The organism is Ruegeria sp. C10, from assembly GCF_056537805.1.
In genome coordinates this window covers 1,139,708-1,192,057 of the sequence record NZ_JBQFSC010000001.1, presented here as the reverse complement: position 1 = coordinate 1,192,057, position 52,350 = coordinate 1,139,708, and the positions used below count along the sequence as shown (strand labels likewise).

70 protein-coding genes (1 of these 70 running past the window's edge) are annotated in these 52,350 nt (G+C 59.6%); 33 read left to right on the top strand and 37 right to left on the bottom strand.

What is annotated here, in order from left to right; genetic code table 11:
- Positions 1-38: 38 nt before the first annotated feature.
- The 9 genes from acpS to folK all read right to left on the bottom strand — a co-directional run bounded on the left by acpS (position 39) and on the right by folK (position 7,057).
- On the bottom strand, positions 39-458 hold the full coding sequence (acpS, locus tag ACR0DE_RS05655) for a holo-ACP synthase (RefSeq protein ID WP_170392613.1): 420 nt from the start codon (positions 456-458) through the stop codon (positions 39-41).
- 1 nt (position 459) lies between these two features.
- Positions 460-1,437 carry an NADPH:quinone reductase gene (locus ACR0DE_RS05650; RefSeq protein ID WP_170625106.1) on the bottom strand — a complete coding sequence of 326 codons (978 nt, stop codon included), beginning with the start codon at positions 1,435-1,437 and terminating at the stop codon, positions 460-462.
- Positions 1,438-1,452: 15 nt separating this feature from the next.
- Positions 1,453-1,779 (bottom strand): Dabb family protein, encoded by a 327-nt coding sequence (locus ACR0DE_RS05645; protein WP_170636242.1) that lies wholly within the window; start codon positions 1,777-1,779, stop codon positions 1,453-1,455.
- 16 nt (positions 1,780-1,795) lie between these two features.
- The gene (locus tag ACR0DE_RS05640; protein ID WP_480752269.1) at positions 1,796-2,419 is read right to left on the bottom strand and encodes a LysE family translocator; all 624 of its coding nucleotides are present in this window, start codon (positions 2,417-2,419) and stop codon (positions 1,796-1,798) included.
- Positions 2,416-3,162, bottom strand: a complete 747-nt coding sequence (locus ACR0DE_RS05635) for a pyridoxine 5'-phosphate synthase (protein ID WP_480752268.1) — start codon at positions 3,160-3,162, stop codon at positions 2,416-2,418. The genes ACR0DE_RS05640 and ACR0DE_RS05635 overlap by 4 nt, the downstream gene beginning before the upstream one ends.
- Positions 3,155-3,853, bottom strand: a complete 699-nt coding sequence (locus tag ACR0DE_RS05630) for a DUF2062 domain-containing protein (RefSeq protein WP_170392618.1) — start codon at positions 3,851-3,853, stop codon at positions 3,155-3,157. The genes ACR0DE_RS05635 and ACR0DE_RS05630 overlap by 8 nt, the downstream gene beginning before the upstream one ends.
- A 16-nt stretch (positions 3,854-3,869) precedes the next feature.
- Positions 3,870-6,002, bottom strand: coding sequence for a RelA/SpoT family protein (locus tag ACR0DE_RS05625; protein WP_170392619.1), 2,133 nt, complete (start codon positions 6,000-6,002; stop codon positions 3,870-3,872).
- A gap of 25 nt (positions 6,003-6,027) precedes the next feature.
- Positions 6,028-6,381, bottom strand: coding sequence for a DNA-directed RNA polymerase subunit omega (gene rpoZ, locus ACR0DE_RS05620; RefSeq protein ID WP_010437681.1), 354 nt, complete (start codon positions 6,379-6,381; stop codon positions 6,028-6,030).
- A gap of 94 nt (positions 6,382-6,475) precedes the next feature.
- Complete coding sequence (folK, locus tag ACR0DE_RS05615) at positions 6,476-7,057, bottom strand: 2-amino-4-hydroxy-6-hydroxymethyldihydropteridine diphosphokinase (protein ID WP_480537030.1); 582 nt, start codon at positions 7,055-7,057, stop codon at positions 6,476-6,478.
- Between the two features lie 126 nt (positions 7,058-7,183).
- On the opposite strand from folK, the gene ACR0DE_RS05610 reads away from it, so the two are divergent.
- The 7 genes from ACR0DE_RS05610 (at position 7,184) to ACR0DE_RS05580 (ending at position 11,649) form a co-directional block, all read left to right on the top strand.
- The gene (locus tag ACR0DE_RS05610; RefSeq protein ID WP_039541714.1) at positions 7,184-7,759 is read left to right on the top strand and encodes a LabA-like NYN domain-containing protein; all 576 of its coding nucleotides are present in this window, start codon (positions 7,184-7,186) and stop codon (positions 7,757-7,759) included.
- Positions 7,760-7,961: 202 nt separating this feature from the next.
- The gene (ispH, locus tag ACR0DE_RS05605; protein WP_170392621.1) at positions 7,962-8,912 is read left to right on the top strand and encodes a 4-hydroxy-3-methylbut-2-enyl diphosphate reductase; all 951 of its coding nucleotides are present in this window, start codon (positions 7,962-7,964) and stop codon (positions 8,910-8,912) included.
- Positions 8,909-9,361 (top strand): DUF3429 domain-containing protein, encoded by a 453-nt coding sequence (locus ACR0DE_RS05600; protein WP_170392622.1) that lies wholly within the window; start codon positions 8,909-8,911, stop codon positions 9,359-9,361. The genes ispH and ACR0DE_RS05600 overlap by 4 nt, the downstream gene beginning before the upstream one ends.
- A complete protein-coding gene (locus tag ACR0DE_RS05595) occupies positions 9,358-9,945 on the top strand; it encodes a class I SAM-dependent methyltransferase (protein WP_480454354.1) in 588 nt (195 codons plus the stop codon). The genes ACR0DE_RS05600 and ACR0DE_RS05595 overlap by 4 nt, the downstream gene beginning before the upstream one ends.
- Positions 9,938-10,405: a ribonuclease HI gene (gene rnhA, locus ACR0DE_RS05590; protein WP_170402325.1), complete on the top strand. Its 468-nt coding sequence runs from the start codon at positions 9,938-9,940 to the stop codon at positions 10,403-10,405. The genes ACR0DE_RS05595 and rnhA overlap by 8 nt, the downstream gene beginning before the upstream one ends.
- Positions 10,402-11,025, top strand: coding sequence for a trimeric intracellular cation channel family protein (locus ACR0DE_RS05585; RefSeq protein WP_170648486.1), 624 nt, complete (start codon positions 10,402-10,404; stop codon positions 11,023-11,025). The genes rnhA and ACR0DE_RS05585 overlap by 4 nt, the downstream gene beginning before the upstream one ends.
- Before the next feature lie 24 nt (positions 11,026-11,049).
- Entirely contained in the window at positions 11,050-11,649 is a 600-nt protein-coding gene (locus tag ACR0DE_RS05580; RefSeq protein ID WP_170392626.1) for a COG3904 family protein, read from the top strand.
- Here the strand turns inward: ACR0DE_RS05580 and speB are convergent.
- The 6 genes from speB to def (ACR0DE_RS05550) all read right to left on the bottom strand — a co-directional run bounded on the left by speB (position 11,646) and on the right by def (ACR0DE_RS05550) (position 14,958).
- Complete coding sequence (gene speB / locus ACR0DE_RS05575; RefSeq protein ID WP_170392627.1) at positions 11,646-12,467, bottom strand: agmatinase; 822 nt, start codon at positions 12,465-12,467, stop codon at positions 11,646-11,648. The genes ACR0DE_RS05580 and speB overlap by 4 nt on opposite strands.
- Positions 12,468-12,529: 62 nt before the next feature.
- Positions 12,530-12,766, bottom strand: a complete 237-nt coding sequence (locus ACR0DE_RS05570; protein ID WP_170392628.1) for a GlsB/YeaQ/YmgE family stress response membrane protein — start codon at positions 12,764-12,766, stop codon at positions 12,530-12,532.
- Position 12,767: 1 nt separating this feature from the next.
- Complete coding sequence (locus ACR0DE_RS05565) at positions 12,768-13,004, bottom strand: hypothetical protein (protein ID WP_170392629.1); 237 nt, start codon at positions 13,002-13,004, stop codon at positions 12,768-12,770.
- A gap of 6 nt (positions 13,005-13,010) precedes the next feature.
- Positions 13,011-13,925 (bottom strand): methionyl-tRNA formyltransferase, encoded by a 915-nt coding sequence (gene fmt / locus ACR0DE_RS05560; RefSeq protein WP_480562513.1) that lies wholly within the window; start codon positions 13,923-13,925, stop codon positions 13,011-13,013.
- 23 nt (positions 13,926-13,948) lie between these two features.
- On the bottom strand, positions 13,949-14,443 hold the full coding sequence (def, locus tag ACR0DE_RS05555) for a peptide deformylase (protein WP_170402334.1): 495 nt from the start codon (positions 14,441-14,443) through the stop codon (positions 13,949-13,951).
- Positions 14,440-14,958 carry a peptide deformylase gene (gene def, locus ACR0DE_RS05550; RefSeq protein WP_170392632.1) on the bottom strand — a complete coding sequence of 173 codons (519 nt, stop codon included), beginning with the start codon at positions 14,956-14,958 and terminating at the stop codon, positions 14,440-14,442. The genes def (ACR0DE_RS05555) and def (ACR0DE_RS05550) overlap by 4 nt, the downstream gene beginning before the upstream one ends.
- A gap of 94 nt (positions 14,959-15,052) precedes the next feature.
- Between def (ACR0DE_RS05550) and ACR0DE_RS05545 the strand changes: the two genes are divergently transcribed.
- Both ACR0DE_RS05545 and ACR0DE_RS05540 read left to right on the top strand, forming a co-directional pair.
- Positions 15,053-16,225, top strand: coding sequence for a MalY/PatB family protein (locus ACR0DE_RS05545; RefSeq protein WP_480752267.1), 1,173 nt, complete (start codon positions 15,053-15,055; stop codon positions 16,223-16,225).
- 30 nt (positions 16,226-16,255) lie between these two features.
- Complete coding sequence (locus ACR0DE_RS05540) at positions 16,256-16,954, top strand: fumarylacetoacetate hydrolase family protein (RefSeq protein WP_170425180.1); 699 nt, start codon at positions 16,256-16,258, stop codon at positions 16,952-16,954.
- Between the two features lie 91 nt (positions 16,955-17,045).
- Here ACR0DE_RS05540 and ACR0DE_RS05535 read toward each other — a convergent pair whose 3' ends face one another.
- Complete coding sequence (locus ACR0DE_RS05535) at positions 17,046-17,399, bottom strand: hypothetical protein (protein ID WP_170392635.1); 354 nt, start codon at positions 17,397-17,399, stop codon at positions 17,046-17,048.
- A 212-nt stretch (positions 17,400-17,611) separates the two neighbouring features.
- Between ACR0DE_RS05535 and ACR0DE_RS05530 the strand changes: the two genes are divergently transcribed.
- A complete protein-coding gene (locus ACR0DE_RS05530; protein ID WP_480752266.1) occupies positions 17,612-18,601 on the top strand; it encodes a glutathione S-transferase family protein in 990 nt (329 codons plus the stop codon).
- Here the strand turns inward: ACR0DE_RS05530 and ACR0DE_RS05525 are convergent.
- Entirely contained in the window at positions 18,583-18,945 is a 363-nt protein-coding gene (locus ACR0DE_RS05525) for a response regulator transcription factor (protein WP_008756687.1), read from the bottom strand. The two genes, ACR0DE_RS05530 and ACR0DE_RS05525, sit on opposite strands and share 19 nt — an antisense overlap.
- Positions 18,946-19,126: 181 nt before the next feature.
- On the opposite strand from ACR0DE_RS05525, the gene ACR0DE_RS05520 reads away from it, so the two are divergent.
- The 3 genes from ACR0DE_RS05520 to ACR0DE_RS05510 are packed head-to-tail and all read left to right on the top strand — an operon-like array spanning position 19,127 to position 22,185.
- A complete protein-coding gene (locus tag ACR0DE_RS05520) occupies positions 19,127-20,092 on the top strand; it encodes a threonine-phosphate decarboxylase (RefSeq protein WP_480752265.1) in 966 nt (321 codons plus the stop codon).
- On the top strand, positions 20,089-21,009 hold the full coding sequence (gene cbiB / locus ACR0DE_RS05515) for an adenosylcobinamide-phosphate synthase CbiB (protein WP_480752264.1): 921 nt from the start codon (positions 20,089-20,091) through the stop codon (positions 21,007-21,009). Before ACR0DE_RS05520 ends, cbiB begins: the two co-directional genes overlap by 4 nt.
- Positions 21,010-21,021: 12 nt before the next feature.
- Entirely contained in the window at positions 21,022-22,185 is a 1,164-nt protein-coding gene (locus ACR0DE_RS05510) for a lytic murein transglycosylase (RefSeq protein ID WP_480752263.1), read from the top strand.
- Between the two features lie 10 nt (positions 22,186-22,195).
- Here the strand turns inward: ACR0DE_RS05510 and ACR0DE_RS05505 are convergent, their stop codons facing one another.
- From ACR0DE_RS05505 to ACR0DE_RS05485, 5 genes are all read right to left on the bottom strand, one after another.
- Positions 22,196-22,993, bottom strand: coding sequence for a class II glutamine amidotransferase (locus tag ACR0DE_RS05505; protein WP_170648503.1), 798 nt, complete (start codon positions 22,991-22,993; stop codon positions 22,196-22,198).
- Between the two features lie 125 nt (positions 22,994-23,118).
- The gene (locus ACR0DE_RS05500) at positions 23,119-23,472 is read right to left on the bottom strand and encodes a hypothetical protein (RefSeq protein WP_170392640.1); all 354 of its coding nucleotides are present in this window, start codon (positions 23,470-23,472) and stop codon (positions 23,119-23,121) included.
- 54 nt (positions 23,473-23,526) lie between these two features.
- A complete protein-coding gene (locus ACR0DE_RS05495; RefSeq protein WP_170609763.1) occupies positions 23,527-26,982 on the bottom strand; it encodes an AAA family ATPase in 3,456 nt (1,151 codons plus the stop codon).
- Between the two features lie 141 nt (positions 26,983-27,123).
- Positions 27,124-27,519 carry a hypothetical protein gene (locus ACR0DE_RS05490; protein WP_170392642.1) on the bottom strand — a complete coding sequence of 132 codons (396 nt, stop codon included), beginning with the start codon at positions 27,517-27,519 and terminating at the stop codon, positions 27,124-27,126.
- A gap of 45 nt (positions 27,520-27,564) precedes the next feature.
- The gene (locus ACR0DE_RS05485; protein WP_480587620.1) at positions 27,565-28,758 is read right to left on the bottom strand and encodes an aminotransferase-like domain-containing protein; all 1,194 of its coding nucleotides are present in this window, start codon (positions 28,756-28,758) and stop codon (positions 27,565-27,567) included.
- Between the two features lie 151 nt (positions 28,759-28,909).
- Between ACR0DE_RS05485 and ACR0DE_RS05480 the strand changes: the two genes are divergently transcribed.
- The gene (locus tag ACR0DE_RS05480) at positions 28,910-29,680 is read left to right on the top strand and encodes a FadR/GntR family transcriptional regulator (RefSeq protein WP_480752262.1); all 771 of its coding nucleotides are present in this window, start codon (positions 28,910-28,912) and stop codon (positions 29,678-29,680) included.
- A gap of 81 nt (positions 29,681-29,761) precedes the next feature.
- Here the strand turns inward: ACR0DE_RS05480 and ACR0DE_RS05475 are convergent, their stop codons facing one another.
- From ACR0DE_RS05475 to ACR0DE_RS05455, 5 genes are all read right to left on the bottom strand, one after another.
- Positions 29,762-30,322: a F0F1 ATP synthase subunit B gene (locus tag ACR0DE_RS05475; RefSeq protein WP_170392645.1), complete on the bottom strand. Its 561-nt coding sequence runs from the start codon at positions 30,320-30,322 to the stop codon at positions 29,762-29,764.
- A 5-nt stretch (positions 30,323-30,327) separates the two neighbouring features.
- Positions 30,328-30,879: a F0F1 ATP synthase subunit B' gene (locus ACR0DE_RS05470; protein WP_480752261.1), complete on the bottom strand. Its 552-nt coding sequence runs from the start codon at positions 30,877-30,879 to the stop codon at positions 30,328-30,330.
- 86 nt (positions 30,880-30,965) lie between these two features.
- On the bottom strand, positions 30,966-31,190 hold the full coding sequence (locus ACR0DE_RS05465; RefSeq protein ID WP_005981269.1) for a F0F1 ATP synthase subunit C: 225 nt from the start codon (positions 31,188-31,190) through the stop codon (positions 30,966-30,968).
- Positions 31,191-31,238: 48 nt separating this feature from the next.
- The gene (locus ACR0DE_RS05460) at positions 31,239-31,997 is read right to left on the bottom strand and encodes a F0F1 ATP synthase subunit A (protein WP_170392647.1); all 759 of its coding nucleotides are present in this window, start codon (positions 31,995-31,997) and stop codon (positions 31,239-31,241) included.
- Between the two features lie 2 nt (positions 31,998-31,999).
- Positions 32,000-32,332 carry an AtpZ/AtpI family protein gene (locus tag ACR0DE_RS05455; protein WP_480752260.1) on the bottom strand — a complete coding sequence of 111 codons (333 nt, stop codon included), beginning with the start codon at positions 32,330-32,332 and terminating at the stop codon, positions 32,000-32,002.
- A 231-nt stretch (positions 32,333-32,563) separates the two neighbouring features.
- On the opposite strand from ACR0DE_RS05455, the gene ACR0DE_RS05450 reads away from it, so the two are divergent.
- Complete coding sequence (locus tag ACR0DE_RS05450) at positions 32,564-32,896, top strand: ArsR/SmtB family transcription factor (protein ID WP_170392649.1); 333 nt, start codon at positions 32,564-32,566, stop codon at positions 32,894-32,896.
- Here the strand turns inward: ACR0DE_RS05450 and ACR0DE_RS05445 are convergent.
- The 4 genes from ACR0DE_RS05445 to ACR0DE_RS05430 form a co-directional block, all read right to left on the bottom strand.
- The gene (locus ACR0DE_RS05445) at positions 32,893-33,306 is read right to left on the bottom strand and encodes a universal stress protein (RefSeq protein WP_170597447.1); all 414 of its coding nucleotides are present in this window, start codon (positions 33,304-33,306) and stop codon (positions 32,893-32,895) included. The genes ACR0DE_RS05450 and ACR0DE_RS05445 overlap by 4 nt on opposite strands.
- Before the next feature lie 81 nt (positions 33,307-33,387).
- Positions 33,388-33,666: a hypothetical protein gene (locus tag ACR0DE_RS05440; RefSeq protein ID WP_170425150.1), complete on the bottom strand. Its 279-nt coding sequence runs from the start codon at positions 33,664-33,666 to the stop codon at positions 33,388-33,390.
- Between the two features lie 57 nt (positions 33,667-33,723).
- Complete coding sequence (locus tag ACR0DE_RS05435; RefSeq protein WP_480752259.1) at positions 33,724-34,635, bottom strand: DMT family transporter; 912 nt, start codon at positions 34,633-34,635, stop codon at positions 33,724-33,726.
- Complete coding sequence (locus tag ACR0DE_RS05430) at positions 34,632-35,510, bottom strand: LysR family transcriptional regulator (RefSeq protein ID WP_480562521.1); 879 nt, start codon at positions 35,508-35,510, stop codon at positions 34,632-34,634. Before ACR0DE_RS05430 ends, ACR0DE_RS05435 begins: the two co-directional genes overlap by 4 nt.
- A 120-nt stretch (positions 35,511-35,630) precedes the next feature.
- Between ACR0DE_RS05430 and ACR0DE_RS05425 the strand changes: the two genes are divergently transcribed.
- Positions 35,631-36,212 (top strand): FMN-dependent NADH-azoreductase, encoded by a 582-nt coding sequence (locus tag ACR0DE_RS05425; RefSeq protein WP_480752258.1) that lies wholly within the window; start codon positions 35,631-35,633, stop codon positions 36,210-36,212.
- Between the two features lie 64 nt (positions 36,213-36,276).
- Positions 36,277-37,017, top strand: a complete 741-nt coding sequence (locus ACR0DE_RS05420; RefSeq protein WP_480752257.1) for an aspartate/glutamate racemase family protein — start codon at positions 36,277-36,279, stop codon at positions 37,015-37,017.
- Here ACR0DE_RS05420 and ACR0DE_RS05415 read toward each other — a convergent pair whose 3' ends face one another.
- Complete coding sequence (locus ACR0DE_RS05415) at positions 37,018-37,548, bottom strand: prolyl-tRNA synthetase associated domain-containing protein (RefSeq protein WP_480752256.1); 531 nt, start codon at positions 37,546-37,548, stop codon at positions 37,018-37,020. It abuts the gene before it with no gap.
- An 89-nt stretch (positions 37,549-37,637) separates the two neighbouring features.
- Here ACR0DE_RS05415 and ACR0DE_RS05410 point away from each other — a divergent pair, with 89 nt between their 5' ends.
- From ACR0DE_RS05410 to trmD, 12 genes are all read left to right on the top strand, one after another.
- Positions 37,638-38,156 (top strand): hypothetical protein, encoded by a 519-nt coding sequence (locus ACR0DE_RS05410; protein ID WP_170392657.1) that lies wholly within the window; start codon positions 37,638-37,640, stop codon positions 38,154-38,156.
- A gap of 160 nt (positions 38,157-38,316) precedes the next feature.
- Positions 38,317-39,825 (top strand): signal recognition particle protein, encoded by a 1,509-nt coding sequence (ffh, locus tag ACR0DE_RS05405; RefSeq protein WP_170636254.1) that lies wholly within the window; start codon positions 38,317-38,319, stop codon positions 39,823-39,825.
- Between the two features lie 41 nt (positions 39,826-39,866).
- Positions 39,867-40,379: a GNAT family N-acetyltransferase gene (locus ACR0DE_RS05400; RefSeq protein WP_480752255.1), complete on the top strand. Its 513-nt coding sequence runs from the start codon at positions 39,867-39,869 to the stop codon at positions 40,377-40,379.
- On the top strand, positions 40,376-40,927 hold the full coding sequence (locus ACR0DE_RS05395; RefSeq protein WP_170402397.1) for a GNAT family N-acetyltransferase: 552 nt from the start codon (positions 40,376-40,378) through the stop codon (positions 40,925-40,927). The genes ACR0DE_RS05400 and ACR0DE_RS05395 overlap by 4 nt, the downstream gene beginning before the upstream one ends.
- Positions 40,924-41,463, top strand: a complete 540-nt coding sequence (locus ACR0DE_RS05390; RefSeq protein WP_170513361.1) for a GNAT family N-acetyltransferase — start codon at positions 40,924-40,926, stop codon at positions 41,461-41,463. The genes ACR0DE_RS05395 and ACR0DE_RS05390 overlap by 4 nt, the downstream gene beginning before the upstream one ends.
- On the top strand, positions 41,460-41,756 hold the full coding sequence (locus ACR0DE_RS05385; protein ID WP_170392662.1) for a chorismate mutase: 297 nt from the start codon (positions 41,460-41,462) through the stop codon (positions 41,754-41,756). Before ACR0DE_RS05390 ends, ACR0DE_RS05385 begins: the two co-directional genes overlap by 4 nt.
- 42 nt (positions 41,757-41,798) lie before the next feature.
- A complete protein-coding gene (rpsP, locus tag ACR0DE_RS05380; protein ID WP_010437590.1) occupies positions 41,799-42,188 on the top strand; it encodes a 30S ribosomal protein S16 in 390 nt (129 codons plus the stop codon).
- Positions 42,189-42,200: 12 nt separating this feature from the next.
- Entirely contained in the window at positions 42,201-42,836 is a 636-nt protein-coding gene (gene bluB / locus ACR0DE_RS05375; RefSeq protein WP_170392663.1) for a 5,6-dimethylbenzimidazole synthase, read from the top strand.
- 2 nt (positions 42,837-42,838) lie between these two features.
- The gene (locus ACR0DE_RS05370; protein WP_170392664.1) at positions 42,839-42,985 is read left to right on the top strand and encodes a hypothetical protein; all 147 of its coding nucleotides are present in this window, start codon (positions 42,839-42,841) and stop codon (positions 42,983-42,985) included.
- On the top strand, positions 42,978-43,481 hold the full coding sequence (rimM, locus tag ACR0DE_RS05365) for a ribosome maturation factor RimM (protein ID WP_170392665.1): 504 nt from the start codon (positions 42,978-42,980) through the stop codon (positions 43,479-43,481). The genes ACR0DE_RS05370 and rimM overlap by 8 nt, the downstream gene beginning before the upstream one ends.
- On the top strand, positions 43,481-44,296 hold the full coding sequence (locus ACR0DE_RS05360) for a hypothetical protein (RefSeq protein ID WP_480707371.1): 816 nt from the start codon (positions 43,481-43,483) through the stop codon (positions 44,294-44,296). Before rimM ends, ACR0DE_RS05360 begins: the two co-directional genes overlap by 1 nt.
- Entirely contained in the window at positions 44,293-45,096 is an 804-nt protein-coding gene (trmD, locus tag ACR0DE_RS05355; RefSeq protein ID WP_170392667.1) for a tRNA (guanosine(37)-N1)-methyltransferase TrmD, read from the top strand. Before ACR0DE_RS05360 ends, trmD begins: the two co-directional genes overlap by 4 nt.
- Positions 45,097-45,098: 2 nt before the next feature.
- On the opposite strand, the gene ACR0DE_RS05350 is transcribed toward trmD, so the two are convergent.
- Positions 45,099-45,899, bottom strand: coding sequence for a glycoside hydrolase family 25 protein (locus ACR0DE_RS05350; protein ID WP_170402409.1), 801 nt, complete (start codon positions 45,897-45,899; stop codon positions 45,099-45,101).
- 370 nt (positions 45,900-46,269) lie between these two features.
- Between ACR0DE_RS05350 and rplS the strand changes: the two genes are divergently transcribed.
- Entirely contained in the window at positions 46,270-46,653 is a 384-nt protein-coding gene (gene rplS, locus ACR0DE_RS05345; RefSeq protein WP_170328369.1) for a 50S ribosomal protein L19, read from the top strand.
- Positions 46,654-46,664: 11 nt separating this feature from the next.
- Positions 46,665-46,886, top strand: coding sequence for a 50S ribosomal protein L31 (gene rpmE / locus ACR0DE_RS05340; RefSeq protein ID WP_170392669.1), 222 nt, complete (start codon positions 46,665-46,667; stop codon positions 46,884-46,886).
- Positions 46,887-46,971: 85 nt separating this feature from the next.
- Here the strand turns inward: rpmE and ACR0DE_RS05335 are convergent, their stop codons facing one another.
- From ACR0DE_RS05335 to ACR0DE_RS05325, 3 genes are all read right to left on the bottom strand, one after another.
- The gene (locus tag ACR0DE_RS05335; RefSeq protein WP_170392670.1) at positions 46,972-47,649 is read right to left on the bottom strand and encodes an SOS response-associated peptidase; all 678 of its coding nucleotides are present in this window, start codon (positions 47,647-47,649) and stop codon (positions 46,972-46,974) included.
- Between the two features lie 51 nt (positions 47,650-47,700).
- Positions 47,701-49,290: an MFS transporter gene (locus tag ACR0DE_RS05330; protein ID WP_170392671.1), complete on the bottom strand. Its 1,590-nt coding sequence runs from the start codon at positions 49,288-49,290 to the stop codon at positions 47,701-47,703.
- Between the two features lie 118 nt (positions 49,291-49,408).
- On the bottom strand, positions 49,409-50,296 hold the full coding sequence (locus ACR0DE_RS05325) for an AEC family transporter (RefSeq protein ID WP_170392672.1): 888 nt from the start codon (positions 50,294-50,296) through the stop codon (positions 49,409-49,411).
- Between the two features lie 218 nt (positions 50,297-50,514).
- On the opposite strand from ACR0DE_RS05325, the gene ACR0DE_RS05320 reads away from it, so the two are divergent.
- Complete coding sequence (locus ACR0DE_RS05320) at positions 50,515-51,324, top strand: division plane positioning ATPase MipZ (protein WP_170402416.1); 810 nt, start codon at positions 50,515-50,517, stop codon at positions 51,322-51,324.
- Positions 51,325-51,370: 46 nt separating this feature from the next.
- Here ACR0DE_RS05320 and ACR0DE_RS05315 read toward each other — a convergent pair whose 3' ends face one another.
- On the bottom strand, positions 51,371-52,057 hold the full coding sequence (locus ACR0DE_RS05315) for a GNAT family N-acetyltransferase (protein WP_480752254.1): 687 nt from the start codon (positions 52,055-52,057) through the stop codon (positions 51,371-51,373).
- Positions 52,058-52,179: 122 nt separating this feature from the next.
- Here ACR0DE_RS05315 and ACR0DE_RS05310 point away from each other — a divergent pair, with 122 nt between their 5' ends.
- Positions 52,180-52,350, top strand: the 5' end (the start) of a protein-coding gene (locus ACR0DE_RS05310) for a hydrogen peroxide-inducible genes activator (RefSeq protein ID WP_480752253.1). The gene runs 768 nt beyond the window's last position; 171 of the gene's 939 nt are visible here — the first part of the coding sequence; the start codon lies at positions 52,180-52,182; its stop codon lies beyond the right edge, outside the window.

The following is a 52,350-nucleotide window of genomic DNA, read 5'->3' as shown; positions in this document are numbered from 1 at the left end:
GTGGTTGGGGTGCTACATGCGGGTCAGTTGGGGGCAAGTCAAGGCTGCGCGGGCGCTTCTTGAAGCGGGCGGGCCTCGATCACCACAAAGGCCTGCGCCCAGGGATGATCATCGGTCAGGGTGACGTGGATGATCGCCTCGTGGCCTTCGGGAGTCATTTCTTTCAGACGCTCTGCGGCCCAGCCGGTGACATGCATAACGGGCTGGCCGGTGCGCAGGTTGGTCACCGCCATGTCCTTCCACGCGATCCCCATCCGCAGGCCGGTGCCTAACGCCTTCGAGCACGCCTCTTTCGCGGCCCAGCGTTTGGCGTAGGTGCCCGCAGTATCGGCGCGACGCTCAGCCTTGCGCTGTTCGGTTTCAGTGAAGACACGGTTACGGAAGCGGTCGCCGAATCGGTCGAGCGTGCCCTGAATGCGATCAATATTTGCGAGGTCGGTGCCGATGCCGAGGATCATGTCAGACCTCCAACACAACGGTCCCGAGCTTTTGCCCCGCCTCGACCATTGCGTGTGCATTTGCTGCATCCATCAGCCCTCCGCCGGGGACGACTGCGTGGGACAGTGCGCCTTGTTCCAGCCACTGGCCCAACTGCGCCTCGCCACGACGGCGGGCCGCGGCGTCGAGTTGGTAGACGATCAGCATATGCAGACGGATGTTCTTGAACATGAAGCCATAGAAATCCAGTTCGGGCTTCATTTGCGAAGCCGAGGCATAGCTGGCGATGGTGCCACCGGGGCGGATCATAGAAAGGGAAGCGGGTTGGTTGGCTGCGAAATCAACCTCGACAATGCGGTCTATGCCTACGCCGTTGGTCATGTCCATCGCCGCCTCGGCCACGTCTTGCGTGCGGTAGTTGATCCATTCGGACGCGCCGGAATGGGCGGCTTTTTCATCTGAACTGACCGTTGTGATAACGCGTGCGCCGCCCAGTGCGGCCATCTGGCAGGCGTAGCGTCCGACCGTGCCTGCGCCGCCGGTCACAAGCACGGTCTGGTCAGTGATCGGTCCGTCACAATAGAGCGCGTACCATGCAGTCAAGGCTGGGATACCAAAACACGCGCCCTCGGCGAAGCCGGTCGTATCTGGAAGGAATACGGCCTGTTCGGAGGGTAGCGCAATGTATTCGGCCCCAGTGCCAAAAGCGCGTTGCCATTGGCCGTTCCAGATCCAGACACGTTCGCCAACGCGCGCGGGATCGACCCCTTCGCCTACGGCCTCAATCACTCCGGCCCCGTCCGAGTGGGGAACAACCATCGGGTATTGCATCACAGCACCAGGGCGCGCGCCGCCGCGCAGCTTGACGTCTGAGGGGTTGATGCCGCTAGCATGGACCCGGACAAGAACGTCGCCTGGGCCGGGGTTGGGCGTGGGCAGATCGACCAACTCAAGGACATCCGCCGCCGCACCAAATCCGCGATAGGTGATTGCTTTCATGACATTCCCTCGTCTCTATTGGTCAGCCGCGTCGGGCGTTTCCAGATCGAACACCAAGACGCCCTCGGCCCCATCCACGCACAGCGCGACAAGCCGTGCGCCAAGTTGCTGGTGGGTTTCGTCACTGGCATAGCGCTGTAGGTCGGCCTGAGCCGCGAAATCCAGTGTGAAGCCGTAGGGATAGCTTGGGGATTTTGCCTCAAAATCGCGGTTGGGGCCGTGGATGAAGCCACCGCAGCCCGACAAACGGTCTGCGACCGCGCCCAGCCCATCCATCACAGCTGCAAGCTCTGCGGTGTCGTGATCGGGCTTGAGTCGCAGCATCACGCAATGGCGGATCATCCTTGCACCTCAGAGGTCATGACAGGCGCACCGTGAGAATCTTGTAGCTGGCCACGCCAAAGAAACCCGCGAAGGCAAAATCAAACCAGCGGCGGGCGCGGCGATAGGCGTTGACCATGCGCGCAGACGAAAACAGGAAGGCGTAGCCGATGAAGATCAGCAGTGAACCCGCATAGAGCATGGCGAAATAACCCAGCAGCATAGCAAGGCTGGCGTCATTTGGCGCAACGATGGCGTAGATCGAGCCCCAGCTGAGGATCGCCTTGGGGTTGGTCAGGTGGATGGCTGCCCCTTTTGCAAAGATCGTGCCCAGCGAGCCGGTGACCGGATTGCCCAGCGCCACCTCATCCGAGGACAGAGCACGGCGCAGCGCCTTGAGCGCCAGCCAGCCCAGATAAGCGACGCCGATATAGCGGATCACCTCGAAGACCCAGACATTGGCCAGCATGATCGCCGACAACCCCAAAGCGGCGGCGATACCCCATGCGGCAGAGCCTGCGCAGATGCCAAGCGCAAAGGCCAGGCCTGCCGTGCGGCCTTCGTTCATGGCGGTTCCGGCAATGCCCATGGTGGCAGGGCCCGGAGAGCCCCCGGCCATGAGCCATGCAAACCAGATCGCCACAAAGCCGGGTGTGATCATGCCCGCGCCTCGTCCATCAGGCGGCGCATTTCGTGAACCGCAGGGGTGAGGCCCCGGAATATCGCCTCGCCGATCAGGAAGTGGCCGATGTTCAGCTCTCGCACTTCAGGGAAGGCTGCCACCGGTTGCACGGTGTCGTAAGTCAGCCCGTGACCCGCATGAACTTCAAGACCCAGCGAATGGGCATAGGCGGACATCTCGCGCAGGGCTTCCAGTTCGCGCGCGGCGTCGTCCAGTTTGCCTTCGGCGTGGAAATCGCAATAGGCACCGGTGTGCAGTTCGATCACCTCGGCCCCAATGCGGTGGGCGGCGTCGATCTGGCGCTGGTCGGCGGCGATGAAGATGGACACGCGGCAGCCCACATCGCGCAAGGGCGCAATGAAATGGGCCAGCTTATTTTCCTCGCGCGCGACTTCTAACCCCCCTTCGGTTGTGCGTTCCTCGCGCTTTTCGGGAACGATGCAGACGGCGTACGGCTTGTGGCGCAGGGCGATTTTCTGCATCTCGTCCGTTGCGGCCATCTCGAAGTTCAGCGGCACCGACAGGATCTCCATCAACCCGTCGATATCGGCGTCCGAGATGTGGCGGCGATCTTCGCGCAGATGTGCTGTGATGCCGTCGGCCCCGGCCTCTTCCGCGATCCGGGCGGCGCGTAGTGGGTCCGGATAGGCCCCGCCGCGCGCATTCCGCACGGTGGCTACGTGGTCGATATTCACGCCCAGACGCAAACGGTTGTCAGACATCTTTCGAATCCTTCATTGTCCCTGAGGTCGAGCCTAGTGGTTTTGTCGGGGGAACGTCAGCCTCTGCCTGAGCAAGGCGTTTGATTTGTTCAAACTTCGCTTTGATTCTGGCGCGGCGGCGTTGCTGATAAGTACGGATAAGCGGCAGGCTAAGATAGGCGCAGATCACTCCGGCCACGATGCCTGGAATGACGCCGCCGATCATATAAGGAAAGAACACATCGTCATAGAACCGGCTAAGCCCGTGCCAGTCCGCCTCGCGATGGGTGAACATGGCGATGCAATTGTCCTTGAGATCGCCCATCGCATCCGCAAATTTCCCCATCAACCCATCGGTATCGTCTTTGCGGAACTTGGTCCCCAGCAGGAAATGCCCGGTTTGCAGGCTGATGACCGCGATCGGCACATAGGTCAGGGGATTGCCAAAGAACGTGCCGCTGAGCGCGGCAAGAATGTTGCCGTTCAGCAGCCGCGCCAGCACGGCGGCGACCAGGAAATGCAAGCCATAGAAAGGCGTGAACGAGGCAAACACCCCTGCCCCGATGCCACGCGCGATGCGTTCCGGGCTGTCAGGCAGGCGCCGAACCCGATGTTTGACATAGTGAAAGGCACGGGTCCATCCGCCGCGCGGATAGACGAACTCTGACGCGACTTGGACAGGCGAGCGGCGATCTCGGCGCTTGAAAACCACTCGTGATCACCCCTTCTCAGCCAGCCGCAACGGCGGGTTTCGCACTTTCCCGGTACCGTTCGACCGCAGCAACGTCGCTTTCAGCCTCGAGCATCAGCATCAGCGAATGCAGCTGTTCAAGATCGCGAAGTTCGACATTGATCATCAGCCGATAAAAATCCGGTTTGCGGTCGACAAATTCGAGGTTCGAGATATTGGCCTTTTTCTCGCCGATCAATGTGCAAATACGCCCCAGCACCCCGGCATCATTGCCGATGGTCAAATCCAGCGTCGCGCCATAGACGGCGGGGTGGGTGCCCGAATGCCAGTGCAGATCAACCCAGCGCTCGGGTTCATTTTCAAACTCGGTCAGGCGATCGCAGTCGATGGCGTGCACGACAACACCCTTGCCGCGATATGTAATTCCGACGATGCGCTCGCCTGGCAGTGGCTGGCAACAGGGGGCACGATCGAATTTCTGGCCCGGTTCAAGCCCGATCACAGCACGGCGGGGCGAGATCGCGTCGCCATCATCCTTGGTGAGTTCGGGATATACCGCTTCGACCACCTCATGGGCGGTCAACTCGGCACTGCCCAGACGGGCCAGCAACTCGTCCCGATCTTTTAAACGCAGGTGTTTGGCAGCGGTTTCCAGCGCCTTGTCGGTGGCTTTGCGGCCCAGGTTTTCGAACCCGGCGCGGGCCAGTTCCTTACCCAGCTTGATGAAGCGTTCCCGGTCGACCTCGCGCAAGGCGCGGCGGATCGAGGTGCGGGCTTTGCCGGTGACTGCGATCTCAAGCCAAGTGACCTGCGGGCTCTGGCCATCGGCGGTGATGATGTCCACCGACTGCCCGTTCTTGAGCCGGGTCCAAAGCGGCACACGAATGCCATCAACCTTGGCCCCCACGCAGGCATGACCAATGCGGGTGTGGATTGCGTAAGCAAAATCAATCGGCGTCGCCCCACGCGGCAGTTTCACCACATCGCCCTTGGGGGTGAAGCAGAACACCTGGTCCGAATACATCTCGAGCTTCACAGCTTCGAGGAAATCCTCATGATCATCCTCACTGTCGAATTGCTCGGTCAGGTTTGCGATCCACTTTGCCGGGTCGACCGCAAAGGGGTTCTCGGACCGCACACCGTCGCGATAGGACCAGTGCGCTGCAACGCCGGTTTCGGCCACATCGTGCATCTGGCGGGTGCGGATCTGAACCTCGACCCGTTTGCCGTCGCGCCCCGAAACTGTTGTGTGGATCGAGCGATAACCGTTCGATTTCGGCTGGCTGATATAGTCCTTGAATCGCCCTGGCACCGCGCGCCAGCGCTGGTGGATGGCACCGAGTGTGCGATAGCAGTCTTCTTCGGTCTGGGTGATGATGCGGAACCCGTAGATGTCGGACAAACGTGAGAAACCCTGATCCTTTTCCTGCATCTTGCGCCAGATCGAATAGGGTTTCTTGGCACGGCCAAAGACTTCGGCTTCAATGCCCGCCTTTTCCAATTCGTGCCGCATGTCGCCGGTAATGCGATGGATCACGTCGCCGGTTTCGCGTTGCAGAGTGATAAAGCGGCGGATGATCGACTGGCGGCCTTCGGGGTTTAGGACGCGGAAGGCAAGGTCTTCGAGTTCCTCGCGCATCCATTGCATCCCCATCCGGCCCGCAAGCGGCGCGTAAATATCCATTGTCTCACGCGCTTTTTGCACCTGCTTTTCAGGGCGCATCGCCTTGATCGTGCGCATGTTGTGCAGACGGTCGGCGAGCTTGACCAGAATAACTCGAAGATCCTTGGACATGGCCATGAACAGCTTGCGGAAATTCTCGGCCTGTTTGGTCTCACGGCTGGACAGCTGCAGGTTGGTCAGCTTGGTGACGCCATCGACCAGCTTGGCGACCTCATCCCCGAACAGTTCGGTAACCTTGCCATAACTGGCTTTGGTGTCTTCGATCGTGTCGTGCAACAGGGCCGTTATAATGGTCGCATCATCCAGACGCTGTTCGGTCAGGATGGCGGCAACGGCAACGGGATGAGAGAAATAGGGCTCGCCGGAATGGCGGAACTGGCCTTCATGCATCTGTTGGCCAAATTCATAGGCCCTTTCGATGCGGTCGGCATTTGTCTTGGGATTGTAATTGCGGACCAGCGCAATCAGGTCTTCTTCTGAAATCATCCGGTCCGCACCTTTGTCGCTTGGGTTACCCCTGGCCCTGGGCCTCCATCAGAGCGCGCAGGAGCTTTTCTTCCGACATGTCGTCATCCGCAGGCTTGTCAGATTCCGCACCCATCAGCAGGGCCATCTGATCTTCTTCGGGCTCATCAACCTCGATCTGGGTCTGGTTGGCTTCGATCAGACGCTCGCGCAGCTCATCAGCGCTTTGGGTTTCGTCGGCGATTTCGCGTAGCGAGACGACAGGGTTCTTGTCGTTATCGCGGTCAACGGTGATCGGGCCACCAGCAGAAATCTCGCGTGCCCGGTGGGCTGCAAGCATCACCAGTTCGAACCGGTTCGGGACCTTGTCTACACAATCTTCGACCGTAACGCGGGCCATGGGGCGCTCTCCGTAAATGAATCCGTGGCAGGAAGGAGTTTATCTAAGCGCGAATCCCCGCCTTGACAAGCAAGAAATGCCGCAAATGCGAGGATCACAGAGGCTTGACCTCTGCCACCTCATCGGGCGGCAAGGCTGCAACCATCTGCGTCACTGTCCGGTCCAGAACGGGATGGCGCCAATCGGGGGCGACATCCAACATGGGAACAAGCACAAAAGCGCGGTCCTGCAAGCGCGGATGGGGCAGGATAAGGTGTTCCGGCGCAGATTTGGTCTGATCTTCGGGGGGAAGGGTCAGCCAGCGCTGGTATTCGGCGTCATCCGGCAGCACAAGTTCATCCCAACAGACCAGATCGAGGTCCAGAGTGCGCATGCCCCAACGCTGTTCACGGGCGCGCTCAAAATCATGTTCGATGCGGTGCAGCAGGTCCAGAACACCCTGTGGCGTGAGGTCCGATTCGATCAAAACCGCTGCGTTGACATAGTCCGGCCCTGCCCCTGCCGGAAAGCATGGGGTGGCAAAAAACCGGCTTGTCTTGCGAATCACCAAGCCCGCCTCGGCCATCGCGATCAGCGACCGCTCAAGTGTCACCTTGGGCCCACAACCTCTCAGACTGAGATTTGCCCCTAGGGCAATGACCGCTTTTGACAAGGTTTTGTCCACTTCAGACCCCATATTCGGACCAGAGAATACTTGCGATAAAGCCTAAAACACCTATTTTAAGGACACCATTGCACTGACCTATTACTTTATCACTCACGGAGCTCACGGTGCGGTGGCTTATACCGGAAGGACCATTTTATGTTTTACAAGGACGAACGGCTAGCGCTGTTCATCGACGGCTCGAATCTTTATGCAGCCGCCAAAGCACTGGGGTTTGACATCGACTACAAGTTGCTGCGTCAGGAATTTATGCGCAGAGGCAAACTGCTTAGAGCTTTCTACTACACAGCGCTACTGGAAAATGACGAGTATTCCCCGATCCGGCCTCTGGTGGACTGGCTGCACTATAATGGCTTCACCATGGTCACCAAACCGGCCAAGGAATACACCGACAGCATGGGGCGTCGGAAGGTCAAGGGAAACATGGATATCGAGCTTACCGTCGATGCCATGGAACTGGCACCACGCGTTGATCATATCGTACTGTTTTCGGGCGATGGGGATTTCCGCCCGCTGATCGCAAGCCTGCAACGGCAGGGCGTACGTGTTTCCGTTGTTTCGACCATCCGTAGTCAGCCGCCGATGATTTCGGACGAACTGCGCCGCCAGGCCGATAACTTCATTGAGCTGGAAGACCTGCGCGACGTGATCGGCCGCCCTCCGCGCGAGATGCCGACTGAACCCCGCAGCGTCGCAGCTGCAGGCGGGCACTGACCCCACCAAACCCCACCACCCACCAATGGGGGTTGGCAAGAATATGCGCGGCCAGGGCCAGAAGCCCTGGCCGCGCGACTTTAAAGGTATAGGTGCTGAAAACACCCTTGTGCTAACAGCGATTCATGTCAGTGAAATGACGCAGTGCTGTCTGGACCATGGCAATGAAAAGACCTAGGTGTTCGGTCCAGGAGATCGCCGAATGACAAAGCCGCCGCTGACATTATATCTGGCCGCCCCGCGCGGGTTCTGCGCCGGAGTGGACCGTGCCATCAAGATTGTGGAAATGGCCCTTCAAAAATGGGGGGCGCCTGTCTATGTGCGCCATGAGATTGTTCACAACAAATTCGTCGTCGACGGTCTGCGCGCCAAGGGTGCCGTGTTTGTCGAGGAGCTGGACGAATGCCCTGATGATCGCCCCGTGATCTTCTCGGCCCACGGTGTGCCAAAATCGGTGCCCGCCACAGCGGCCCAGCGCGAGATGATATATGTCGACGCCACCTGCCCGCTTGTATCCAAGGTGCATGTCGAAGCGCAGCGCCACGCGGATGCCGGGCTGCAGATGATCATGATTGGTCACAAGGGCCATCCCGAAACAATCGGCACCATGGGACAGCTGCCCGATGGCGAGGTACTGCTGGTTGAAACGGTAGAAGATGTGGCGCAGGTCGCTGTGCGTAACCCCGAAAAGCTGGCCTTTGTCACCCAGACAACCCTATCGGTGGATGACACCAAGGACATTATTGCCGCGCTTGAGGCCCGCTTCCCCGCCATCGTCGGGCCGCACAAGGAAGACATTTGTTATGCCACCACCAACCGGCAGGAAGCGGTGAAAGCCGTCGCTCCGAAAGCCGATGCCTTGCTGGTGGTGGGTGCGCCGAACTCATCGAATTCACGTCGTCTGGTCGAGGTCGCCTCGCGCGCCGGATGCAGTTATGCGCAGCTGGTGCAGCGCGCGACCGAGATCGACTGGCGTGCGCTGGAAGGAATTTCCAGCATTGCGGTTAGCGCCGGGGCATCCGCGCCCGAAGTGCTGGTGAACGAGGTGATCGATGCATTCCGCGACCACTACGATGTCACCGTCGAGCTGGTCGAAACCGCTGTCGAGAATGTCGAGTTCAAAGTTCCCCGCGTATTGCGGGAACCAGCATGAGCGGCATCCCCCGCGCGCCGTTATTCCTTGGTTTGGCTGGGCTGATCCCGTTTGTCTGGGGCGCGCTGACTTATCTGAACGGTGATTTGAACGATTGGGGTCGGCAGACGCTGGGGTCGCGCTTCGTGGGGCCGTATATTCAGCTATTCTATGGCTCGGTGATCCTGAGTTTCATGTCGGGCGTGCTGTGGGGCTTCGCCACCAAAACCTCAGGCAGCAAAGCTGCGGCCTGTTACACCTTGTCGGTGTTGCCTGCACTTTGGGCATTTTTCACGACCGGCGGCGGTCCGGTGAATGCGGGCACCAACCTGATGTATGGGTTTGCGGGCTTGCTTTTGCTGGACGCCATGTTCTCATATTGGCGGTTGACCCCGGTCTGGTGGATGCGGCTGCGCGTCCTGCTAACCGCTGTCGTGCTGACCTGTCTTGCTGTGGGAGTTTACCTGTGAGTGATGAACGGACCATCAAGGCCTACACGGATCGCGTTGCGGATTACCTAAGGATCCCCCTGCCCGCCGAGCAGCTAGAGGCGCGTCAGGCTTTTTTAGATGCGGTCCGCGAGGGTGGATATGTGCTGGATCTGGGCTCGGGTCCCGGATCAGACAGCGCGTTTCTGATGCGGCAAGGGCTGAAGGTACGGGCGCTGGATGCAACCCCTGCCTTTGTTGAACATGCGCGGAGCAACGGTGTTGACGCCCACCTTGGCACCTTCGATGACGTCACAGAGGTAGCAGAGTATGACGGCGTCTATGCCAGTTTCTGCCTGCTGCACGCCCCGCGCGCCGATTTCCCGCGTCATCTGAACGCGATCCACACCGCACTGAAGCCGGGCGGGCAGCTGTTCCTGGGAATGAAGCTGGGCACGGGCGAGCATCGTGATGATTTGGACCGTTACTATACTTATTATTCAGAGGCCCAGATCAAGGACGCCCTGACCTCGGCAGGTTTCACCATTGATCGTACCGTGCAGGGAATGGGGAAGGGTTTGGCCGGGTCTTACGACGGGTTCATTCTGGTATTCGCTCATGCCTGATCTCTTTGCCTATACCGATGGTGCCTGTTCCGGAAATCCCGGCCCCGGCGGCTGGGGCGTACTGCTGCGCGCGATGGATGGCGAGACCATCCTGAAAGAACGCGAGCTGAGCGGAGGCGAAGCCGAGACAACCAACAACCGGATGGAACTGCTGGCTGCAATCAGTGCTTTGGAGACGCTGGAGCGGCCCTCGAAACTGACCATCGTCACCGACAGCGCTTATGTGAAGAACGGCGTGACGGGATGGATTTTCGGGTGGAAGCGGAACGGCTGGAAGACGTCGAACAAGAAGCCGGTCAAAAATGTCGATCTGTGGCAGCGGCTGGATGAGGCGCAAGAGCGGCATCAGGTGACCTGGGAATGGGTCAAGGGCCATGCGGGCCATCCCGAAAATGAACGCGCGGATGAGTTGGCACGCGCCGGCATGGCCCCGTTCAAACCTAAGAAGGCGCAGGCGTGAGCGGGCTTGCCCTGCTGGATTACGCCTCGGTTTTGGTCTTTGCGCTGACCGGTGCGCTGGTGGCCAGCCGAGCGCAGCTTGATCTGGTCGGGTTTGCCTTCATCGCCTGTCTGACGGCAGTGGGCGGTGGTACCGTACGCGACTTGCTGCTGGACCGACATCCGATCTTCTGGGTCGGTCAGCCCGCCTATATCCTGATCGCTTGCGGCGCTGCGGTGCTGGTATTTTTTACCGCTCACCTAGTGGAAAGCCGGTATAATTGGCTGGTCTGGTTGGACAGTTTCGCCCTGTCCATCGCGGTCGCTGCTGGCACGGGTGCAGCGTTGTCACTGGATCAATCCGGTATCATCGTAGTGCTGATGGGGGTGACCACGGGCTGTTTGGGCGGCTTGATGCGTGACGTGGTGTGCAACGAGGTGCCGCTGGTACTGAAACAAGGTGAGCTTTACGTATCCTGCGCCTTTATCGGAGCCGTGACCGCTGTGTTTGCCACCCGCCTCGGGCTGGAAGGCCTGCTGGCATTGGGCTTATGTGCATTGATTTGCTGGGCGTTGCGCGCCGGATCTCTGTTGTTCGGTTGGCAGTTGCCGGTTTACAAGGCCCGACCGCCTCGGCAATAGGATAGAAACGGACAAGAGATCGCGATGACCTACAGACTTTCGTTTCTGGCCACGGCACTGCTGCTAACGGCATGCGCAGAGCAATACGCCCCGGTCAGCTTCACGGCAGTGGGCAATCAGATCGTCGCATCCGGAACGATCGACCACACAACGCTCAGCGCGTTTGAAGAGGTGATGGACGAGAACCCCGAGATCAAGACGCTGGTGCTGCAAAATATCGAAGGTTCGGTCGATGATGACTCGAATGTGGTCTTCAGTCGCGTAGTGCGTGAGGAAGGGTTCGACACGGTGGTTCCGTCAAACGGGCTGGTGGCCTCGGGCGGCACCGATTTGTTTCTAGCCGGTAACCGACGCGTGCTGGAACCCGGCGCCTGCGTGGGGGTCCACAGCTGGGGCGGAGGCGGCTATGTCGCTGCGGAGCTACCCGAAGATCACCCCGAGCATGACCGGTATTTGAACTATTTCGAAGATATCGGCGTCGATCCCGACTTCTACTGGTTCACGCTGGATGCAGCATCCGAGGAAGAGATGCACTGGATGACGGCGTCCGAGGCGAACCGGTTCGACATGACTACACGGTCCGCCCCTCGCCTTGGCACTGCCGCAATCTGCGACGAACGTTAGCGACTGAGCAGCCGCGCGCCGATTTCCTTGACGAATTTCGCCGCCACCATGGCGGTCATGCCATAGGGGTCGCGGTGCGGGTTCAACTCGACAATGTCCGCGCCAATCAACTGGCCCTTGAACCGGTGGATCAGGTCGATCACCTCACGCGTGCTGAGGCCACCGGGTTCGTGATGCGACACCCCGGGGGCAAAGGCGGGGTCCAGCGCGTCAAGGTCCAGTGACAGATAGACCGGGCCGTCAAAGCTGATCTCAAGATCGGGGCTCCAGTTGCGCATGTCGATCACCTCGACCCCGAACTTGTCGGCCTGTTCCTGTTGGTGCTTGTTCATGGTGCGGATCCCGACCTGCACCAGACGGTTGATCTTGCCTGTCTCCATCACGCGGGCAAACGGGCAGCCATGGCCCAGCGGGCCGATCTGCTGACTGTCATAGAGGTCAGGATGTGAGTCGATATGCAGAATATTCAGCCCCTCATACCGGTCGGCATGCGCCTTGATCAGCGGAAAGGCCACCGAGTGATCACCGCCCAATGACAGCAGCCGTGCGCCGGTTTCAATCCGGGCGGCGGCCCCTGCCTCGATCCGGTCGATGGGTTCCTGCCCCATCATCTCGAACACATCCAGATCGCCGGTGTCTTTGAAACGGTCGGCTGCGCCCAGATCAGTGCCATCCTCGGCGGTCAGGTTGGCCGCGCCGGAATGCAACGCCTCGCGGATGCGACCCGGGGCAAACGCGGGGCCTTGCAGGAATGAGGAATGCAGGTCCAACGGCACACCCATCAGCGCGACGTCTCCGGCGGTCAGATCATGCGACATGAGAGGCCTTTCAACAAAGAATTGACGGGACATTGGTCGCAGATCACGGTCGGGTCAAGCGATCAGCGGCGGATATATGTCTGCCAGATCCAGATCACCAAGAGCGCCCCCAGAACGGCGCCGATAAACCCTGAGAGCCAGCCCATCACAGTGATGAGCGTGCGCAGTACCAAACCGCCCACCAAAGCGCCGACAATGCCGATCAGCATGGTGGTTGGAATATCGGCCTCGATCCGCATTAGGCGGGTGGCGAGGAAACCTGCAGCGGCTCCGACGATGATCAGGGCGATGATCGGCATATCATTTCCTCCAATGCGTGGGCACGATGATCAGCGCACCGATCGAGGACAGCACCGCGTCCAACCCCGGCGGGCCAAAGCTGATGCCGAACATGATGCGCACGAAATAGAACAGGAAAGCACCACCCACGCAGATGATGATCGACTGCAGATAGCCGTTATGGGTAAAGCCAGTCTGTTCAGACAGATAGCCTACGATCCCGGCAATCACGACCGTGCCCATCATGATCATGATCATATACGCCTACTCCGATGACAGGCGGGTCCCGGCCGGCATGGGCCATCCCCGCAGAAAAGTTTCCCTATCCTGCGCGCCCTTGCCTGCCCGTTGCAAGCGCAGCAACTCAACTGCGCCTTCGCCGCAAGCCACGCGCAGGTGGTCGTCCAGCACCTCGCCCGGAGTGCCCCGTCCTTCGGCCAGCCGCGAAGCCAGCAGTTTGATCCGGTGACCCTCGACCTCGGTCCATGCGCCGGGGAACGGGGAGAGACCGCGGATTTTTCTATCGACTTCGGACGCGGGGGCCGACCAATCGATCCGCGCCTCGGCTTTGTCGATCTTGGCGGCGTAGGTCACGCCCTCATCGGGCTGCGGGTCAGGTGTAAGGCTGTGCAGTTTGGCCAGAGCCTCAACGATCAGAGCCGCGCCCATATCCGACAGGCGGTCATGGAGTTGCGCGGTGGTTTCCTCGATGCCGATATCGGTGGCTTCGCGCAGCAGAACGGGGCCTGTATCCAGCCCGGCCTCCATCTGCATGATACAAACACCGGTTTGCACATCGCCTGCCATGACCGCGCGGTGTATTGGCGCGGCCCCACGCCAGCGCGGCAACAGGCTGGCGTGAATGTTCAGGCAGCCATGGGTTGGCGCGTCCAGAATAGGTTGTGGCAGGATCAGGCCATAGGCGACGACCACCGCGATATCGGCGTTCAGCGCGGCAAAGCTGGCCTGTTCTTCGGGCGATTTCAGCGAGTTGGGGTGGCGAACGTCTAAGCCCAGCGCCAAGGCACGCGCGTGCACCGGGGTTGGACGGTCTTTTTTACCGCGACCGGCGGGGCGTGGCGGTTGGCAATAGACGGCGGCGATTTCGTGTTCGGCACGGACCAGCGCATCCAGCACCGGCACCGAGAAATCTGGCGTTCCCATGAAGATGATACGCATCCGTCCCTCCCTAGGATGGGGTTTCACCCCATCTTCTGTGCTTTGCGCAGCAGCATGTCGCGTTTGACCTTGCTGAGCCGGTCGAAATACATCCGCCCGTTCAGGTGGTCGATCTGATGCTGCACGCTGGTGGCTTCGATGCCGACAAAATCACGGCGGTCGATCTGGCCCTGTTCGTTGAGAAATTTCACGGTCACTGCGCGCGGTCGCTTCACCTTGGCAGACACGCCGGGCAAGTTCGGGCTGGCCTCGTCATGTTCACGCAGCTCAACCGAGCTGTGCAGAATCTCGGGGTTGGCCAGTCGCACAGCTTTGCCTCGCTGGGTCGAGCCATCCACGACAGCCAGCCGCAGCATAACTCCTATCTGCGGCGCAGCGAGGCCAACACCGGGCATCGCCTCCATCGTATCGATCATGTCATCCCAGATGGTGCGGATGTCGTCGGTGATTTCAGTGACATCCTCGGCCTTGGTGCGCAAGCGCTTGTCGGGCCACGGCAGGCAGGTCCGCACCGTCATGTGCGGGCCTTTTCGCGCTTGAGCTTCTGCATCTTACGCGTGATCATCTGACGCTTGAGCGGTTTGAGATAGTCGATGAACAGCTTACCGTTCAGATGGTCGATCTCATGCTGCACACAAGTCGCCCAGAGATCATCAAAGGTTTCCTGCTGCAGATTACCGTCACGGTCCAGCCAGGTGACATCAACCGTCTTCGGGCGCGTGACTTCGGCATATTGCTCAGGGATCGACAGGCAGCCTTCTTCGTAGACGTTGGTCTCATCCGAGGAGGCGATGACCTCGGGGTTGAACATCACCAGTGGGCGTGGGGCCTCACCTTCTTCTTTGACGCAGTCCACCACGATCAGCCGGTCGAGCACACCGATCTGCGGCGCAGCAAGGCCAATACCGGGCGCGTCATACATCGTCTCCAGCATGTCATCGGCCAGTTTGCGCAGATCATCGGTGATGTCAGCCACCGGCGCGCAGACCTTTTTCAGGCGGGGATCGGGATGGATCAGGATATTGCGTTTCATGGGGCTGATTTAGGCCATCGCGCCCGCCTCCGCAACGGCCCCCTTGCACCTTATGGATTTGTGGTTAGCTTTCGCCTCGACAGATGGAGATGACATGACTTTCAACGACCTGATCGACCGCCGGGGCACCAACTCTTCAAAATGGGACAAGATGGAGCAGCTTTACGGTGTCGCCCCCGAGGATGGGCTGGCCATGTGGACGGCTGATTCCGACTATGCCACGGCCCCTTGCGTGATCGAGGCGGTGCGGGAAGCGGCCGATCATGGCGCGTTTGGATATTCATGGATGCACCCGGATTATCTGAATGCAATCCAGTGGTGGATGAAGACACGCCACAACTGGGAGATCGATACCGATTGGATTCTGACCTCGCAAGGGTTGGGCAATGCGATTGCCCTGTGTCTGGATGTTTGGAGTGAACCGGGAGATGGCGTCGTGATCTTCACGCCCGTCTACCATGAGTTTGCCCATAAGGTGAACAAATCCCGCCGCCGCGTGGTGGAATGCCCGCTGGTACGCGATGGCGACAGCTATGGGCTTGATCTGAACGATGCGCAGTCGCGGTTGGACGGATCAGAAAAGCTGCTGCTGTGGTGCTCGCCGCAGAACCCGTCAGGTCGGGTCTGGACGCCGGAAGAACTGCGCGCTGTGGCGGCGTTTGCGGAGCGCAACGGGCTGATCCTTGTGTCGGACGAGATTCACCATGATCTGGTTTATCCGGGCAATACCTTCGTACCGATGGATACGGCCGCCCCCCATGCGCGCCCGTGGACGGTGACACTGACCGCGGCGTCGAAAACATTCAACATCGCCGGTCAGCGTACCGGCAACATGATCATTCCCGACGCCAAGCTGCGGGCCGAGATGCGGCACCGGATCACCACGCTGGACTATGACCCCAGTGCGTTGGGTGTGGCGATGATCACTGCCGCCTATTCGCCGGAAGGTGCAAAATGGGTCGATGAACAAATTGCCCACCTGGACGCGAACCGGAAGCTGTTTGATGCTACCATAGCCGAGATACCGGGCCTGTGGTCGATGCCGCTTCAGGCGACCTATCTGGCATGGGTCGATTTTTCGGGCACGGGTATGAGCCACGATGAGTTTGTCCGCCGCCTACGCGAAGATGCGCGGATCGCGACATCCTCTGGCCCCGGTTTCGGCACCGGTGGAGAAACCTTCGAGCGCTTCAATCTGGCCACCCAACGCGAGCGGGTTGAAGAAGCCTGTGCGCGATTGAAGACAGCCTTTGGCGATTTACAATGAACCCCGTTCATAAATAAACGGAGGCACGTCATGCCCAACCACCTTTTTACGCTTCCGGACATCCCAAGCATCCCGGTGCAGGGGGAACAGGCGACCTATCCGATCGGACGGATTTTTTGCGTGGGCCGCAACTATGCCGCCCACGCTGCCGAGATGGGGCATGAGGTGGATCGTCAGGCGCCGTTTTACTTCACCAAATCCGCGCCCAACGCGGTTTTGACCGGAGCGCATGTGCCGTATCCGGCAGGCACCGAGGATTATCATCACGAAATGGAACTGGCCGTTGCAATCGGCAAACCGGTTTTTCGGGCCACAGCCACTGAGGCCCGCAACGCGATTTTTGGCTATGGCTGTGCGCTGGACATGACGCGCCGCGACCTGCAGATCCGCGAGCGCAACAAACAGCGCCCCTGGGATCTGGGCAAGGATGTGGAAAACGGCGCGGTCTTCGCTCCGCTGACCCGCGCCGATGACTGGAGCCCATCTGATGACAAGCGCATCTATCTGAGCATCAATGAGTGGGTCGTACAAGACGCCACATTGTCAGAGCTGGTCTGGAAGATCGATGAACTGATCTCCCATCTATCGGGTTTCTACCATTTGCGCCCCGGCGATCTGATCCTGACCGGCACACCCGCCGGGGTCGGGCCTGTGGTCGCCGGAGACCGAATTGAAGGCGGCATCGATGGTTTGGCTCCTGTGCACCTGACCCTGACGGCCTCCGACTAAACCGTCCGGCCTGATCCCTGAGAATCTTGAGGCCCCATTACCGCCCGAGCGCCGGTGGCGCGTCGGTGCCAAAGATCAAACGGTGCGCGCGTCAGTCGCGGTTTTCAAGCAATGCGATCGGTGCATCCGGGGCGCGGTAGAAATCCAGTGGAGCCTTGTCCGTCGCCACAGTGTTACGCTTGAACTCATAGCGCATTTCACCCACCGCTTCTTCGTCTGCGATGATCAGGCACTGATACATGTGGTTGGCACCGTCATAGATATCGACGAGCCCACGCAGGCGCGGCGTGGTTTCGGCCTCGACGGTGAAACCATCCTTCCACAATGTCAAAATTTTGAAGCTATTGTCGCCAACCTCCACCCGCAAACGGCTGGATTTCTTGAGGGTAGCGATTCGGGCCGCATCCAATTCGGCGCGAATTTCCTTGGAAACATAGGTACTCATAATAAACTTCCCCCCTTAACATTCATTAGTCTGACGCGATTCCTGTAAAAATCCAGTGAACGGCGTCACATAAGTTTTGGCATTGCGGTTCTGGTGCCCAGACACCGCACCCCACCTGTGCGCGCATGCAGGCCTGATGCGCGCCCGGTGAAATAGGATCGTGACGCAAGACGGCCTATCTTTGACCCAATCGCAATGCGAAAGGAATAACGATGGGCCTGCTTGTCGACGGCGAATGGCATGACACCTGGTATGACACCAAATCCACAGGCGGGGCGTTCAAACGCTCGGCCGCACAGTTTCGCAACTGGATCACCGCCGATGGCGCGCCCGGCCCCTCGGGGCGCGGCGGGTTCGAGGCGGAATCGGGGCGCTATCACCTTTATGTCTCGCACGCCTGCCCTTGGGCGCACCGCACGCTGATCTTTCGTGAGTTGAAGGGGTTGAGCGACCATATCTCGGTCTCGGTCGTGCATCCTGACATGCTGGACAAAGGTTGGACCTTTGAGACCGACGACCATGGCGCGACCGGCGACAAACTGTTCGGATCAGAATTTGCCCATCAAATCTACACCCGTGCCGACCCTCACTATTCGGGCCGCGTTACGGTTCCGATCCTGTGGGACAAAGTTGAGAAAACGATCGTGTCGAACGAAAGCTCGGAAATCATCCGCATGTTCAACTCGGCTTTCAACGGGATCACCGGCAACACCGACGACTACTGGCCCGAGGCAATGCGGGACGAGATCGAAGAGGTCAACGCACGCATCTATTCCGATGTCAATAACGGGGTCTACAAATCCGGCTTTGCCACCTCGCAAGAAGCTTATGACGCCGCGGTTGGCCCTCTGTTCGACACGCTGGACTGGCTTGAGGATCGTCTGGCCCAGAACCGCTATCTGATGGGCAACCGCGTGACCGAGGCCGATTGGCGCCTGTTCACCACATTGATCCGGTTCGACCCGGTTTATCATTTACATTTCAAGTGCAACAAGCGTCGGTTGGTGGACTACCCGAACCTCTGGGACTTTACGCGGGAGCTATATCAATGGCCCGGCGTGGCGCAGACAGTGAACATGAACCACATCGTGCGCCACTATCACTACAGCCATGACAGCATCAATCCGCACCGAATTATTCCGGTGAATCCAACGTTGGACTATTCAGAACCCCATGGGCGGGATCAGCGCCCCGCCGCGTAGTGTTCGACCATGGCCGCCAGATCCTCGGGCGGGGTCGAGCTTTGGACATAGGCGCAGGCATTGGCGCTATGGGCAAAGATTGATCCGTCCGAGAAGAATGTGGTGTTGGTGACGAAGATCACTCGCGCCTCGGGCCTGCGATAGCTTGCGAAATCGGCAACCGCCAAGGCGCTGCCGGTTTCCAGAACCAGATCCAGCACGATGATATCGAATGCGGTACCATACAGTGCCAGGATCGCGGCCTCTTGCGTTTCGACCAGCGTGACTTCGGCCTCCTGCCTTTGCAGATGCCGCTGCCAGACCCGACCTAGATCGGGGTTACTCTCAACAATCAGTACTTTCATTTGCAACAACCTCGGCACGTGATATGGGTGAGTGGTGCCGACCCCTGTTGTCCGTGATCACGCGATTTCCTTAACAAAGTGTTAACAAGACCCGCACAGCGCCGTGATCGGGCGGATTCGCTTGTAAGAACGGCAAAAATCCGCTTGAAGCATGAGAAATAGGCGATTCCGGCTGGGGCAGATGGTTGGACAGGATGACAGATTGAACCCTCGGGCTGCACGCGATCATGGCGGTGGGCTGGATGGCGCGATGACGCGGTTTGGGGGCACGCGCGCAGACTGGATCGATCTGTCCACGGGGATCAATCCGCATGCTTATGAGGTCTCGGGCCTGCAGCCTCCGGACTGGATGGAACTGCCGGATCATGGCGCGTTCGAACGCCTCTCGGACGCGGCGCGGGTGTTTTGGAACGTGCCTGATGGGGCCGAGATTCTGCCATCGCCTGGTGCCTCTGCGGTGATTGCCCGCGTGCCCGCGCTGACCAAAGCCGGCCGCGTGCAGATCACGATGCCCACTTATAACGAACATGCCGCTGCATTCACCGCTCAGGGTTGGACGGTGCACGAGAGCGGCCCGGCTCAGGCACGTGTCATCGTAAACCCCAACAATCCTGATGGGCGCATCTGGCAGGACGCGGATGTCGACGCGCCGCTGACGGTGATCGATGAAAGCTTCTGCGACGTAACGCCCGAAGCCTCGCTGATTCATCTGGCCCAGCGGCCCGGCATCGTGATGCTGAAGAGCTTTGGCAAATTTTGGGGGTTGGCCGGGTTGCGACTGGGTTTTGCAATTGGCCATCCCGATCTTATTGCACGGTTGAATGACCTGACGGGACCATGGGCCGTATCCGGCCCGGCACTGCGGATCGGCGCGCAAGCGTTGTACGATGTAAAATGGGCTAATGAAACGCGCATGCGTCTGGCAAATGAAGCAACACGGTTGGATCAGCTTGTAGCGGCCAAAGGTGCGCGGCTGATTGGCGGCACCAGCCTGTTCCGCCTCTACGACGTTGATGACGCGACCGCCTGGCAAGACCGATTGGCGCGGGCGCATATCTGGAGCCGTATTTTCCCCTATTCCCGGACCTACCTGCGCCTTGGCTTACCGCCAGCAGACGGCTGGGCCCGGTTGGAAGCAGCGCTGTGAGCACCGCGTTCCTATTGGTTTGCGCCATGTGTCTGGACGCAGCATTGGGTGAGCCGGATTGGCTGTGGTCGCGGATTCGCCACCCTGCCGTACTGATGGGCAACGCGATTGGCTGGCTGGACAACCGGCTGAACCATGGGGCGTATCGCCGCCTCAAAGGGGTTGCGACGGTACTCATCCTGGTTGCGGTGGCGCTAATCCTTGGCCGGTTGCTAGCGCTGCTTGGTCCGGTCGTCGAGATCGTGATCTGTGCCATCCTTCTGGCCCAGAAATCCCTGATCACCCATGTTCGCGCAGTTGGCGAAGGCCTGTTGACCTCGCTTGCCGAAGGGCGCGCGCAGGTCGCCATGATTGTCTCGCGCGATACGCGAGATATGACCGAGGCGCAGGTGGCGCGCTCGGCCATCGAAAGCGCCGCCGAAAACTTGAGCGACGGGGTGATTGCCCCAGCCTTCTGGTTTCTGGTCGCAGGTCTGCCGGGGCTTCTGGTTTACAAGGTCGTCAACACCGCCGACAGTATGATCGGTTATCGCAACGACAAATACCGCGCCTTCGGCTGGGCAGCGGCGCGGCTGGATGATGTGCTGAACCTTGTCCCGGCACGCCTGACCTTCGTAATGATCGTCGCGCTGTCCAGCCAATGGTCGCGCTGGGGAGAGATGGTTGAGGATGCACGCCGCCATATCTCACCCAACGCAGGCTGGCCCGAGGCCGCGATGGCACGTGCGCTTGATATCGCGCTGGCAGGACCGCGCAGCTATGACGGGCAGATGCGGGATCTCGCCTGGGTGAACGGGAATGCCCGGCAAGAAATCGACGCGGCGGAGGTTTTTCGCGCATCAGACATGCTCTGGCAGGTATGGGGGCTTGCGCTTGGGCTCGTGTCGGTGTGGGTTGGGTTCAACTTCATATTCTGACGGATCAGCCTTATGCGTTTCCTTTCCGGCCTTATTGCCGCCGCCCTCTTCGCCTCGCCTGCACTCGCCCAATGCGGCGGCGGGTTCAATACCTTCGTCAAAGGGCTGAAAGCCGAAGCCATTCAGCAGGGTTACGACAAATCCACCGTCAACAGCTTTTTCAAGGGCGTGCAGCAGGACGGAGCCGTTCTGAAAGCCGACCGCGCGCAGGGCGTATTCCAGAAACCATTCATCGACTTCTCGCGGCGCCTGATTTCACAGAACCGGATCGACCGGGGCAAGGCCATGTCGGGCAAATACGACGCGGTGTTTGACCGGATTGAGCAGGAATACGGCATTTCGCGGGGTGTGCTACTGGCATTTTGGGCGTTCGAGACGGACTACGGGTCCTTTCAGGGCGATTTCAACACTCGCAACGCGCTGGTGACGCTGGCCCACGACTGCCGCCGCCCCGAGTTGTTCCGCCCGCAGATTTTCGCCGCGATCGAGCTGTACAGCCAGGGCAATTTTGACCCCGCCCGCACCACCGGAGCCTGGGCCGGTGAAATCGGCATGGTCCAGATGCTGCCCCGCGACATTCTGGAAAACGGCGTGGATGGGGACGGAGACGGCAAGGTTTCGCTAAAAACATCGGCGCCGGATGCACTGATGTCCGGGGCCAAGATGCTGTCGCATCTGGGTTGGCAACCGGGTCAGCCATGGTTGCAAGAGGTCACCGTGCCCGCGCAGATGGACTGGTCTCTCTCTGGCCCCGGCAAGCCCCGCTCGGTGTCCGAATGGCAGGCGATGGGCGTGCAGGCGCGCAGTGGGTCGTTGGCAAATCTGCCTGCCTCACTGATCCTGCCACAAGGGCATAAAGGCCCCGCCTTTCTGGCTTACCCGAATTTCGACGTCTATTTCGAATGGAACCAGAGCTTCGTTTACGTGCTGACCGCCGCCTATTTCGGCACACGGCTGGAAGGCGCGCAGATTTACGATGCAGGTAATTCTGCGCCGGGGCTGACGGGCGCGCAGATGAAGCAGTTGCAGAGCAAGCTACAGGCACGGGGTTATGATGTAGGCAAGATCGACGGCATCCTTGGGGCCGGAACCCGTGCGGCTGTGCAGGCTGAACAATTGCGTCTGGGTTTGCCAGCGGATGCGTGGCCAACGACACAGCTGCTGAACCAGCTATAAGGGTCAGCGCCTAGGCAACCTTTGCTGGTTCACGTTTCACTGACGGATCAAACGCATGGATAGATACCAGCGAGCCTTCTGTGACGATGGCGGTATTGGGCTGTATTTCAACCCAACCGTCACTGTCTGCATCAAGCGGTTCGGACGATATCACTATCCCGTCTTCTGAGGTTCGGTAATGCAGACTGGGTGCATAACGATCAGACGCATAGCGCGCCGCAAATACACGCTTGCCGTCTGACCAGCACGCAGCAAACCGCATATAAGGCGACGATCCGCATTGTCGGGACAGCGCTTCCACCCGCCCCACGGCCCGTGCCATTGCGTCGATCGGATTTGAATCCAGACCTTCGCCATGAGCAATCAAAAAGATCGCTTCACTTTCTGTCGCACCCATTCGGTGCCCGTATAAATGTGCCGGGATCATAGCATCGAGCTGCTGCCGGATTTGGTCATGCCCTCCAGCCTGGCCATTGTGCATGAAGCTCCATTTGCCAAATCCAAATGGGTGACAGTTGTTGCGCGAGGTCGCAGTGCCTGTCGACGCTCTTACATGGGCTAAAAACAGTCGTGATCGTGTGTGATGAGCCAGTTGTTTGAGATTTGCATCGGACCACGCGGGATGAGTGTCCTTGTAGAAACAAGGCGTTTCGCGATCAGAATACCAGGCCAGTCCAAACCCATCGGCATTGATTGGTGTCTTCCCAATCAACGCGTTGCGGCTTTGAATGACAAGCGATTGCTCTTGCTCCTGAATCAATTCATCCAGATATCGCTGCTCCCCAACCCAAGCCAAAAAACGGCACATTTGGCATCCCCATCAGTTTTTCGATCCAGGGCATTCTACAACTTGATTTGACGATGATTATCCCGTTTTCTTCCGTTTTTACTCAAAGCCTCTATCAAATTTACCAATTGATCGGGAAAAACAGATCAATTACTCGCTCTGACCGGGTAGCGATCGCCTTTCTCGTCGATCAGGATCAACCGCTCACCACTGCGGACATATAGGTCGCATCGGCTGAACCCATTGCGATACGCTATGCAAACACTGCCGTCCCCGGCGATGGAATAGGTGCCAAAGGCGGATTCTCCGCTGGCATAGGTATAAGAATAGGCCCCTCCAGCCGAGTATTTGGACTGGCCGTCGTCGTAGAAAGTGAGAGTGCGGCCGGCCAAAGCCTCCAATTCTTCTGGCGTCAAGGGGACGTCACCGGGTTTCGTGGGCCATTCGGCAGCCCAGAGGGGGTTGGCCGCGAGCAATGCGAGGGTGAAATATCGGATCATGATGCTAGCCTACCCTCATACACGGGTGATGGCTCATAACGTTGCAGTGATCGATCAAGCGACCATCTGCTCGGCCTTTTTCAGATCGACCGAAACCAGTTGGCTGACACCCTGTTCCTGCATCGTCACACCGAACAGCCGATCCATCCGCGCCATGGTCACCGCGTGGTGGGTGATGATCAGGAAACGCGTATCGGTCTGGCGGCACATCTCGTCCAGCAAGTCGCAGAAGCGGGTGACGTTGGCATCGTCCAGCGGGGCGTCGACCTCATCCAGCACACAGATCGGGGCGGGGTTGGCAAGGAACACGCCAAAGATCAACGCCGTCGCGGTCAGGGTCTGTTCGCCGCCCGAAAGCAGGCTGAGAGTCGAGAGCTTTTTGCCCGGCGGCTGGCACATGATCTCAAGGCCCGCATCCAGCGGATCGTCGCTTTCGACCATGACCAGATTGGCCTCACCGCCACCAAACAGGTGCTTGAACAGCATGGCGAAGTTGGAATTCACCTGTTCGAACGCGGTCAGCAGGCGTTCGCGACCCTCGCGGTTGAGGCTGGCGATGCCGCTGCGCAGGGCCTTGATCGCCTCTTCCAGATCGGCCTTTTCGCCGTTCAGCGTGTCGAATTCTTCCTGAACTTCTTTGCTGTCCTCTTCAGCCCGTAGGTTCACTGCGCCCATGGCGTCGCGCTGACGCTTGTGGCGGTTCACTTCGGCTTCAAGTGCGTCGGCGGCGGGCATCTGGTCAGGGTTCACGTCCAGTTGGTTCAGCAGCTGGTTCGGCGTCAGTTGCTGATCCTCGGCAATGCGTTCTGCTGCGGCGACTACGCTTTCCTTAGCGGCGTCGCAACGCGCCTCAGCCGCCGCGCGGCTTTCGCGCGCCTCCGAGGCCAGACGTTCGGCTTCGCGCTCGGCAAGAACCACCTCGCGCTGCTGGGTCTCGGCCTCGGCCAACTTGTCGGCGGCTTCGGCGCGCCGAGCCTCAGCGGTTTCGATCAGCTCGTTCAGTTCTTCCCGTGCCTCGGCGATTTCGCTGGGGGCCGCCATCGCCTCCGTCAGTTCTTCTTCCGAGCTTTCCTTGCGTTCGGCCAGTTCCGATATCCGCTTTTCCGCCGTTTCCAGACGATGCCGCCAACCGCTGAGGTCCTTAGTCACCTCCTGCGTGCGCCGAGTGCGCGCCTCGCCCTCGCGGCGCAATTCATCATGCGTCGAGCGGTGGGTCAGCATGGTGATCCGCGCCGCTTCGACCGTCTGTTTGATATCTTCGACCTGCGCGCGGGCGCTGTCGAGGTCGCCCAGGCCAGTCAACGCGCCTTCAGCCTCACGCAGTTGTGCGCGGGCGGACATGGCGTCTTCCTTATGACGGTCGACCGCGAGGGTCAGTGTTTCCAGCTTGCCCTGCGCCAGATTTCGATCCGCCTCAGCCCGGCTGAGCATCCGCGCGGTTTCCGCCATGCGCTGATCCGCGGCACGGCGGGCCTCGCGGGCGCGGCGGTCAGCCTCGGTTACATTGGCCAGTTGCTGTGACAGCGCTTCATGCGCGGCGCGGGCACCTTCGGCCTGCGCCTCGGTGCGGGTCAGTTCCTGTTTCAGCGCCTCAAGCTTGTTGAGCTGTTCCAAACGCAGGGCGGCAGCGCTTGGTGCATCCTCTGCCCAGGCGCGGAATCCGTCCCAGCGCCACAAATCGCCCGAGCGTGAGACCAAGCGTTGACCCGGTTTCAACGACGCCTGCAAGCGCGCGCCCTGATCCGCATCGACCAAACCGATCTGCGCAATACGGCGACTCAGGCGGTCGGGACCGGACACATGCAACGCCAGCGGCTCGGCCCCATCGGGCAAGGGCTGGTCGCTGTCATAGCCCGCTACCTGCACCCAACCTGAAGGTCCGTCGCCCTCGACCAACGGTGCGCGCAGGTCATCCGCCAGCGCAGCCCCCAATGCCTTTTCAAAGCCCGTTGCCACCCGCAGCATGTCGAGCACTTGCCCACCCTCAGCCGTGTCGCGTTCGACCAGCTTGGCCAGCGCGGTGGTCTCGGCCCTTATCGCGCCCAGTTCACCCTCGGCCTCGGAGCGTTTGGCGCGGGCCTCGGCCTCACGCGCCTGTGTATCGTTGCGCAGCTCGTCGGCGGCGGCCAGTGCTTCTTCCGCTGCCTCAGCAGCTTCGCGAGCTTCTTCCTCACCCTCTTGCGCGGTCTCGAACGCCTCGCTGGCACGGGAAAGGGCATTGCGCGCCTCGTCCACGGCGGCGCGGGCCTTTTCTTCCTCGCCCTCGGAACGAGCCAGTGTCTTGCGGCTGTCTTCAACCAGTCGTTGCGCCGATTGGTGGCGGGCCACCAGACGGGCCATGTCTTCGGTTTCCTGCGACAGGTGATCTTCGCGATCCTGCAGCACTGACGCTGCCTCGCGCGCAACTTCTGCAGCTTCAGCGACCTTTTCGTCATAGCCATCGGCGGCTTTGGCAAGCTCGCGGGCCTCCCATTCGAGCCGTTCGATCATCTCACCCGCGTCCCGGTTCAGACCGGATTCGCGTTCGATGTCGTTGCCCAATTGCTGGATACGGTTGGTCAGAGTCTCAATCGTCTGGCGTGCGCGGGTTTCCTGATCCGACAGCTGATCGCGCTGCACCTGCTGGCGCTGCAGGACGGCGGCAGCGATGGCCTCTTCCTCACGCAAGGGCGGCAGGGTTTCCTCGATCTCGGCGCGTTTGGCGGCGGATTCACGGGCGGATGCCTCGGCGCGAGAGGCTTCGGTGATCCGGTCGCGTAGCTTTTCCTCGGCCGCCTGACGGGCCATGTCGGCCTCTTTCCAACGGCGATAGAGCAGCATCCCTTCGGCCTGACGCAACAGCTCGCCGATCTCGCGATACCGCGCCGCCTGCCGGGCCTGACGGGCGAGTTGTGCCAACTGCCCGCCCAATTGTTCCAGCACGTCATCCACGCGGGTCAGGTTGGCCTCGGTGCCTTTCAGTTTCAGTTCTGCCTCGTGGCGGCGTTGATAAAGCCCGGAGATGCCGGCGGCCTCTTCCAGAATGCGACGTCGTGCGCGGGGTTTGGCGTTGATCAGTTCGGCAATGCGGTTTTGCCCCACCAGCGCAGGCGAATGCGCACCGGTCGAGGCGTCCGCGAACAGCATTTGAACGTCGCGGGCGCGCACGTCCTTGCCGTTGGTCTTGTAGGCACTGCCCACATCGCGGGTGATGCGGCGGACGATCTCCAACTGGTCGCTGTCGTTGAAGCCGGATGGCGCCAAACGTTCCGAGTTGTCCATCGTCAGGACCACCTCGGCAAAGTTGCGCGCAGGCCGAGTGGCAGCGCCCGCAAAGATCACATCCTCCATCGCGCCACCGCGCATGGATTTGGGACGGTTTTCACCCATCACCCAGCGCAACGCTTCCAGCAGATTGGACTTGCCGCAGCCATTCGGACCAACCACTCCGGTCAGCCCGTCCGCGATGATCAGATCGGTCGGGTCCACGAAGCTTTTGAAGCCGGTCAGTTTGAGTTTGCTAAAGCGCAATGGCTGCTCTTGGTATGATTCCTATGGGTAAGAAGTCTGCGCAACGGATGGGGGAGGTGTCAACGTGATTGCGCAGGATATGGGAGATTGGACCAAGTTATCCACAACATCTTGGCAAAACTACGCGGAGTCCCGCGTATCTCAGTAAGGCGAGCATTCAAAGACCTGATATCCGTAGTCTTCGTAATATCCGTAATCAACGCATTCATAGGGACGGCGAAGGAGTGCGCCGAAAATCAGTTTTTCCCCCAGTTCCTGGTCGCAGCCCAGCACACCCACAGTGACGGCCGCATCGCCAAGAACGTCCAGAAGCGGACAGCCCGAGACCTGCGCCATCGCCAACGCAGCCCGATCGCGGATCGGACCCAGACGCGGCGCGTATTGCGGGTTCACGCGGACGGCCTCGGCCAGTTCATTGCGGACGCGGACGTCAAAGATACTGCCATTCACCGCGACGCGCGTTGCGGGCAAGTCGCGAAAATAGGGTGTACCACCCGAGCAGGCGGCGAGGCACAGGAAAGCGAGCACGCGGATCATGCTGCTTTATTAGCGACAATATGGTTAATGAAACCTTTCCCCGGTTCAGGCGCGCAACACTTCTCCTAACCGGCGTATACCCTCGCGGATCGTGTCCTCATCCGAGTTGGAAAAACTCAGTCGAATGGTATTCGACCCGGTGTCGTCGGGATAGAAAGCCTGACCGGGTACAAAGGCCAACTTGACCGTTTCCAGCGCCCTCGCCAGCAGGTCGGCGCCGTTCATTTCCTTGGGCAGAGTGACCCAAATGAACATGCCACCCTCGGGTCGGGTCCAGTCGACGCCATTGGGCATGTGCTGGTTGAGCGCCTCAAGCATCGCATCGCGGCGCGCGGCATAGGTCTGGCGTAGCATGGGGACATGAGTGTCGAAGCGATCCCGTGCCACCTGATACACCGCCATCTGGTTGATCGTAGAAGAATGCAGATCAGCCGCCTGTTTCAGCAGCACCAGTTGCGAGATCACCGGTTTTGCTGCAACCACCCAACCCAGCCGCAACCCCGGTGAAAGAGTTTTCGAGAAGCTGCCGCAATAGATCGTCCGGCAGTTCTCGATCGATCCCTTGCGCGCCTGTTCTAACGCGAGGATCGGAGGGATCGGATCGCCGTCATAGCGCAGCGCTTGATAGGCTCCGTCCTCGATTACTGCACAATCCAATTCATCTGCCAGATCGAGCAGCGCCTCCCTGCCCCGCAAATCGGCCGTCTCACCAGTCGGATTTGCAAAATCGGCGGAAAGATAAGCGAATTTGATCGGGCTGTTACCGGCGGCGGCCTGGTATTCGGCAGCCCCACGATTGCCATTGATGCTAAGCTGGTCAAAGCGCGGCTCATAAGCGTCAAACGCATTGAGCGCGCCCAGATATGTGGGCCACCCAACCAACGCAGTATCACCCGGTGACAAGAACAACTTACCCAAGTAATCCAGCGCTTGCTGCGAGCCTGAGGTGATCAGGATGTTGTCGATGCCGCACGTAACGCCGATCCCACGCATATGGTCGGCCAGCCATTCACGCAGCGGGGCATAGCCCTCGCTGACCGAATATTGCAGCGCCTGCGCCTGTTGATCTGGGCTAAGCGCATTTTGAAACGCTTCGGCGAAAGCCTCTGCTGGAAACAAAGCGGGGTCGGGAATACCGCCTGCGAAGGAAATGATACCGGGCTCGCCCAGCAGTTTCAGCAATTCGCGGATTTCGGAAGCCTTCATCCGAGCGGTTCGGGTGGCGTAGAGCTGATCCATCGTAGGGGGCCTCCTCCGCCCTTGGGTCGCAGATTAGGCAATGCGCCTCTTATGTCAATAATTCTGACCTAATTTTTCAACCTCTGTGAGCGACTTGAACGCCCCTTACAAACGTGGTCAAGTGACTTGACCAATTCCAAGTGGTAGCCAGATGCCTTTTCAAAAAGTTCAAACCGAAAAACTGTCACTGGCTGTTGTGCGCCAGATCGAACTGCTGATCCTGCGCGGCATTCTGCGCCCCGGAGAACGCCTGCCCCCAGAACGGGAGCTGGCCGAGCGGATGGGCGTGTCGCGCCCGTCGCTGCGCGAGGCAATCTCGGACCTCCAGGAGCAGGGATTGCTGACTGCCAAGGCCGGATCGGGCATCTATGTGGCCGAGGTTCTGGGCTCGGCCTTCGCGCCAGCTTTGATCCGGTTGTTCGGCAATCACGACGAGGCAGTGTTCGACTATCTCTCATTCCGGCGTGACATGGAGGGTCTAGCGGCTGAGCGTGCCGCCCGCATGGGCTCGGGCAGCGATCTGAAGGTGGTGCAGACCATACTGGACAAGATGGAAGACGCCCACGCCCGCAATGCAGCCGAAGAAGAGGCGCATCTGGACGCCCAGTTCCATATGGCGATCATCGAGGCCAGTCATAACGTGGTGATGCTGCATATGATGCGGTCGATGTTCGATCTGCTGCGGCAGGGCGTATTCTACAACCGACAGATCATGTTCCAGCAACGCACCACCCGCGACGCAATTCTGGACCAGCACCGAGCCATCAACACAGCCCTGCAGGACCGCGACCCGAAAGGGGCACGGAAGGCGGTCGAAGATCATCTGAACTTTGTCAAAAGCTGCATGGCCGATCAGCAGAAGGCCCTGCGCAATGAAGAGATCGCGCAACAGCGTTTGAAGCACGAGACTGGAGAGGTCTGATCCTTCAAACTGGAAGCCACGAAAAGAAAAAACCCGAGAGCCTGAAGCCCTCGGGTTTTTCAAATCATATGATCCAGGCGATCAGTGTAGCTTTTCACCCACATCCGCGATGGATGCATCGATCAGCTTGTTCGCCTGCGTTGCGGTCATCTGTTTGGCCAGCACGGCGTTGGCTGCCGAAACCGCTACGGTGATGGCCTGATCGCGGACTTCCTTGACGGCAGATGCCTCGGCGGATGCGATTTGATCCTGCGCTGCCGCGAGACGGCGCGCGATGGATTTTTCCAGATCGACCTTAGCCTGTTCAGCTGCCAGAACCGCGTCTTCCTTGGCCGCGGCAACGATAGCTTCGGCCTGACCCTGAACTTCGCGCTGCTTGCGCTCGTACGAGGCCAACAGGCTGCGTGCTTCTTCATGCAGGGCGCGGGCTTCGTCCAGCTCGGCTTGAATACCTTCGGCGCGATTGTCCAGCGCACCACCGATCATACCGGGGACCTTGAAGTAGAACAGGACCGCGATAAAGACGATGAAGCCCAGAGTGACGACAAAGTCAGTGTTGGCAAGCGAGAAGAACGGGCCGCTTGCGGCCAGCGCGGGGCTGGCGGCACCAACGGTCAGGATAAGGGCAAGAGTGTTCCGCATGTCACTTATCCTTTCGTCTGCGCATCTACTGCACTGTTGATGGCTTTGGCATCCGCCTCGCCGCCCAGTGCTGTGACCAGTTCGGCCGCCGTATCCTTGGCAACCACTTGAATGCTTTCCAGCGCACCTGCACGGATGTCGGCAATTGCCTTTTCCGATTCAGCCGCCTTTGCAGCGATTTCCGCATCCGCCTTGGCAATCGCGTCGTCCAGACCGGCCTGGATTTCGGCGCGGGCTTCCGCTGCGATACGCTGAGCCTCAGAACGGGCATCGGCCAGCGCTTTGTTATAGGCCTCTTCGGCCTCGACCGCCTTGGCCTTCAGATCTTCGGCCGCAGCCAGGTCATTTGTAATGGTCCCCTGGCGTTCAGCCAGGATTGCCGCGATGCGGGGCAGAGCCACGCGGGACAGGACCAGAAAGATGACGACCAGCGTAATGACCAGCCAGAAAATCTGGTTGGGGAACCAATCGAAGCAGAGCTGCGGCATCCCGACGGCGTAGCCGCTGGAATCAACGCATGTGCCTACTACTTCTTCAGCAATGGGTTCAGTCGCCATGATGTCCTCCGTCGGAACGTTGTCTTTACAACAGATGGGCCGCTATGGCTTGGGCCCATCTGCGCGTAAGGATCAGGTTCCGCAGATTATACGGCGAACATCAGCAGCAGCGAGACCAGGAATGCGAAGATGCCCAGCGCTTCTGCGAACGCGATACCGATGAACAGGGTTGCGGTCTGCGAAGCAGCCGCCGAAGGGTTGCGCAGGGCGCCGGCCAGGAAGTTGCCTGCAACGTTGCCCACCCCGATTGCGGCTGCGCCGGAACCAATTGCTGCCAGGCCTGCGCCGATGTGTGCGAGATCGCCTTCCATGAGAATTCTCCTTACGATTTGGAAGTTTCGATGTTGGGGGTTCGGACCTTAGTGCGACGGATGCAGCGCATCTTTCAGATACACACAGGTCAGAATGGTGAAGACGTAGGCCTGAATGAAGGACACGAGAACCTCAAGGCCATACATTGCGGTGATCGCCAGAACCGACACGGGCGAGATCACGGCAATCGCGGCAAAGCCTGCGAACACCTTGATAACCGCGTGGCCTGCCATGACGTTACCGGCAAGACGAATGGAGTGGCTGACCGGGCGCACGAAGTACGAGATCAGCTCAATAATCGCCAGAACAGGGCGCAGCGCCAGCGGCGCGCTGGAGACCCAGAACAAGCCCAGGAACGCGGCGCCGTTCTTGACGAAACCCAAAACGGTCACGGTCAGGAACACGGCCAGCGCCAGCGGGATGGTCACGGCGAAATGCGATGTGGTGGTGAAGGACATGGGCAACATGCCCAGGAAGTTCGCGCAGACGATGAACATGAACAGGGTCATGACATAGGGGAAGTACTTTACGCCTTCCTTGCCGCAGATGTCTTCCAGCATCTTGTAGATGAAACCATAAGCCAGCTCGGCCACCGACTGCATCCGCGTTGGAACAATGGCGCGCTTGGACGTGCTGAGGACCAGCAGAGCAAAGATCGCCGCAATCGCCAGGAACAGCCACAGGGTCACGTTTGTGGGCGTGTACCAGGCAATCGCACCGTCGCCGAACAACGGCTTGACGATAAACTGGTCCATTGGATGGAAAGCCAGGCTGCTGCCTTTTTCTGCGGTGGTCTCGGTTGCCACGTTCAGTCCCTCTCGTCCTTCTCGGTCGCGCTTGCGGCCGCTTGTTTCTCTTGAACCTCTTTCGCGCTGCGGAGCATAACCTTCACGCCCGCGACAAGGCCCAGCAATGTGAACAGCACCAGAAAGATCGGGATCGTCCCGAGCAGGCTGTCCAGCCCGTATCCGATGCCAAATCCGATCCCCAGACCGGAAACCATTTCGATGACCATCCTCCAGGCAAGCTCGCCTCCGGATACGTCAGCATCCGCACGAGGTTTCGGCGCTTTGGCCTTTTTCGCCGCTTCGATCTTGGCCTCCAGCTGCACCATACGCTGCTTTTGGTCATCTTCGGTCACGGGCGTTTCCCTCGCACAGTCTTGGGTAGGGTGCTAAGGGGCTGAGGGCGCAGAGTCAACGGCAATGAAGCCGCAGCATGAACGTCGCTAAGTATATGATTTTTATAATAAAATCACAGACCGCGTGAAACCTGCCGATGGCGTATTGTTCGCTGACCGGGCGGATAAGCCTGAATCCGCATATTCAACCAAATGGTTGACCAAACTCACAGGCTATGGTTCAGCGGAACCATGTCCAACGACCTCGACACTGTCTTCGCAGCCCTCGCCGATCCGACCCGCCGTGCCATCTTAGCGATGCTGCTGGAAGATGACATGGCCGTCACCGACGTGGCCGAACCGTTCGAAATGTCGCTGGCCGCGATTTCAAAGCATCTGGTGATCTTGACCAAAGCAGGTCTGATTTCTCAGGAAAAACGCGGACGGGTGAAGTGGTGCAAACTAGAACCCGACGCGCTTCGAGCGGCCTCGGTTTGGATGCAGGGGTTCGGACAGTTCGAACCGGTCAATCTGGATGCGTTCGAGCGGTTTCTTGAAGTTGAACTGCCCCCGGATGAGGCCTAACGCACAACTAAGACCGACATGCTGGCGTGTTTGGCCAGATATCCCGCGTGGCTGGACAGGATATAGTCTGTGATCCGGGGTGCGTGGGTTCCCACAACAATCAGATCGGCCCCCATTTCCTCTGCTGCGTGGGTCAGGTCCTTGTCGATCTCGACCGCGACATCAACCGAGTGAATGTTGCGTGTGTCCACACTTGTGCCGCTTTGCATCGCAATTTCACTGGCGCAGGTCAGCAATTCTTGTTTGATCGCGTCTGTTGTCAGGTGGCTATCCCCAGGCTGCGGGCCGGTGACGCTGACGATGGTCACTTTGGCGCCCTGCCATTTGGCCAATTGCGCGGCAACCTCGGTGGCTTTCTTGACCTCGGGCGGCAAGTGCAGGTCGACCGGGACCATGATGTGTTTGAACATATTGGCGTCCTCCTGATCCTGAGATATGTCGACCCGGGCGGTTCGCCAGTCTGACCCGTCGGGACGATCCAAACGGCAGGCTCAGCCCTCGCGGCTATATTCCACCCCGGTCACAACCCCCGTTGGGTCGGCACGACAGAGCCACGGAGCCTCGGCCCCCGCCACGAATACGCTGGTGACAGAGCCTGTCGGGCTGGACTGGGTCGACATCGCTTTGACACCATCAGGCCCTGTGCCGGTTTCGGCGCCCACCAGAGCTTCGCAGCTGGCTTGCAGGTCCGCCTCTGCAGCGTCTTTCGCGCCACCGGGGGCACAGGCGGACAGCGCCAGCAATGCGGGAATAAGTGACATTGTTTTCATGGCCCAGCTCCTTGGTGGTGACAGGCAGGCTGCCACATCAGGTAGAAATCACAAGCTTCAATTCGAGCGCGCCGGAGTGTTTGCAGGCGCGTCTTCTCCTTTCAGCAGCAACAACAGCGCAACAGCGGTGAGCCCGGCACCAACCAACACCAATGCCGTCGGCGCAGGACGTCCCAGGGCGATTTCCCACAGGATCACCCAGCTGGGCGTCAGGTAAGTGTAGGCCATGACCTTTGCCGCGGGCAAACGCAGGGCTGCAAACTGAACCAGTACAAAACTGGCGGCGGTCGCAAACAACGAGATATAAAGCAGCGTCACCCAGACAATCCCGGGAAGGTTGCCCCAATCTACTGCACGGATATCGGACCAGCCCCAGACCGTCAGGATCAAACACCCCGCAACCAACGTACCGAAGGTGAACACCACCGCAGGCTCGCCCCGGTTCAATCGCCGTATCATCGGCGTATAGACGGCGTGCGCGGCGCAACCCCAGAAATAGATGATCTCGCCGCCTCCGATCTCGAAGACCTGAAAGGCTTGCCAATCCGCTCTGAAGATCACCCACAGCGCACCGACCGCACCGACCGTCAGGGCCAGCGCCATGCGTGGGGTGGTGATCTGGCGCAGCAGCACCCACCCGGCCAGCGCCGACATGACCGGGGTCAGCGTAAAGACCGCCGCCGCGCTGACCGGGGGAGCGGTTTTCAATCCGTAGAACATCAGGACAAAGTAGGCTCCGAACAATCCGCCAAGCACCAGATAGCGCCATGGTGCCCGAGCCGCGCTGCGCGGAATGCCCGTTGTGGCAATCGCAGCGATGCCGATCACAACCGCCGCAATCGCAAAGCGCGCTGCCGTGATCGCCGACGGTGCGATCTCATTTGCCGCCATTGAGCCAAGCGAGAAACTGCCCGCCACCAAAGCCGAGAATGTCAGCATGGCCAGATGGCCGCGCGCCTGCGGTGTCACGGCAGCCAGCCCCTGGATTGATCTTTCAGGAAGGATAGGAAAGCCTGCACCTTGGTGGTCCGGTGCAGATCCACATGAGTCACCAGCCACAGCTTGCCAGACCACTCGGGCAACGGTGCCATCACCTCGACCAGATCGGGATCGCGCGCGGCCTCCCAACGGGCCATAAAGCCGATGCCTGCACCGGCCAGAACAGCCTCTCGCATACAGAAATTATTGGTGCAGCGGAAAGTGATCGCCTGCTCCGGCGCGTTGGCACGCAGCCAGCGGGAAAACGGCGCGCGGCTGTTTTCGTCATCATTGCCGACGAAGTGGTGATTGGCGAAATCTGCAACGTCCGCGGGTTTGCCGTAGCGCGCGAGATAGGCCTTGCTGGCGAATAGTCCGACCTCTTGTGGAATGAATGGCTGCACCACATTGTCCGGTTGATCCGGCGCGGCCCCGGCGCGGATCGCCACATGCGCCTCGCCATATTCCAACCGGAACAGGCGGTCGCCGGTCAGATAGCGCACGATCAATCCCGGGTGGGTCTGCTGGAACTCGGTCAGCGTCGGTACGATGAGCGGGGCCAGTGAGGCCAGTGAGGTGACCACGATCTCGCCCGAGACATCGTCTCCGCGCCCCTTCATGCGACCGACCAACTGGTTGAACTGATCTTCGGTTGCCTGCGCGACCCGCAACAGGTCCTCACCCGCTTCGGTTGGTGTGTACCCACGCGCGTGACGCTGGAATAGTTTGACGCCCAACCGTGCCTCGATCGCATCGATATGGCGGATCACGGTGGCGTGGTGCACACCCAGCACATCCGCCGCGCCGCTGACCGTTCCCATGCGCGCCACCTGATAGGCGGTTCTCACTTCATCCCAATTGTCCATTGCATCTGATCCAATGTGCAAATTCTAACAATGCTTGTTGATATATCCGAGTTTTGTTCATGCACGCAACAGCCATATTGGGGCAACAGAAGCTAATTCCGCAACAAAGGACGCCCCGAAATGACCAAAACCATCCTGCATATCGACGCCTCGGCCCGCCGCACTGGATCTGCCACCCGCGATCTGTCCGACCGCGTGGTTCGCCACCTGAACGCCGGGCGTATCATCCGCCGCGATCTGGCCACGCCCCTGCCCCTGCTGACCGAAGACTGGATCGGCGCCAATTTTACCCCCGCCGACCAGCGTGACGCGGTGCAGAAAGACCTGCTGGCCCTGTCGGACGAATTGGTGTCCGAGTTGCAAAAGGCCGACACGATCGTCATCGGCCTGCCGATCTACAACTTCTCAGTTCCCGCCGCGTTCAAAGCCTGGATTGATCTGGTCGCCCGTGCCGGTCTGACTTTTGCCTATTCCGAAGAAGGCCCGAAAGGTCTGCTGGAAGGCAAACGCGCCATCCTTGCTGTTGCATCGGGCGGTACGGCGGTGGGCTCCGAGATCGACTTTGCCACCACCTATGCCCGCCATGTTCTGGGCTTCATCGGCATCCATGATGTTGAGGTCATCGCCGCAGATCGCATGGCGCTGGACCCCGAAGCAACACTGTCCGAAGCGCAAAAAGCCGTCACTGAACTGGCAGCCTGATTGACCTACACCCCCTGAACCGTCCAGTCTGCGCCAAGGCAAATCAGCAGACTGGGCGTTTCGCATGAAGAAAATCGGAATATTGGGCGGCGTAGGCTGGGCCTCGACCGTCGACTACTACCGCGCGATCGCCGAAGGCGCGGGACGGTATTTCGCAGTGCGCGGCCACGGATCACCGCTGCCCATCCCGCCCATGACCATCGAATCCGTCACACAGGCCAAAACCCGCGCCTTGCGCGGCGTGGCCGGTCACGAAGACAGCTGGGCCGCTTTCGACGCAGTGTTCCGCGAAGCGCTGCTGACTTTGGAACACGCAGGCTGCGATTTCGGCATCATCGCCTCCAATACGCCACACGCGCGGCTTCACGCGATCCGCGAAGGCGTCTCCATGCCTATTCTCAGCATTTTTGACGCAACCGCCGACGCGACCGCCTCGACCGGCGCCACCAATGCTTTGGTCCTTGGAACCGCAGTCACCATGCAGGCCACAAACTATGCCGACCGGCTGGCCGCCGAGGGTATCACGGCAAACACACGCCTGCCCGAGCCCGAGATCGCCGAGATGCAGGCGATGATCGACAGTGATTTCTACGGCGGCGCATCCGACACCGCACTTGCGCGCCTGCTGGCCTTCTGCAACAAACACGCCGCACCCGGAACCGCGATCTTGCTGGCCTGTACCGAGTTGCCTCTGGCCTTCCCCGATCATCTGGATGACCCGGTGTTCGAGGCGGATGGTCACATGTTCATCAACCCCTCTGCCGCCCATGTCGCTGCCGCATTGAACGAAGCGCTTGAGGGGTGATCACGGCAGCCAGTTTATCTCGCACCCGATCTTATCAAAGAACACCATCAGGTCTTCGCGCGACAAAACGACGGTTCGGTCGTTGACCAAAGGGTGCATGTTGATGACATCGGCCTGTTGCGCGGCGGCGTCCATGAAGAACTTAACGTTGTTCTCAACGCCGTTGATCATCGCCAGCGGACTGACCGCGCCAGGGCGGATGCCGAGGTTCTGGAACAGCCGATCCGCCGAGCCGAAGGACAGGTTGCCAACCCCCAACTCCGCGCCCAGCGCCTTGAGGTCGATCTCGCGGCTCTGTTCCAGCGTCACCAGATAATTCCGCTTTTTCTTGTCGCGCAGATACAGGTTCTTGAGCCGCAGTGTGTTTTCACCCGGCACCATGAACTGGCCCTCGACCCCTTTGGCATCCTCAACGGTGCGCAGCGGGATATGAGTATGCAACCGATAGGGCAGCCCCCATTCATCCAACTGCGCCAAAAGCGCATCCGAGCTGAGCGGCAACGTATCCTGAAAGACAGATGATGCGTCCATGGGAACCTCCTCGTATGGCGCGCTCATCGCCCAACCGACAGGTAAATTCAAGCCACGACAGGCGCGGCATTCGGTGCTAGCGTGCCGCCATGAAAGTCACGCGCAACACTCCGAGCCAACTGATCCTGTCCAATACGCCATGGTTCATCGGCATCACGCTGGTTTTCTTCATTCTGGCATTTGTCGGCGCGGGCGTCTTCTTGGCCAGTGAAGGTGGCGAGGGTATCTTGTTCGGCATTTTCTTCGCACTATTCGGCGGAGGCATGGGTTTTGGTGCATTTTGCGCCTTTGTCCGGCGCGTGCAGGTCATACTGGATCGCAATAATAACAGCATCCTGATCCGCAGACAGTCAGTCTTTGGATATGATGCGGTGGAACATGAGCTCTCGCACCTCTCGCACGCGGAAACTGAAAGCACGACCTCACGTAGCGACAATGGCACATCGACCCTCTATCGCCCTGTCCTGATACTGGATGAAGGCATGAGCGCCGGGCGGCATCCCATTGTCGAGGCTTATTCCAGCGGGCGTGGTGCGCATCGGCTGGTGGATGCGGTCAACGATTGGCTTCCGGCACGCAAGGTTGACTCTGCCAGCCAATCGGCCTAAATCGCCGCCAACATCCGGAAGCGTTTGATCTTCCGGTCCCTTGAGTCGTTCAGGGATCGCCCCCCACCAGCGAGTTTCGCCCGTGGGGGCGTTTGTGCATTTAACCGACGCGTCCTATCTAGGGCACGCCACCAGATAACCGGCTAAGGAGGCCGAAGGCATGTTTGAAAATCTATCCGAACGCCTTTCCGGCGTCTTTGACCGGCTGACCAAACAGGGTGCCCTGTCTGAAGAAGACGTGAAAACCGCCCTGCGCGAAGTCCGCGTTGCCCTGCTTGAGGCCGACGTCTCGCTGCCGGTGGCGCGCGAGTTCGTCAAGAAAGTACAGGAACAAGCGACCGGTCAAGCTGTCACCAAATCGATCACGCCCGGCCAGCAGGTCGTTAAGATCGTGCACGACGCGTTGGTCGATACACTGCGCGGCGAAGAAGACCCCGGTGCGCTGAAGATCGACAACCCGCCTGCCCCGATCCTGATGGTCGGCCTGCAGGGTTCCGGTAAGACAACCACCACCGGTAAGCTGGCGAAACGCCTGAAAGAGAAAGAGGGCAAGAAGGTCCTGATGGCCTCGCTGGACGTCTATCGCCCAGCGGCGATGGATCAGCTTGCGGTTCTGGGCACGCAGGTTGGTGTAGATACGCTGCCGATCGTACCCGGTCAGACGCCGGTTGATATCGCCAAGCGCGCCAAGCAACAGGCAACGCTCGGCGGCTATGACGTCTATATGCTCGACACCGCGGGCCGTCTGCATATCGACGAAGTCCTGATGGACGAGGTCGAGCAGGTTCGTAACGTGGTCGACCCGCGCGAGACGCTGCTAGTGGTCGACGGCCTGACCGGTCAGGTCGCTGTTGAAGTGGCCGAAGAGTTTGATGCCAAGGTCGGCATCTCGGGCGTGGTCCTGACCCGTATGGACGGTGACGGGCGCGGCGGTGCGGCGCTGTCGATGCGCGCGGTCACCGGCAAGCCGATCCGCTTTGTTGGTCTGGGCGAGAAGATGGACGCGCTCGAAACCTTCGAGCCGGACCGGATCGCCGGTCGTATTCTGGGCATGGGCGACATCGTTGCTCTGGTCGAAAAAGCCCAGGAAACGATGGAGATGGAACAGACCGAGCGCATGATGAAGCGCATGGTCAAAGGTCAGTTCAACATGAACGACCTGAAAATGCAGCTGGAGCAGATGATCCAGATGGGCGGCATGCAGGGCATGATGGGCATGATGCCAGGCATGAACAAGATGGCCAAGCAGATGGATCAGGCTGGTCTGGATGACAAGATCCTGCGCCAGCAGATCGCCATGATCCAGTCGATGACCAAGCGCGAACGCGCCAACCCGCAACTGCTGCAAGCGAGCCGCAAGAAACGCATCGCCGCCGGTTCGGGTATGGAGGTCAGCGACCTCAACAAACTGCTCAAGATGCACCGGCAGATGTCGGACATGATGAAAAAGATGGGCAAGATGGGCAAAGGCAAGATGCTGAAACAGGCCATGAAAGGCATGTTCGGCAAAGGCGGCCCAAGCCCCGAGGAAATGGCTGCGGGCATGGACCCCAAGGCGCTGGAACAAGCCGCCAAAGCGATGGGCGGTAAGATGCCCGGCGGTCTGCCCGGACTGGGTGGCGGCATGGGCCTGCCCCCGGGGTTGAGCGGTTTTGGAAAGAAAAAGTGACGTCAGCACGCTGCACCCAGCCCCCGTCCGGAAAGGCGGCGATGGCAGCAGCGCAGTATCGCGCGGCCCTGCCGGTCATTGAGACCCGGCGGCTGGTTCTGCGTGCGCCCACTCTGGACGACCTGTCGGTGTGGACATCGATCTGCAAGGACAGCTTTGGCGATACCGAGCAAGACGCCTGGACTGAGTTTTCCTACTACACATCAGGCTGGCTTTTGCATGGTCACGGCTTGTTCACCGTCACGTTTAAAGACGATGATCAGGTCATTGGCTTCGTCATTCTGGGCCTCGAATGGGACGATCACGAGCCCGAGCTTGGCTATATGTTCGATAGCAAGTTCCGCATGCAAGGTTACGCGACCGAAGCGTGCAGCGCCGTTCGCGATTTTGGGCTTGATCTGCTCGGATCCGGCCAGTTCGTAAGCTACGTTTCGCAGTCCAACGCTCGTTCGAACGCTTTGGCTCAGCGTCTGGGTGCAACGCGCGACGCCGTTGCCGAAAGCGCCTTTGGTCCAACCCAGCATGTCTGGCGATACGGCGAGGTGCAGGCATGACACTTGCCATGGCCATACCAACGCTGGAAACCGAACGCCTGATCATGCGGGCCCCCTGCGAGGCCGATTTTGAGGCTGAGGCAGAGTTTTTTGCCAGCGACGCCTCGAAATTCGTCGGCGGCCCGAAACGCCCGGATGAGACATGGCGCGCTGTTGCGATGCTGTTAGGCCACTGGGCGATGCGGGGATATGGCTTCTGGGGTGTCGAGGAAAAAGACACCGGCACCTATGTAGGCCATGTTGGCTTGTGGAACCCTCACGGCTGGCCCGAGCCCGAAATTGGCTGGACGCTTATGAACCACGCCACCGGCAAGGGTTATGCGACCGAAGCGGCACTGGCTGCACGTGCACATGCCTATGACGTGCTGGGCTGGGAAACCGCAATCTCGCTGATCGATCCGGATAATCTGGGCAGCAAGGCTGTCGCGGAACGGCTGGGCGCGCAGTTCGAATATATGTTCGAACACCCGGCTTTCGGGGCGATGCAGGTCTGGCGTCATTCTGCGCCTGCCGATCTGGTAAACGGTGGCGTGGAGGCATACGCATGACCTCGTTCACTATACCCACCGTCGAAACCGATCGCCTGATCCTTCGCGCGCCGCATCTGGACGATCTGCCTGCGATGACCGCGTTCTACGCGACCGAGCGCAGCCATATGGTTGGTGGTCCCAAGGACGCGCTTGGAAGCTGGAGCTCTCTTTCGAACAGATTGGGTCATTGGGCGCTGCGCGGTTATGGTCTGTGGCATCTGACTGAAAAGGCCAGCGGCGCATTCGTGGGATGGGCAGGCATGATCTACGTACCCGGCTGGGCGGAGCCCGAGCTGGGCTGGACGCTGATGGCCGAGGCCGAAGGCAAAGGTCTGGGCTTTGAGGCCGCCGCGGCTGCACGCGACTATGCAGCTCGGCATCAGGGGCTGAACGGTGTGATTTCTTACATCGCCCATGCCAATGATCGCTCGCGCGCGCTGGCCGAACGGCTGGGCGCAACGCTGGAGATTGAGAGAGCCGAGCTTTTGGGCAAGCACGCTCAGATCTGGCGTCATCCGCAGATTGATTTGACCACCGAAAGGACCGGCCAATGAACAACCCCGTGACACAGGCTGCTGCGCTGTTGAAAGACCATCGAGAAAGCATCGACCGGCTGGATGCGATCCTGGTCTATACGCTGGGCGAGCGGTTCAAGCACACGCAGGCCGTTGGCAAGCTCAAGGCCGCACACGACCTTCCCCCGTCCGATCCGTCGCGCGAGGCTGCGCAGATCGCACGGTTAGAAGACCTGGCGAAAGAGGCCGATCTGGACCCCGATTTCGCCAAGGCTTTTCTGAATTTCATCATTCAGGAAGTCATCCGACACCACAAGAAACACCAGAACTAAGCCGGTCTAGCACCGGATACGCCATTCAAAGGAGATACCACCATGGCAATGAAAATTCGTCTCGCCCGCGGCGGCTCGAAAAAGCGTCCCTTCTATCGCATTGTTGCGGCTGACAGCCGTATGCCGCGCGATGGTCGTTTCATCGAAAAACTGGGCACCTACAACCCGCTGCTGCCGAAAGACAGCGAAGAGCGCGTGAAAATGAACATGGAGCGCATCCAGTACTGGCTGGATCAGGGCGCACAGCCCACCGACCGGATCGCACGTATGCTGGAAGCTGCCGGCGCCCGTGACAAGGCCGAGCGCAACAACCCCAACAAGGGTACTCCGGGCAAGAAAGCTCAGGAACGCGCGGAAGAGAAAGCTGCCAAGGCTGCTGAAGCTGCCGAAGCGGCTGCTGCACCGGCTGAAGAAGCTGCTGCAGAAGAATAAGCAGTCGGGCGCGTGCAGGATCAGGCCTTTTCCGACGATTTTCGCACGCAGTTCGATCTGTTGATGCGGCTCCGGCGTGATGTGCGCCGGTTTCGCACCGATGCAATTGACGAGGCAGTGCTTACGCGCTGCCTCGACGCGTTTCGACTGGCCCCTTCTGTTGGGCTCAGCGAACCCTGGCGCGTGATCCGCATCGAAAGTCAGGCCGCGCGCGACGCGGCGCTGAAGAATTTCCAAGCGGCCAACGAGCGGGCGCTGAGCGGGTATTCCGGCGAAAAGGCGCAGCTGTACAGCCAGCTGAAACTGTCCGGGATGAAAGAAGCTCCGGTGCAGCTGGCCGTGTTTTGCGACGATGCCACCGACAAAGGTCAAGGTCTCGGCGCAGGCACTATGCCCGAAATGCGGCGTTATTCCGTCGTCTCAGCCATCACGCTCTTCTGGCTCGCCTTGCGGGCAGAAGGCTTGGGCCTGGGCTGGGTCTCGATCCTCGACCCGGACCAGATGGTGCGCGATCTGGATGTCCCCGAGGACTGGCGGTTGATCGGATATTTCTGCTTGGGCTGGCCCGAGGCCCAATCCGATACGCCGGAACTGGAGCAGGTCGGCTGGGAATGCCGCGACGCCTCTCTGCCGATCGAGGTGCGTTAGTCATGTTCGGTTTGTTACGGCTTCCCATCCTGCTGGCGATCGCATTTATTGTGGGCGTATTCTTCGAACGCTCGAACCAGCGCGAGGCGTGCGAGGTGATCGGACAATGGCGGGACGGGCTATGTGTGACGGATGGTCGAAATGAGTGATCTGATCTGCGTAGGCAGCATCGCGGGCTCGTATGGGGTGCGCGGCGAGGTGCGGCTGAAAAGTTTCTGTGCCGTCCCCGAGGATATCGAAGGCTATTCGCCGCTGACAGACGAAGAAGGTAAAGAGCGCTATCCCGTAGTCCTGACCCGCGCGATCAAGAACGGCTTTGCCGCCCGGCTGGGTGGCATTGAGACGAAGGAAGCGGCGGATGCGCTGAACGGTCTGCGCCTTTATGCGCGGCGCGATCAATTGCCGTCGCTGCCGGATGATGAGTTTTACCACACCGACCTTATCGGGCTTGAGGTTTATGACACCGGCGGCACGCTGCTGGGCCGAGTGAAATCGGTGCAAAATCACGGTGCGGCGGATCTGTTGGAACTGCATGGGCCGGGCTTAAAGGCCACCGTGCTGCTGCCGTTTACACTCGAATCCGTTCCGACCGTTGATCTGGACAAGGGCCGCATCATCGCCGACCCGCCCGAGGGCCTGCTGTAATGCGTCGCGTGTTGCTGCATCTGGGTCTGCACAAGACCGGGACAACGGCGGCACAGTCCTTTCTGTTCGAGAACCGGTCACTGATCTGGCCACACCATGCGTTGGTCCTGCCCTATCGGACCCGCAAAACAGGCTTGTCCGAGGCCGCCACGCGCTATTCCGTCTACGGCACCCCCGGCGCGATGAGCGATTTCAAGGATCAGATGCGGCACTTTCTGAATTCACTAGAATTCGGCCAGAAGCGCGGGCTGGTTCTGAGCGAAGAGAATTTCTCGGGCCTGCGCCCAAGCCGCAATGTCGCGGTGGGCTATGAGGCCGCGCCCGAGCTTGCCTCGTGCCTTGTCGGCCTGATCCGCGACCGGTTTGCCGGGGAAGAGGTGCATATCACGATCTACTACTCCTTGCGCCAACGCGGAAGCTGGCTGCGCAGCCTGTGGGCACATGATCTTCAACGCTCGCGCCTAATTCAGGATTTTGAGGCTTTCCGCGCAAGACTTGAACCGGTGCCGTCGCCTCAGGTTGCTGCGGCGGCTGTGCGCGACCGTTTGCCCTCGGTCTCGGTCCGCACCGAATGGCTGGAAGACCTGCAGGGCCAGCGACATGGGCTTGGAAGCACTTTTGCTGAATTCCTTGACCTGCCTGCGGACAAAGCCGCCGAATTGGTAGGCCCGACCCGATCAAACCCACGCCTGCCCGAGGATGTCTTGCAGCAGATGCTGGAAATGAACCGATCCGATCTGGACGATGCTGCGCTGATCGATCAAAAGACGGCTTTGGTTCAAAGCACCCAAAATGATCTGATCGGCTCGAGATGACAGATAAACCCGGAAAGTCCCATGGCCGCAAAGCCATCCGTCCAACGTTGAAGCCGCGCGAGTTGATGACGCCGACGCCCGATCTGCACGGGGTGTGGAAGGCCAAGATTATCACGTTGTTCCCATCTGCCTTCCCCGGTGTTCTAGGCGAAAGCCTGACCGGCAAGGCCCTGCAAGAAGGGCTATGGCAGTTGGAAACTGTGGATTTGCGCCAATTCGGGATCGGCAAGCACCGCAATGTGGATGACACCCCGGCGGGCGGCGGTGCGGGCATGGTGCTGCGTGCCGATGTGCTGGGTGAGGCCATTGAGCATACGATGGCGGGCATCCGGGGCAACTGGCCGTTGATCTACCTCAGCCCGCGTGGGCGTCGGATGGATCAGAAAATGATGCAAAACCTGGCTCGCTGCGATGGCATGACCCTGTTATGTGGTCGTTTCGAAGGCGTCGATGAGCGCGTGCTGGAGCACTACGGCGTGCAAGAGATCAGCTTGGGTGATTTTGTCATGACCGGGGGTGAAATCGCCGCACAGGCCCTGATCGACGCCACCGTGCGGCTGATCCCGGGCGTTCTGGGCAACCAGGCCTCAGCCGAGGAGGAGAGCTTTTCCTCTGGCTTATTGGAGCATCCGCAATACACCCGCCCCGCCGACTGGAAAGGCCGCCCGATCCCCGAGATCCTGATGTCAGGCCACCATGGACGCATTGCGGATTGGCGTCATGAAATGTCGGAACAGATCACCCGCGAACGGCGGCCCGATCTGTGGGACGCCTATCGAAAATCAGAAGATAAGGGCTAAGACTAACGGGTTGCCTTCCACAACGCCCAGGTTTCCGGCGTGCCGTTGAAGGTGTTGATGTCCACCTTACCCTGAACCCCCGGCACCAGCCCGGTGCCGGTGTATTGCCAGAACCGCCAGACCGAGCCTGGATAAACGTTGCGCGGGTGGCCCGCGACCGAGCGCAGCCAGAACTCGGTTTTGGGAAGTCGTCCGATATCGGTGTCGCCGTAGAAATCTACCGTCGTGTAGACAATCGGGCGTCGGCCATAGTGGCGCTCGAGAATATCAAGGAACCGCTGCGCCTCGGCCCGAACGGTTCGGCCATCAGGGCGCAGGGTGCAGGTTTTGGAATGGGGCGTCCATTCCATATCCAGCACATGCGGCAGGTCGGCCCCTTTGGGCACGTTCTGGATGAACCAACGCGCCTGTTCTTGGGCCGGTCGGCAGAAATAGTAATAGTGATAGGCCCCCCACGGCACTCCGGCAGCTTGTGCGCCGCGTCGGTGCTCGTCGAACATCGGGTCGGTAAAATCTCCGCCCTCGGTGGCTTTGATGAAGGCAAAGCTGACACCGTTCTTCTGTGCGGTGCGCCAATCAATCGGCCCCTGCCAACGCGAGACATCCAGCCCATGCACGGGGTACTGGCCGGGGTGGCGACCTTCCCACGGGTGCGGGTCAGCGTCACCAAAGGCGGGGTAGATGATCGAAGGCGGGGTCGTGTCCGCGAAGGCCTGCGGCTCAACCGCCTGAGGTTGCGGGCCGCGGCGACCACATGAGACAAGTGCAAGCGCCATAACGGCCAGCAGAAGTGCTTTGCGCATCTTATGATCCTGTATCAAATATCTGCTCTTATAATTAATCCCAGAATGCCTGATCTGGTGAACAAGGCAACGGTGGATTTGACGGGTGGCAAAAACTCACCTGTTTCACCAAGAATAAGGCTTGATCCCCGCCCGCAAAGCCCGTAAAGCAGCGCAATCCGGTGTGGCGTTATGCGACTCCGGTGTTTTGGTTTGCATCCTGACGTGACGCCCAGCTTTCTTCGGCACCGGCGCGACAGGGCGGACCGGACCAAAAGGAACATTCGATCTGACCTCTGGCGGGCTGTGCGCAGGACCCGGTGAAGACCAAGAGCTCTCAGGCCGTGCCCAAACTTCGTGGACCAACCACGAGCAGATAGGAGTAACTGCGATGGACCTGATCGCACAGCTTGAGGCGGAACAGATTGCCGCCCTGGGGAAAGACATCCCCGATTTCAAAGCCGGTGACACCATCCGTGTCGGCTTTAAAGTGACCGAAGGGTCGCGTACCCGTGTGCAGAACTATGAAGGCGTCTGCATCGCGCGCAAAGGTGGCAGCGGCATCGCCGGTTCGTTCACCGTTCGCAAGATTTCGTTTGGCGAAGGCGTGGAGCGTGTGTTCCCGCTGCATTCGACCAATATCGACAGCATCACCGTTGTCCGCCGTGGCCGCGTTCGTCGCGCCAAACTTTACTACCTGCGCTCGCGCCGTGGTAAATCCGCGCGTATCGCAGAAGTCACCAACTACAAGCCCAAGGCTGGCGCCGAGGCGTAAGGAGCGGAAAGATGAAAAAAGACATCCATCCCGATTATCACGTCATCAACGTCAAAATGACCGATGGCTCTGTGGTTCAGATGAAATCCACCTGGGGCAGCGAAGGCGACCAGTTGGCTCTGGAAATCGACCCTTCCGTGCACCCCGCATGGACCGGTGGTTCGTCGCGCCTGATGGACGCAGGCGGCCGCGTGTCGAAGTTCAAGAAGAAATACGAAGGTCTGGGCTTCTAATCCCGACCTGGTTGAAATGCGAAAGGCCGTCCAATTGGGCGGCCTTTTTTGTTTTGGAATTACCCCACTGCACTTTGCGGCTGTTTCAGAAATCAAACCCGGTCTGGACCGGGGGCGTGTAAGGCTCAATCATATCTTCGCCCTCAGCTCCGCGCTTGATGGGTTTGACGGTGTGATATTCAAACCGGCCTTCGTACTGCGCACCCAACGACTGCTGCGCCTCTTGCGCGGTCGTGACGCCTGATAGCCAGTTTTCGATCTCATCCGGGGTCAGGATCACCGGCATTCGGCTGTGAATATGCGCGATCTGCGGGCTGGGTGTCCGGGTCAGGATCGTACAGCTATGGCTGCCATCATCCGTTCGGTAAAACCCCGCAAAGAACATCACCGGGGCATTGCGCTGAACCGTAATGTAGACCGGGCAATTATGGCCCTGATCCTTGGGCCATTCGTAATAGCCCAGCGCCGGAATAAGACAGCGCCCCTTGTTCCAGTACTCCTGCCAGAAGCTGACATTTTCGATCTTCGAGTTGATCATCGGCTTCTTGCTGCGCGGGTCCTTGATCTGCCAGCGCGCCGTCGCCAGCTCGGCCCGGTCTCCGTCCCAACGGACCATGCCAACCCGATTGGTCGGAGACACATTGTACCCGCCCGAAGGCAGCTGTTCGGGCAGATCAGGCGAGACCTTGCCGTAGAGAAAATACTCGGTAATCGCCAGCATTTCCCGCTGCGTCAGGTGACCGGCTGCAAATTTTCCACACATGGCGAAAACCTAGGCCGATTGGGTGCCGGTCACAAGTGGCCCCACCGACGATCAGTCCCTTGTCAGATCAACCGCGCTGTGCGGTGGAGGCACGGGGCCTCGCAGCATTACGGCAGCCAGGATCATCCCCAAAAGCGCAGCGATAGCGGCGACAAGCATGGCACTGTTAAATGCATCATCCTGCAGATCTCGCAAGGCGCGCGCCAACGCTTCGCCCGTGGTCGGATCAAGCGCCGCTATAAGCTGCTGCACCTGACTTGCAGTGCCATGTGTCAACGCATGGGCCAGATCAGCCCGTTGCTCGGACCCGGTGGGCAAGGCGTTGATCACTTCGGTCAGGCCGCGCCGGGTGGTGATCGCTTCAGCCAACCCGCCGACAACCGCACCAAGCGTGGCCCCAAAATAAAGGAACGCATTCACTACGCCCGAGCCCTGCCCCATATGTTCTTCCGGCAACAAGCGCAGCCCGAGACGCGGCAATAACGAAAAACCGATGCCAAGCCCGATCCCGATAATCACCAGCTTCCACCAAATCGCACCCATGCCGGTTGTGTTCGTCGTTGTCGTCAACAGCATGAACCCACAGGTCATGAACCCCATGCCCAGGATCACCGGCCATCGAAAACTGTAAGGTGCAAGAAAACGCGGAGCCACCACGGACACGACGAACATACTGAGGCTCAACGGCAGGATCGCCACCCCCGCCCCAACAGCGGACAGGCCAAACGCATCTGGCGATTGCACGAAGACGTTGAAATAGACGAAAAAGCTGAACAGCGCGAAGCCGGTAATGAACATCCCTGCCGCCGCCATGAAATAACGGGGGTGGCGGAAGTAGCGCAGCTCGATCAGAGGGTCCGCGCTGCGGCGCGAGGTGATGATCAGTGCAATCACCGCTACAGCCGACACGGCAAGCGGGATCAGGGTCGATCTTGTGGCCCATCCGTGGCTTTCCCCGTTGCTGAGCGCGAAGGATAGCGGGCCAAGCAGCAGGACCAATGCGACTGCACCCGCAAGATCGAACTTTGCGCCTGCAAGACGGGTGTCGGGGACGTAATGCTCTTTGCTGACCCGCAACCCGACCGCAAAGGCCACGATCAGCAGCGCCAGATCGGTGGCAAACACGCCCCGCCAGCTGAGGTAATGCGCAAACGCGCCGCCAACGATCGGACCAACACCAATTGCCAGCCCGACGATCGCGCCCCAGGCACCGGTGACGCTGGCCCGTTGTTCCTCGGGCGTGGCGGCAGTCAGCAGCGAAAGCGAGGTGCCAAACAGCGCTGCCGCCCCGGCACCTTGGGCCCCGCGGCCTGCCAGCAACATGGCTGCATCCTGCGAAAACAATACAAGGGCCGAGCCAAGACCGAACACGATCATTCCGGCAAAGAAGACGCCCATCTTGCCGGTGATATCGCCAAGTCGGCTGACGATGGTGACGAGGGTCGCGCTAACCACTGTATAGATCGCCATCACCCATTGCAGGCTGGAAGGCGACAGATCGAACTCGGCCTTCAGATTTGGCAGGATCGTCGCAACGGCGGTTGTGTTGAAGCCAACAACCATCATGCACAGCGCGGTCATCACCAGAACCAGACGTGCCCCTCCCGCGCCGGATATGTCCTCAGTGACGTCTTTTGGCATCTGCCTGTCCCCCGTTCAGGAATAGCGCGCTGGCCCTTCGGGCACCGTGTTGTGCCTATTATTAAACGGTTTTTTGCTGATAGATACTGTTTTTAGCGCGCTGCGCGCCCAGCGCCTATTAGATCCAGTAGGACAGCGCCAATGGCAGCACCAGGATCGTGGACAGAGTCGAAATCAGAATGAACCCGGCCACATCGGGTCCGTATTCCGGCGCATGCTGATCGATAAACAAATAGGTCGCGACAGAGGATGGCATCAAACAGCACAGGATCACCGCGCCCCGCTCAGCCCCGGTGAAGCCGAAGCTCCAGACCAACGCGCTGGCAATCACCGCAGCCATCAGCAGGTGCAGCGCTGTCAGCAAAACGGCTCGGCCAAGGCTTTTGATCCGCAGGGTCGCCAGCGTGTGGCCCAGCGTCAGCAACATCAGCGGGATCGAGAGCCCACCCAGAATATCAAAGGATTTGGCCACCGGTTGCGGCAGGCTGGTGCCCGTCGCCATCAACACCAGCGACAGTGCGACCGCGTAAATAATCGGCGAAGTCGCCAGTTTCTTGGGCGAGAACTCTCCGGCCGGAATCCACATGCCGATCGTGAAGATACTGATCAGCACAACCACCACAAATGCCATCGTATAGGCCATTCCCGCATCGCCCAGCGCCAAAAGGGTAATGGGCAGGCCGATATTGCCGACATTGCCATGCATCAGTGGCGTCAGAAATGCCCGCACCGGCAGCCGCATCAGTTTGAGCGCGACAAGCCCCAACAGCCCAAAACCTGCAATCGCCAAAGCGGCGGCCATCATGACATCAAGAAAGGTGCCGACCGCAATCTGGGTGGTTGAAAGGTGCGAGATTATTAGCGTCGGATACCCGACCCGCGAGACGATCCCGCCAATAACCTTGTTGTCATAAGGGGCCCTGATCACAGCCAGAGCGTAACCGATTCCAGCGCAAATCAGGACAGGCAGAACCACGTTCAAAACGTTCAGAAATAGATGATCCAATGGCTGCCCTCGATCACAAATCCATAGGATGGACAGTGAAACAGGGGTGTGTGTTTGGCAAGGATTTACCCTAACCCCCAAGTACCAAGCACTTTTCCAATTTGAGGCTTGATAATAGCGCTCAAGACGGCCCGAGGTTCTTCCCTTCCCGGCCTACACAACATATAGTGGCTGCTAACAACGTGTAGGCAAACACGGCGGGACTTGGGAATACAGGCATGGCACATATCATTGTGGTCGGGAACGAAAAGGGCGGCGCAGGCAAATCAACCGTGTCGATGCATGTGGCCACCGCATTGGCACGGCTGGGGCACAAGGTCAGCACACTCGATCTTGACCTGCGGCAGCGCAGTCTGGGCCGGTATTTCGAGAACCGCTTGAACTTCCTGAACGGCTCGGACCTGTCTCTGCCCAGCCCACGCCACCACGACCTGCCCGAGATTGACGCCAGCGCTCTGCAACCCGGTGAAAACATCTATGACCACCGCCTTTCGGCCGCCGTGGCCGAACTGGAAAGCGATAGCGATTTCATCCTGATCGACTGCCCCGGTTCGCACACTCGACTCAGCCAGGTTGCACATTCGCTGGCCGATACGCTGATTACACCGCTGAACGACAGTTTCATCGATTTTGACCTGCTGGCGCGGATCGATTCCAAAGGTGAGAGAATCCTTGGCCCCTCAGTCTATTCCGAGATGGTCTGGAATGCCCGCCAACTGCGCGCCCAAGCTGGGCTGAAACCGATCGACTGGGTCGTCGTCCGCAACCGGGTCGGCACCCAGCGCATGGTCAACAAGGAAAAGATGCAACGCGCGATCGAAATGCTGTCACAGCGCATCGGCTTCCGCGTCGCCTCGGGCTTTTCCGAGCGAGTGATTTTCCGCGAGTTGTTCCCGCGCGGACTGACTTTGCTGGACCTCAAGGATATCGGGGTCAAGCAGCTCAATATCTCCAACATCGCCGCACGCCAGGAACTGCGCGACATGATGAAGGAACTGAGCTTGCCGGGTGTAGAGATCGATTTCTAGCCTCGTGGCAGCGCCTGCACAGCTAATCTAAGTAAATCCAAGTGCCTTAAGATGCTCTACGTAGCCGCTCAAGTGTAAGCCACTCTCCGTCGCGCGCAGAGTCGGTAAACGCACATTTCCGGAGAACAGCTTGAGATGCCAAGTTGTCTGTGTGCACAACCGCGATCACCCGGTAAACCTTGGGGCGTTGGCGCAAATATTCGTCACAGTACTGTGCGACGATCGAACTGGCGTACCTCTTGCCCCAATGCTTCTCACCCAACCAATAGCTGACTTCGGCGGTGCCCGACCCCTTTTCCAGCATACGAACCTGTCCGATTGCGTGCCCGTCTTTCTCGATGGCCAACACCTGATGATGATCTTCGTAACCCAGTTCGATCAATTGGGCGGCATCGTCCGCACTGATTGGGCCTGGATAGACCTCCGGCAGATAGCGCCACAGGCGCTCAGAGGAAAGCATCGCCGCATACTCTGCCGAGTCCTTCAGATCCCATGCACGGAAGTGGAATGGCCGGGGATTCGGACGCCCAAATGTGCCCAGGATGTCATCCTCACATTCCAGTGGGACCCAGCCTATTTGAATCGGGTCGTAAGCGACCTCGACACCGTTCGACTGACACCATTTGACTTCACGTTCGGAAAGAACGCCCTGCGACCTCAATCTGCGCAGATCAACTGATCTCGAATGCCCGCAGGAGTGTTCAGATCGAATAGATTTGCTTTGAATGTTCATGACGTCCTCCGAGCGAACACACCAACACCAAGTGCTCTGAAACAAGAGACTGCGCCAATTGTTGGATATTCCAACAAAATAGGATAGCCTATTATTCAACAATATTTGATTGGAAAAACCTATTGATCGACATCCAGCTGACATTGAAACAACTGTCCTATTTCCGTACGCTGGCCGACACTGGCCACTACAGGAAAGCCGCCGAGCGTATCGGCATTAGCCAGCCTTCCCTTAGCCTGCAGATTGCCAATTTGGAATCTGTGCTTTGTCTGAACCTCGTCGAACGAGGCCGC

Coding starts and splice junctions, on each gene's coding strand:
- ACR0DE_RS05385 (WP_170392662.1), top strand. CDS start 41,460: ATGAACAACCCCGTGACACAGGCTGCTGCGCTGTTGAAAGACCATCGA.
- rpoZ (WP_010437681.1), bottom strand. CDS start 6,381: ATGGCCCGCGTTACGGTCGAAGATTGTGTAGACAAGGTCCCGAACCGG.
- ACR0DE_RS05360 (WP_480707371.1), top strand. CDS start 43,481: ATGCGTCGCGTGTTGCTGCATCTGGGTCTGCACAAGACCGGGACAACG.
- ACR0DE_RS05390 (WP_170513361.1), top strand. CDS start 40,924: ATGACCTCGTTCACTATACCCACCGTCGAAACCGATCGCCTGATCCTT.
- folK (WP_480537030.1), bottom strand. CDS start 7,057: ATGGGGTCTGAAGTGGACAAAACCTTGTCAAAAGCGGTCATTGCCCTA.
- ACR0DE_RS05425 (WP_480752258.1), top strand. CDS start 35,631: ATGACCAAAACCATCCTGCATATCGACGCCTCGGCCCGCCGCACTGGA.
- ACR0DE_RS05410 (WP_170392657.1), top strand. CDS start 37,638: ATGAAAGTCACGCGCAACACTCCGAGCCAACTGATCCTGTCCAATACG.
- ACR0DE_RS05610 (WP_039541714.1), top strand. CDS start 7,184: ATGTTTTACAAGGACGAACGGCTAGCGCTGTTCATCGACGGCTCGAAT.
- ACR0DE_RS05465 (WP_005981269.1), bottom strand. CDS start 31,190: ATGGAAGGCGATCTCGCACACATCGGCGCAGGCCTGGCAGCAATTGGT.
- ACR0DE_RS05445 (WP_170597447.1), bottom strand. CDS start 33,306: ATGTTCAAACACATCATGGTCCCGGTCGACCTGCACTTGCCGCCCGAG.
- ACR0DE_RS05535 (WP_170392635.1), bottom strand. CDS start 17,399: ATGAGTACCTATGTTTCCAAGGAAATTCGCGCCGAATTGGATGCGGCC.
- ispH (WP_170392621.1), top strand. CDS start 7,962: ATGACAAAGCCGCCGCTGACATTATATCTGGCCGCCCCGCGCGGGTTC.
- ACR0DE_RS05510 (WP_480752263.1), top strand. CDS start 21,022: ATGCGTTTCCTTTCCGGCCTTATTGCCGCCGCCCTCTTCGCCTCGCCT.
- ACR0DE_RS05600 (WP_170392622.1), top strand. CDS start 8,909: ATGAGCGGCATCCCCCGCGCGCCGTTATTCCTTGGTTTGGCTGGGCTG.
- ACR0DE_RS05335 (WP_170392670.1), bottom strand. CDS start 47,649: ATGTGTGGAAAATTTGCAGCCGGTCACCTGACGCAGCGGGAAATGCTG.
- ACR0DE_RS05505 (WP_170648503.1), bottom strand. CDS start 22,993: ATGTGCCGTTTTTTGGCTTGGGTTGGGGAGCAGCGATATCTGGATGAA.
- ACR0DE_RS05315 (WP_480752254.1), bottom strand. CDS start 52,057: ATGAACATTCAAAGCAAATCTATTCGATCTGAACACTCCTGCGGGCAT.
- ACR0DE_RS05395 (WP_170402397.1), top strand. CDS start 40,376: ATGACACTTGCCATGGCCATACCAACGCTGGAAACCGAACGCCTGATC.
- ACR0DE_RS05475 (WP_170392645.1), bottom strand. CDS start 30,322: ATGCGGAACACTCTTGCCCTTATCCTGACCGTTGGTGCCGCCAGCCCC.
- fmt (WP_480562513.1), bottom strand. CDS start 13,925: ATGCGTATCATCTTCATGGGAACGCCAGATTTCTCGGTGCCGGTGCTG.
- ACR0DE_RS05570 (WP_170392628.1), bottom strand. CDS start 12,766: ATGCCGATCATCGCCCTGATCATCGTCGGAGCCGCTGCAGGTTTCCTC.
- ACR0DE_RS05440 (WP_170425150.1), bottom strand. CDS start 33,666: ATGAAAACAATGTCACTTATTCCCGCATTGCTGGCGCTGTCCGCCTGT.
- ACR0DE_RS05540 (WP_170425180.1), top strand. CDS start 16,256: ATGCCCAACCACCTTTTTACGCTTCCGGACATCCCAAGCATCCCGGTG.
- ACR0DE_RS05450 (WP_170392649.1), top strand. CDS start 32,564: ATGTCCAACGACCTCGACACTGTCTTCGCAGCCCTCGCCGATCCGACC.
- ACR0DE_RS05500 (WP_170392640.1), bottom strand. CDS start 23,472: ATGATCCGATATTTCACCCTCGCATTGCTCGCGGCCAACCCCCTCTGG.
- ACR0DE_RS05470 (WP_480752261.1), bottom strand. CDS start 30,879: ATGGCGACTGAACCCATTGCTGAAGAAGTAGTAGGCACATGCGTTGAT.
- ACR0DE_RS05430 (WP_480562521.1), bottom strand. CDS start 35,510: ATGGACAATTGGGATGAAGTGAGAACCGCCTATCAGGTGGCGCGCATG.
- acpS (WP_170392613.1), bottom strand. CDS start 458: ATGATCCTCGGCATCGGCACCGACCTCGCAAATATTGATCGCATTCAG.
- ACR0DE_RS05580 (WP_170392626.1), top strand. CDS start 11,050: ATGACCTACAGACTTTCGTTTCTGGCCACGGCACTGCTGCTAACGGCA.
- ACR0DE_RS05370 (WP_170392664.1), top strand. CDS start 42,839: ATGTTCGGTTTGTTACGGCTTCCCATCCTGCTGGCGATCGCATTTATT.
- ACR0DE_RS05635 (WP_480752268.1), bottom strand. CDS start 3,162: ATGTCTGACAACCGTTTGCGTCTGGGCGTGAATATCGACCACGTAGCC.
- rpmE (WP_170392669.1), top strand. CDS start 46,665: ATGAAAAAAGACATCCATCCCGATTATCACGTCATCAACGTCAAAATG.
- ACR0DE_RS05625 (WP_170392619.1), bottom strand. CDS start 6,002: ATGATTTCAGAAGAAGACCTGATTGCGCTGGTCCGCAATTACAATCCC.
- speB (WP_170392627.1), bottom strand. CDS start 12,467: ATGTCGCATGATCTGACCGCCGGAGACGTCGCGCTGATGGGTGTGCCG.
- ACR0DE_RS05530 (WP_480752266.1), top strand. CDS start 17,612: ATGGGCCTGCTTGTCGACGGCGAATGGCATGACACCTGGTATGACACC.
- rplS (WP_170328369.1), top strand. CDS start 46,270: ATGGACCTGATCGCACAGCTTGAGGCGGAACAGATTGCCGCCCTGGGG.
- rpsP (WP_010437590.1), top strand. CDS start 41,799: ATGGCAATGAAAATTCGTCTCGCCCGCGGCGGCTCGAAAAAGCGTCCC.
- ACR0DE_RS05350 (WP_170402409.1), bottom strand. CDS start 45,899: ATGCGCAAAGCACTTCTGCTGGCCGTTATGGCGCTTGCACTTGTCTCA.
- ACR0DE_RS05320 (WP_170402416.1), top strand. CDS start 50,515: ATGGCACATATCATTGTGGTCGGGAACGAAAAGGGCGGCGCAGGCAAA.
- ACR0DE_RS05420 (WP_480752257.1), top strand. CDS start 36,277: ATGAAGAAAATCGGAATATTGGGCGGCGTAGGCTGGGCCTCGACCGTC.
- ACR0DE_RS05645 (WP_170636242.1), bottom strand. CDS start 1,779: ATGATCCGCCATTGCGTGATGCTGCGACTCAAGCCCGATCACGACACC.
- ACR0DE_RS05525 (WP_008756687.1), bottom strand. CDS start 18,945: ATGAAAGTACTGATTGTTGAGAGTAACCCCGATCTAGGTCGGGTCTGG.
- ACR0DE_RS05565 (WP_170392629.1), bottom strand. CDS start 13,004: ATGATCATGATCATGATGGGCACGGTCGTGATTGCCGGGATCGTAGGC.
- ACR0DE_RS05480 (WP_480752262.1), top strand. CDS start 28,910: ATGCCTTTTCAAAAAGTTCAAACCGAAAAACTGTCACTGGCTGTTGTG.
- rnhA (WP_170402325.1), top strand. CDS start 9,938: ATGCCTGATCTCTTTGCCTATACCGATGGTGCCTGTTCCGGAAATCCC.
- def (WP_170392632.1), bottom strand. CDS start 14,958: ATGAAACGCAATATCCTGATCCATCCCGATCCCCGCCTGAAAAAGGTC.
- ffh (WP_170636254.1), top strand. CDS start 38,317: ATGTTTGAAAATCTATCCGAACGCCTTTCCGGCGTCTTTGACCGGCTG.
- rimM (WP_170392665.1), top strand. CDS start 42,978: ATGAGTGATCTGATCTGCGTAGGCAGCATCGCGGGCTCGTATGGGGTG.
- ACR0DE_RS05650 (WP_170625106.1), bottom strand. CDS start 1,437: ATGAAAGCAATCACCTATCGCGGATTTGGTGCGGCGGCGGATGTCCTT.
- trmD (WP_170392667.1), top strand. CDS start 44,293: ATGACAGATAAACCCGGAAAGTCCCATGGCCGCAAAGCCATCCGTCCA.
- ACR0DE_RS05485 (WP_480587620.1), bottom strand. CDS start 28,758: ATGGATCAGCTCTACGCCACCCGAACCGCTCGGATGAAGGCTTCCGAA.
- def (WP_170402334.1), bottom strand. CDS start 14,443: ATGACGGTGCGGACCTGCCTGCCGTGGCCCGACAAGCGCTTGCGCACC.
- ACR0DE_RS05640 (WP_480752269.1), bottom strand. CDS start 2,419: ATGATCACACCCGGCTTTGTGGCGATCTGGTTTGCATGGCTCATGGCC.
- ACR0DE_RS05490 (WP_170392642.1), bottom strand. CDS start 27,519: ATGATCCGCGTGCTCGCTTTCCTGTGCCTCGCCGCCTGCTCGGGTGGT.
- ACR0DE_RS05400 (WP_480752255.1), top strand. CDS start 39,867: ATGGCAGCAGCGCAGTATCGCGCGGCCCTGCCGGTCATTGAGACCCGG.
- ACR0DE_RS05415 (WP_480752256.1), bottom strand. CDS start 37,548: ATGGACGCATCATCTGTCTTTCAGGATACGTTGCCGCTCAGCTCGGAT.
- ACR0DE_RS05330 (WP_170392671.1), bottom strand. CDS start 49,290: ATGCCAAAAGACGTCACTGAGGACATATCCGGCGCGGGAGGGGCACGT.
- ACR0DE_RS05520 (WP_480752265.1), top strand. CDS start 19,127: ATGGTTGGACAGGATGACAGATTGAACCCTCGGGCTGCACGCGATCAT.
- ACR0DE_RS05545 (WP_480752267.1), top strand. CDS start 15,053: ATGACTTTCAACGACCTGATCGACCGCCGGGGCACCAACTCTTCAAAA.